The organism is Streptomyces dengpaensis (assembly GCF_002946835.1).
Taxonomy (GTDB): Bacteria; Actinomycetota; Actinomycetes; order Streptomycetales; family Streptomycetaceae; genus Streptomyces; species Streptomyces dengpaensis.
In genome coordinates this window covers 5,311,893-5,369,563 of sequence record NZ_CP026652.1, presented here as the reverse complement: position 1 = coordinate 5,369,563, position 57,671 = coordinate 5,311,893, and the positions used below count along the sequence as shown (strand labels likewise).

44 protein-coding genes, 1 other RNA gene and 1 pseudogene (2 of these 46 cut by a window edge) are annotated in these 57,671 nt (G+C 70.1%); 16 read left to right on the top strand and 30 right to left on the bottom strand.

Features of this window, described 5'->3' with window-relative positions:
• From C4B68_RS24875 to C4B68_RS24840, 8 genes are all read right to left on the bottom strand, one after another.
• On the bottom strand, positions 1-231 hold the 5' end (the start) of the coding sequence (locus tag C4B68_RS24875) for an NAD-dependent malic enzyme (RefSeq protein ID WP_099504467.1). The gene continues 1,203 nt to the left of window position 1, outside the view; 231 of the gene's 1,434 nt are visible here — the first part of the coding sequence; it begins with the start codon at positions 229-231; the stop codon falls past the left edge of the window.
• A 377-nt stretch (positions 232-608) separates the two neighbouring features.
• Positions 609-3,044, bottom strand: a complete 2,436-nt coding sequence (locus C4B68_RS24870; protein ID WP_099504465.1) for a HelD family protein — start codon at positions 3,042-3,044, stop codon at positions 609-611.
• A gap of 83 nt (positions 3,045-3,127) precedes the next feature.
• Entirely contained in the window at positions 3,128-3,910 is a 783-nt protein-coding gene (locus C4B68_RS24865; protein WP_240634460.1) for a zf-HC2 domain-containing protein, read from the bottom strand.
• A 38-nt stretch (positions 3,911-3,948) separates the two neighbouring features.
• The gene (locus C4B68_RS24860) at positions 3,949-4,536 is read right to left on the bottom strand and encodes a sigma-70 family RNA polymerase sigma factor (RefSeq protein ID WP_099504461.1); all 588 of its coding nucleotides are present in this window, start codon (positions 4,534-4,536) and stop codon (positions 3,949-3,951) included.
• Between the two features lie 360 nt (positions 4,537-4,896).
• Positions 4,897-5,490, bottom strand: coding sequence for a CGNR zinc finger domain-containing protein (locus C4B68_RS24855; RefSeq protein WP_240634459.1), 594 nt, complete (start codon positions 5,488-5,490; stop codon positions 4,897-4,899).
• 218 nt (positions 5,491-5,708) lie between these two features.
• On the bottom strand, positions 5,709-6,866 hold the full coding sequence (locus C4B68_RS24850) for a uroporphyrinogen-III synthase (RefSeq protein ID WP_099504457.1): 1,158 nt from the start codon (positions 6,864-6,866) through the stop codon (positions 5,709-5,711).
• A 117-nt stretch (positions 6,867-6,983) separates the two neighbouring features.
• Positions 6,984-8,366 carry a nitrate/nitrite transporter gene (locus C4B68_RS24845; protein WP_099504455.1) on the bottom strand — a complete coding sequence of 461 codons (1,383 nt, stop codon included), beginning with the start codon at positions 8,364-8,366 and terminating at the stop codon, positions 6,984-6,986.
• A 170-nt stretch (positions 8,367-8,536) separates the two neighbouring features.
• Complete coding sequence (locus C4B68_RS24840; protein ID WP_240634458.1) at positions 8,537-9,463, bottom strand: hypothetical protein; 927 nt, start codon at positions 9,461-9,463, stop codon at positions 8,537-8,539.
• A 408-nt stretch (positions 9,464-9,871) separates the two neighbouring features.
• Here C4B68_RS24840 and C4B68_RS24830 point away from each other — a divergent pair.
• Together C4B68_RS24830 and C4B68_RS24825 are read left to right on the top strand one after the other, a co-directional pair.
• Positions 9,872-10,153, top strand: a pseudogene (locus tag C4B68_RS24830) (Scr1 family TA system antitoxin-like transcriptional regulator); the annotation flags it as partial.
• Between the two features lie 12 nt (positions 10,154-10,165).
• Positions 10,166-10,360, top strand: coding sequence for a DUF397 domain-containing protein (locus C4B68_RS24825; RefSeq protein WP_099504453.1), 195 nt, complete (start codon positions 10,166-10,168; stop codon positions 10,358-10,360).
• A gap of 120 nt (positions 10,361-10,480) precedes the next feature.
• On the opposite strand, the gene C4B68_RS24820 is transcribed toward C4B68_RS24825, so the two are convergent.
• The 7 genes from C4B68_RS24820 to C4B68_RS24790 form a co-directional block, all read right to left on the bottom strand.
• Positions 10,481-11,005, bottom strand: coding sequence for a hypothetical protein (locus C4B68_RS24820; RefSeq protein ID WP_143674392.1), 525 nt, complete (start codon positions 11,003-11,005; stop codon positions 10,481-10,483).
• Positions 11,002-11,688: a hypothetical protein gene (locus C4B68_RS24815; RefSeq protein ID WP_099504449.1), complete on the bottom strand. Its 687-nt coding sequence runs from the start codon at positions 11,686-11,688 to the stop codon at positions 11,002-11,004. The genes C4B68_RS24820 and C4B68_RS24815 overlap by 4 nt, the downstream gene beginning before the upstream one ends.
• Positions 11,685-12,305 carry a hypothetical protein gene (locus tag C4B68_RS41405; RefSeq protein WP_143674390.1) on the bottom strand — a complete coding sequence of 207 codons (621 nt, stop codon included), beginning with the start codon at positions 12,303-12,305 and terminating at the stop codon, positions 11,685-11,687. Before C4B68_RS41405 ends, C4B68_RS24815 begins: the two co-directional genes overlap by 4 nt.
• 92 nt (positions 12,306-12,397) lie before the next feature.
• Positions 12,398-13,630: a putative T7SS-secreted protein gene (locus C4B68_RS24805; protein WP_240634457.1), complete on the bottom strand. Its 1,233-nt coding sequence runs from the start codon at positions 13,628-13,630 to the stop codon at positions 12,398-12,400.
• Between the two features lie 116 nt (positions 13,631-13,746).
• The gene (locus tag C4B68_RS24800) at positions 13,747-14,064 is read right to left on the bottom strand and encodes a hypothetical protein (RefSeq protein WP_099504443.1); all 318 of its coding nucleotides are present in this window, start codon (positions 14,062-14,064) and stop codon (positions 13,747-13,749) included.
• A 121-nt stretch (positions 14,065-14,185) separates the two neighbouring features.
• On the bottom strand, positions 14,186-15,244 hold the full coding sequence (locus tag C4B68_RS24795) for a hypothetical protein (RefSeq protein WP_099504441.1): 1,059 nt from the start codon (positions 15,242-15,244) through the stop codon (positions 14,186-14,188).
• A complete protein-coding gene (locus tag C4B68_RS24790; RefSeq protein WP_099504439.1) occupies positions 15,232-15,888 on the bottom strand; it encodes a hypothetical protein in 657 nt (218 codons plus the stop codon). The genes C4B68_RS24795 and C4B68_RS24790 overlap by 13 nt, the downstream gene beginning before the upstream one ends.
• A gap of 845 nt (positions 15,889-16,733) precedes the next feature.
• Between C4B68_RS24790 and C4B68_RS24775 the strand changes: the two genes are divergently transcribed.
• Both C4B68_RS24775 and C4B68_RS24770 read left to right on the top strand, forming a co-directional pair.
• Positions 16,734-19,208: an RHS repeat-associated core domain-containing protein gene (locus C4B68_RS24775; RefSeq protein WP_099504437.1), complete on the top strand. Its 2,475-nt coding sequence runs from the start codon at positions 16,734-16,736 to the stop codon at positions 19,206-19,208.
• Positions 19,209-19,235: 27 nt separating this feature from the next.
• Positions 19,236-19,877 carry a hypothetical protein gene (locus C4B68_RS24770; RefSeq protein ID WP_143674388.1) on the top strand — a complete coding sequence of 214 codons (642 nt, stop codon included), beginning with the start codon at positions 19,236-19,238 and terminating at the stop codon, positions 19,875-19,877.
• Positions 19,878-20,156: 279 nt separating this feature from the next.
• Here the strand turns inward: C4B68_RS24770 and C4B68_RS24765 are convergent, their stop codons facing one another.
• The 4 genes from C4B68_RS24765 to C4B68_RS24750 form a co-directional block, all read right to left on the bottom strand.
• Complete coding sequence (locus C4B68_RS24765) at positions 20,157-21,470, bottom strand: acyltransferase family protein (RefSeq protein ID WP_099504433.1); 1,314 nt, start codon at positions 21,468-21,470, stop codon at positions 20,157-20,159.
• Positions 21,467-23,683, bottom strand: coding sequence for a bifunctional polysaccharide deacetylase/glycosyltransferase family 2 protein (locus C4B68_RS24760; RefSeq protein ID WP_099504431.1), 2,217 nt, complete (start codon positions 23,681-23,683; stop codon positions 21,467-21,469). Before C4B68_RS24760 ends, C4B68_RS24765 begins: the two co-directional genes overlap by 4 nt.
• Positions 23,683-24,492 carry a hypothetical protein gene (locus C4B68_RS24755; RefSeq protein ID WP_099504429.1) on the bottom strand — a complete coding sequence of 270 codons (810 nt, stop codon included), beginning with the start codon at positions 24,490-24,492 and terminating at the stop codon, positions 23,683-23,685. Before C4B68_RS24755 ends, C4B68_RS24760 begins: the two co-directional genes overlap by 1 nt.
• A 430-nt stretch (positions 24,493-24,922) precedes the next feature.
• Positions 24,923-25,918 (bottom strand): LysR family transcriptional regulator, encoded by a 996-nt coding sequence (locus tag C4B68_RS24750; RefSeq protein WP_099504427.1) that lies wholly within the window; start codon positions 25,916-25,918, stop codon positions 24,923-24,925.
• An 83-nt stretch (positions 25,919-26,001) separates the two neighbouring features.
• Between C4B68_RS24750 and C4B68_RS24745 the strand changes: the two genes are divergently transcribed.
• Positions 26,002-27,363, top strand: coding sequence for an MFS transporter (locus C4B68_RS24745; RefSeq protein WP_099504425.1), 1,362 nt, complete (start codon positions 26,002-26,004; stop codon positions 27,361-27,363).
• Positions 27,364-27,409: 46 nt separating this feature from the next.
• Here the strand turns inward: C4B68_RS24745 and ssrA are convergent.
• The 5 genes from ssrA to ftsE all read right to left on the bottom strand — a co-directional run bounded on the left by ssrA (position 27,410) and on the right by ftsE (position 31,505).
• Positions 27,410-27,779: a transfer-messenger RNA gene (ssrA, locus tag C4B68_RS24740) on the bottom strand.
• Between the two features lie 205 nt (positions 27,780-27,984).
• Positions 27,985-28,530, bottom strand: coding sequence for an SsrA-binding protein SmpB (gene smpB / locus C4B68_RS24735; protein WP_099504423.1), 546 nt, complete (start codon positions 28,528-28,530; stop codon positions 27,985-27,987).
• 92 nt (positions 28,531-28,622) lie between these two features.
• Positions 28,623-29,798, bottom strand: coding sequence for a S41 family peptidase (locus tag C4B68_RS24730; RefSeq protein ID WP_180289329.1), 1,176 nt, complete (start codon positions 29,796-29,798; stop codon positions 28,623-28,625).
• A gap of 67 nt (positions 29,799-29,865) precedes the next feature.
• Positions 29,866-30,786, bottom strand: coding sequence for a permease-like cell division protein FtsX (gene ftsX / locus C4B68_RS24725; protein ID WP_099504419.1), 921 nt, complete (start codon positions 30,784-30,786; stop codon positions 29,866-29,868).
• A gap of 29 nt (positions 30,787-30,815) precedes the next feature.
• Positions 30,816-31,505 carry a cell division ATP-binding protein FtsE gene (gene ftsE / locus C4B68_RS24720; protein WP_081217588.1) on the bottom strand — a complete coding sequence of 230 codons (690 nt, stop codon included), beginning with the start codon at positions 31,503-31,505 and terminating at the stop codon, positions 30,816-30,818.
• A gap of 274 nt (positions 31,506-31,779) precedes the next feature.
• On the opposite strand from ftsE, the gene C4B68_RS24715 reads away from it, so the two are divergent.
• Positions 31,780-31,971, top strand: coding sequence for a hypothetical protein (locus tag C4B68_RS24715; protein WP_099504417.1), 192 nt, complete (start codon positions 31,780-31,782; stop codon positions 31,969-31,971).
• Positions 31,972-32,089: 118 nt separating this feature from the next.
• Here C4B68_RS24715 and C4B68_RS24710 read toward each other — a convergent pair whose 3' ends face one another.
• The 4 genes from C4B68_RS24710 to C4B68_RS24695 all read right to left on the bottom strand — a co-directional run bounded on the left by C4B68_RS24710 (position 32,090) and on the right by C4B68_RS24695 (position 37,536).
• A complete protein-coding gene (locus tag C4B68_RS24710; RefSeq protein ID WP_099504415.1) occupies positions 32,090-32,758 on the bottom strand; it encodes a hypothetical protein in 669 nt (222 codons plus the stop codon).
• 317 nt (positions 32,759-33,075) lie between these two features.
• Positions 33,076-34,182 carry a peptide chain release factor 2 gene (gene prfB, locus C4B68_RS24705; protein ID WP_099504413.1) on the bottom strand — a complete coding sequence of 369 codons (1,107 nt, stop codon included), beginning with the start codon at positions 34,180-34,182 and terminating at the stop codon, positions 33,076-33,078.
• A gap of 205 nt (positions 34,183-34,387) precedes the next feature.
• Complete coding sequence (locus tag C4B68_RS24700) at positions 34,388-35,635, bottom strand: serine/threonine-protein kinase (protein ID WP_099504412.1); 1,248 nt, start codon at positions 35,633-35,635, stop codon at positions 34,388-34,390.
• A 203-nt stretch (positions 35,636-35,838) separates the two neighbouring features.
• Positions 35,839-37,536, bottom strand: a complete 1,698-nt coding sequence (locus C4B68_RS24695; protein ID WP_099504410.1) for a serine/threonine-protein kinase — start codon at positions 37,534-37,536, stop codon at positions 35,839-35,841.
• A gap of 474 nt (positions 37,537-38,010) precedes the next feature.
• Between C4B68_RS24695 and C4B68_RS24690 the strand changes: the two genes are divergently transcribed.
• The 9 genes from C4B68_RS24690 to C4B68_RS24645 all read left to right on the top strand — a co-directional run bounded on the left by C4B68_RS24690 (position 38,011) and on the right by C4B68_RS24645 (position 55,802).
• Complete coding sequence (locus C4B68_RS24690) at positions 38,011-41,802, top strand: FHA domain-containing protein (RefSeq protein WP_099504408.1); 3,792 nt, start codon at positions 38,011-38,013, stop codon at positions 41,800-41,802.
• Positions 41,803-42,063: 261 nt separating this feature from the next.
• Positions 42,064-43,422, top strand: coding sequence for an ABC transporter substrate-binding protein (locus C4B68_RS24680; RefSeq protein WP_240634456.1), 1,359 nt, complete (start codon positions 42,064-42,066; stop codon positions 43,420-43,422).
• 7 nt (positions 43,423-43,429) lie between these two features.
• Complete coding sequence (locus C4B68_RS24675; protein ID WP_099504402.1) at positions 43,430-44,770, top strand: carbohydrate ABC transporter permease; 1,341 nt, start codon at positions 43,430-43,432, stop codon at positions 44,768-44,770.
• A complete protein-coding gene (locus C4B68_RS24670; protein ID WP_099504400.1) occupies positions 44,767-45,666 on the top strand; it encodes a carbohydrate ABC transporter permease in 900 nt (299 codons plus the stop codon). The genes C4B68_RS24675 and C4B68_RS24670 overlap by 4 nt, the downstream gene beginning before the upstream one ends.
• 221 nt (positions 45,667-45,887) lie before the next feature.
• Complete coding sequence (locus tag C4B68_RS24665) at positions 45,888-48,158, top strand: bifunctional glycosyltransferase/CDP-glycerol:glycerophosphate glycerophosphotransferase (protein WP_099504398.1); 2,271 nt, start codon at positions 45,888-45,890, stop codon at positions 48,156-48,158.
• 169 nt (positions 48,159-48,327) lie between these two features.
• Entirely contained in the window at positions 48,328-50,493 is a 2,166-nt protein-coding gene (locus tag C4B68_RS24660; RefSeq protein ID WP_099504396.1) for a bifunctional glycosyltransferase/CDP-glycerol:glycerophosphate glycerophosphotransferase, read from the top strand.
• A gap of 1 nt (position 50,494) precedes the next feature.
• Positions 50,495-52,723, top strand: a complete 2,229-nt coding sequence (locus tag C4B68_RS24655; RefSeq protein WP_099504394.1) for a bifunctional glycosyltransferase/CDP-glycerol:glycerophosphate glycerophosphotransferase — start codon at positions 50,495-50,497, stop codon at positions 52,721-52,723.
• A gap of 17 nt (positions 52,724-52,740) precedes the next feature.
• Positions 52,741-54,102, top strand: coding sequence for a hypothetical protein (locus C4B68_RS24650; protein ID WP_099504484.1), 1,362 nt, complete (start codon positions 52,741-52,743; stop codon positions 54,100-54,102).
• Positions 54,103-54,245: 143 nt separating this feature from the next.
• A complete protein-coding gene (locus C4B68_RS24645; RefSeq protein WP_099504392.1) occupies positions 54,246-55,802 on the top strand; it encodes a hypothetical protein in 1,557 nt (518 codons plus the stop codon).
• Between the two features lie 140 nt (positions 55,803-55,942).
• On the opposite strand, the gene C4B68_RS24640 is transcribed toward C4B68_RS24645, so the two are convergent.
• Entirely contained in the window at positions 55,943-56,356 is a 414-nt protein-coding gene (locus C4B68_RS24640; RefSeq protein ID WP_099504390.1) for an organic hydroperoxide resistance protein, read from the bottom strand.
• A 124-nt stretch (positions 56,357-56,480) separates the two neighbouring features.
• Here C4B68_RS24640 and C4B68_RS24635 point away from each other — a divergent pair, with 124 nt between their 5' ends.
• Positions 56,481-56,990 (top strand): MarR family winged helix-turn-helix transcriptional regulator, encoded by a 510-nt coding sequence (locus C4B68_RS24635; protein ID WP_240634455.1) that lies wholly within the window; start codon positions 56,481-56,483, stop codon positions 56,988-56,990.
• Between the two features lie 80 nt (positions 56,991-57,070).
• Here C4B68_RS24635 and C4B68_RS24630 read toward each other — a convergent pair whose 3' ends face one another.
• Positions 57,071-57,671 carry the 3' portion of a glycosyltransferase family 39 protein gene (locus C4B68_RS24630; protein ID WP_240634454.1) on the bottom strand. Its footprint extends 923 nt past the window's final position, so the window shows 601 of its 1,524 coding nt (coding positions 924-1,524); the start codon falls outside the window, past its right edge — the gene reads right to left on this strand; the stop codon is at positions 57,071-57,073.

Here is a 57,671-nt window from a genome sequence, read left to right as displayed (position 1 = left end):
GCCCTCGATGGTGCGCAGCTGCTCGACGATCTCGTCCGCGTGCGCGGTGGAGGTCGCGGCGATGGTGACGTCGATACGGAGCTTCTCGTGGCCGGAGGCGGTCACGTCGAGGCCGGTCACCGAGCCTCCGTGGGACTCGACGGCCGTGGTGAGCTGGGAGACCGCGGTTCCGCTCGCGGGCACCTCCAGCCGGACCGTCATCGAGTAGGAGACGCTGGGCGCCGTTGCCATGCCGACTTCCTCTGCTTTCACCGAGTACTGCTGTGCCGCGGGTATCGCGGGTATGCCGTCCGATCGTCGCACCTACTGCCGAGTACGTGCTAGCCGCACCGGGTTGCGAACGTTTTGTTCGCAACGAAAAGAGGTCCACGTCACACGGTGACGTGGACCTCTTGGGTGTTCAGTGACACCGACCCGCCATGCTCGCCTCGCGGCAAGTGGTCGCTCGTAGCGACGAAGGTTGGGCCCGGGGGCTTGGATCGGGCCGGTGTCACACCCAGGCTAACAAACAGTTCCCGTAAGGCCATTCCCGTACCGGAAGTTCATTTCAGGGCCACGGGCTCCGTCCGAGCTCCCTCCGGAGCTCAGTCCCGGCCGGACACCGGAACTCAGTCCCGCAGAAGATCCGGCACCCCGTGCCCGTCCGGCTCGTCGCGGTCGCCCGAGACGAGGGTCAGCTGCTGGGTGGCGCGGGTCAGGGCGACGTACAGGACGCGCAGGCCCGCCGGTGACTCGTCGGCGATCTCCGCCGGCGAGACGACGACCGTCGCGTCGTACTCCAGTCCCTTCGCCTCCAGGCTGCCGAGCGCCACCACGCGGTCGCCGAGCCCGGCCAGCCAGCGCCGGGCCTCCTCGCGGCGGTTCATGGCGACGACGACACCGACCGTGCCGTCGACGCGGTCGAGCAGCCGTGCGGCCTCCTGCCTGACCGTCTGCGCCGTCGAGTCCCGTACGACGGCGCTGTGTCCATTGTTCGTTGTCACAAAACGGGGCTCGACGCCCGTGGACCGTACGGCCGACGGGGACTGTGAGCCCGGCATGGCGAGGGCGAGGACCTTGGCGGCCAGCTCGGCGATCTCGGCGGGGTTTCGGTAGTTGACGGTGAGGGTGAAACGGCGCCGGGGACGGGTCCCGAGTGCCTCGTCGCGGGCCTCGGCGGCCTCGTCCGGGTCGGACCAGGACGACTGCGCCGGGTCCCCGACGACGGTCCAGGTGGCATGACGCCCCCGCCGCCCGACCATCCGCCACTGCATGGGCGTGAGGTCCTGCGCCTCGTCGACGATGACGTGCGCGTACTCGGTCCGCTCCTGCGCGAGCCGCTCGGCGCGCTCGCGCTGCGACTCCTCGCGTACGGGCATCAGCTCCTCGAGGCCGCTGAGCTGGTCGAGCGGATCGAGGTCGCGGCGCTTCCTGGGGCGCGCGGGTGTGCCGAGGATCGCCTGGAGCTCGTCGAGCATGGCCACGTCGTGCACGGAGAGCCCGTCCCGCTTGAGCGAGCGCGCCACCCGGCGGACCTCGCCGGGGTTGAGGATCCGCCGGGCCCAGCGCCCGAGCCGCCGCTCGTCGGCCATGGCGGCAAGGACATCCCGCGGGGTCAGCTCAGGCCACCACGCGTCCAGGAACGCGATGAAACTGTCCTCGGACGTGATGTCCTCGTCGAACGACGACCGCAGCTCGGCGGCCAGTTCCGGGTCCGCGTGCCGCGTACCGGCGCCCGACTGCGTCCACAACGCGTCGAGCAGCAGCTTGCGCGCACGCGGCCGCAACAGGTTGACCGGCGCGGTCCCGCTGAGCGCGTTGCGCCGGATGCGGTCCAGCTCGGCGGCCTCCAGCTCGAGCCGCCGTCCGAAGGCGACGACGCGAAGCCGCGTGGGAACGCCATCGGCGCCACGGCCGTCACGGGCCCACGGCCCTGCCCCGCCGGCCCTGTCGGCCCCACCGGCCTCGCCGCCGAGGGCGAGCTGCTCGGCGCCGCCCGCCCGCGCCCCGTTCGGCCCCGGCTCGAGCACGCCCCGCGCCGCCTTCCGCAGCACCTTGAGCATCCGGTACGAGCCCTTGGCGCGGGCCACCTGCGGGGAGTCGTACAGGGTGGCCTCCGCGCCGTCGACGAGGGAGCCGATCGCGCGGATGGCGACCTGGCCCTCCTCGCCGAGGGAGGGGAGGACGCCCTCGGTGTAGGCGACCAGCAGGGGGGTGGGCGAGACGATCAGGATGCCGCCCGCGTAGCGGCGGCGGTCCTGGTAGAGGAGGTAGGCGGCGCGGTGCAGGGCCACCGCCGTCTTGCCCGTGCCGGGGCCGCCCTCCACGTACGTGACGGAGGCGGCGGGGGCACGGATCACGAGGTCCTGCTCGGCCTGGATCGACGCCACGATGTCGCGCATGGTGTGGCTGCGGGCCTGGCCGAGCGCGGCCATGAGGGCACCGTCGCCGATCGCCGGGAGTTCGCGGCCGTCGAGGGAGGCCTTCAGCTCCGGGCGCATCAGGTCATCCTCGACGCCGAGGACCTTGCGGCCCTTGGAGCGGATGACCCGGCGGCGTACGACACGGCCCGGGTCGACCGGGGTCGAGCGGTAGAAGGGGGCCGCCGCGGGCGCCCGCCAGTCGATCACCAGGGGGGCGTAATCCGCGTCCAGTACGCCGATACGGCCGATGTGGAGCGTCTCCGCGATGTCCGCGGTGTTGTCGTCCCGCACCGCGCCCTCGGCCGGTTCCACCGCCGTGTACGCGCCGTCCGGACCCTTCTTGCCGTCCTTGCCCTGAAGCAGGTCAATCCGGCCGAAGAGGAAGTCCTCGAACTCGTTGTTCAGGCGGTTGAGGTGGATTCCCGCCCGGAACACCTGGGCGTCGCGCTCCGCGAGCGCCCCCGGCGTACCGACCTGACCGCGCTGGGCGGCGTCGTTCATCAGGAACTCCGCCTCGTCGATCTTCTCCTCGAGGCGCCGGTACACCCGGTCGAGATGTTCCTGTTCGACGCTGATCTCCCGGTCCCGTACGGAATCGTGGACCGAGTCGAGCGCGGTTTCCTGCTGAGCCTGAGCGGCCACCGGGCCCCCTTCTGACGTGCTGGGCAGCCGTCAACCGTACGCGAAGGGGGCCCTGGGAGGCTACGTGCGCGCTCTGGCTTTGCTCACGCGTCCACCCTGACGAGGAGCTTCCCGTCGAAGGACTTGACCTCGAAGTGGTCGATCTCGTTGGGCTTGAAGGCCGCGCCGCCGTGCACGTAGAGCGGGTTCTTCGCCTGCTCCGTCTTGGCGTTCGCAATGCCGTAACCCCACTCCGGAACCGACCACGAGGTCACCGTCTCGCGCTCGCCGTTCTTGCCGACGGCGATCAGGGAGCACTTGAGCGGGCCCTTGACGTTCTTGAGCTGGAGGACGCCGTGGGTGCCCCAGGCCTTCTCCTCGAGGGCGACAACAGCGTTGACCTGGGTCTTCGGGTCCGTGGCCTCGCGCTTGTCGGCCAGGATGTCGAAGGCGGCCTTGGCGGGGCTGGTGGCGTGCGCCTGGGGCGTCGTGGCGCCGTCGTCGCCGCCGTTGACCGCCATCACCGTCAGCGGACCACCGATGATCAGTGCTGCCGCGGCCGCCACCAGGTACATCCCGCGCCGGCGCTTCCTGGCGCGCCGCTCGGCCACCTCGTCGACCAGCCGCTCCGCGAGCCGCGGGCTCGGGCGGGCGGACAGGGACTCGGCGACCGCCGGGCTGCCCTGCGAGGCGGGCAGATCCGCGAGCGCGGCGAGCATCGGTTCCATGCCCGCGAGCCCGTCGAGCTGCTGGCCGCACCACTCGCAGGTGGCGAGGTGCGCCTCGAAGGCGGTCGCCTCCGCGTCGTCGAGAATGCCGAGGGCGTAGGCGCCGACGGTCTCGTGGATGTTGTCACCAGGGTTCTGCTGACCCCGTGGACCCTGCATGGCTCCTGGACCACCCGTTCCGTATCCCCCGTATGTGTTCATGCCGTCACCCCCCGCTCCTCCAGCGCCAGCTTCATCGACCGCAGGGCGTAGAACACCCGTGAGCGCACAGTGCCGCTGGGTATGCCGAGGGTCTCGGCAGCCTCATTGACCGTACGCCCCTTGAAGTAGGTTTCGACCAGGACCTCCCTGTGAGCAGGGGTCAGGTCGTCCAGCGCGTCCGACAGTGTCATCAGCCACAACGCCTTGTCGATCTCGTCCTCCGCGGGGATGACCTCCAGCGGCGACGGGTCGACCTCCTGCGGCCGGGCCTGCCGGCTGCGGTGGCCGTCGATGACGATGCGCCGGGCGACCGTCACCAGCCAGGGGCGTACCGAACCGGTCGCCCGATTGAGCTGACCGGCGTTCTTCCAGGCACGGATGAGCGTTTCCTGCACGACGTCCTCCGCGCGCTGCCGGTCCCCCGCGACCAGCCGCAGCACATATGCGAGGAGCGGTCCCGCATGTTCCCGGTACAGCGCACGCATGAGTTCCTCGTCCGGTTCACCGGACGAGGAGGAGGACGGATTCACGCGATGTCGGGCCCTTGGCCTTCGTTCATCAGCCACGGCGGAATCCTTGCGCACGCCTACCTCCGGTGTCCGGGGGTTCCCCCAGTCGGTCGCTCATATCCCGGTACGTGCCTGGGTGTGCGTGTGTTCAATGAGCAGCCAGATATTTCTTGTTGGAGTTGCGAAGGCGGCGCGAAGGCACGCGTTGATCACCTCGGGTGACTGGGAGATCACGTACGGGTGGGGTTGGGGTGGGCGCGAACGGGTGCGATCGGGCGCGCGTGGACGGAGGCGACGAGTCGGGCGCGTACGGCGATGAGTTGGGCGCGTACGGATGCGGTGAGTTGGGCGCGTACGGTGCGATCAGGCGCGCGTGCACGGATGTGATCAGGCGCGCGTGCACGGATGTGATCAGGCGCGCGTGCACGGATGTGATCAGGCGCGCGCGAGGGCCGCCCGGCGGCGGTGCCGGGCCACCCGCTCACGATTGCCGCACACCTCGCTGGAACACCACCGTCGGCGCCTGCCCCGGGAGGTGTCGAGATAGACGATCGGGCAGTTGTCCCCCTCGCACTGCCGCAGGCTCGCCCGCGCCACGGGATCGGTGAGCAGGTCGAGGGCGTCCCGGGCGACGACGGAGAGCAGTTCGGCGCAGCCGGGCGGGGTGCGCAGCCTGCGGTGCAGGGAACCGTCGTCCGCGCGTACGGCCCAGGGGGCGGGCGGAGTGCCCAGCGCGACCGCGTTGACGCGCGCGAGGGCCGCTTCGGCGGGGCGCGCGTCCAGTTCGCCCCGCACCAACTGCGCGATGTGTCCGCGCAGTTCACAGAAGGCGAGCAGCCACGTCGCGTCGACCGCCGCGAGCGGTGTCCCCGCGGGTACGAGTCCCGACGCGGCGATCCAGGCGCGCAGCCGGGCGGCCGAGTCGAGCCGTTCCTCGGGGTGGGTGGTCGCCGTCAGGTCCAGGCAGATCCGCCCGGAGTCGAACCGCAGCTCGTACGAGGCCGAGGCCGAGGCCGTGGCCGTGGCCATGCCCGATGCCATGTGCCTGTCACCGCCTAGGGGTTACCGCCATGAGGGGTCGGTGAGATACCGAGGAAAGGTGCTCATGGGATGCGTACCCCCTACAGTGCCTGCCCGCACGCCCGGCCGGAAGACTCAGTACCGCTCCGTTCCGGACGCGCGTTGACACGGCCGCGCGCGTGAGCCGCGAGCTGCGCCGAGGGCGCGATACGTCGGCGTACTTGGAGTCACGCGTCGGCGTACTTGGAGTCCGCGGCCGGGTCGAGGGCGAGCCGGTAGCCGCGCTTGACGACGGTCTGGATGAGCTTGGGTGCGCCCAGTGCCGTACGCAGCCTGGCCATCGCCGTCTCGACGGCGTGCTCGTCCCGGCCGGCTCCCGGCAGCGCGCGCAGCAGTTCGGCCCGGGCCACCACCCAGCCGGGCCGCCGCGACAGGGCCCGCAGCAGCGCCATCCCGGCGGGAGGTACGGGCCGCAGCGCCCCGTCCACCATCACCGCGTGCCCGCGGATCTCCACCCGGTGCCCGGCGATGGGCAACGCCCGCGCCCGCCCAGGCAGTTCCTGACACAGCAGCTGTACGAGGGGGCCGAGCCGGAAGCGCCCGGGCTGGACGGTGTCGATGCCCTTGGCCTGCAGCGGCAGCGCGGTGACCGGGCCGACGCAGGCGGGCAGCACGTCGTGGTGGAGGGCGGCGAGGAGTTCCGGGAGCAGCCCGCGGTCCTCCGCCCGGGACAGCAGGGATGCGGCGGCCGGCGCGCTGGTGAAGGTGAGCGCGTCCAGGCCGCGGGTGACGGCCGCGTCGAGCAGCCGGTCGACGGGCCCGATGTCCTCCGGCGGCATCCACCGGTACACCGGCACGGGTACCACTTCGGCGCCCGCGGCCCGCAGCGACTCCACGAACCCGGGCAGCGGCTCGCCGTGCAGTTGTACGGCGATACGGCGCCCGTCGACCCCTTCCTCCAGCAGCCGGTCGAGCACCTCGGCCATGGACTCGGAGGACGGCGACCACTCCTCCGTCAGCCCGGCGGCCCGTATGGCGCCCTTGACCTTGGGCCCGCGGGCGAGCAGTTCGACCCCCCGCAGCCGCGCGAGCAGGTCCTCGCCGAGCCCCCATCCGTCGGCGGCCTCGACCCAGCCCCGGAACCCGATCGCGGTGGTGGCGACCACCACGTCCGGGACCTGGTCGATCAACTCCTTGGTGGCGGTGAGCAGTTCGCTGTCGTCGGCGAGCGGCACGATGCGCAGGGCGGGCGCGTGCACCACGGAGGCGCCGCGCCGCTGGAGCAGCGCGCCGAGCTCGTCGGCACGGCGGGCTGCCGTCACGCCGACGGTGAATCCGGCGAGGGGGCCGTGGTCGTGGTCTGGTCGCTGTCGTTCGTCGTACATGGCTCTCGTCCCGCACTTGAGTCGTCGCACCGCAGGAGGCTGGGGCACCTGCATGCCGACCGAGCCTGTCAACAGCGCGTGACAGGCTCGGTCTTGCTTCATGTCGACGGTGTTACGTCACACCTCGGCATAGCTGAGCTGCGGTTTCGCCTCGGATGCGGCAGCTGTGGCCTGTGGTGCGGCGGCCGGGCGGCGAAGGTATACAGCCCAGGTGACCACGAAGCAGACGCCGTAGAAGGCGAGGAAGGCGACGAACGCGCCGGTGCCGGAGCCCACGCTCAGGAACGACTGGCGGAAGGCGAGGTTGATGCCGAGCCCGCCGAGCGCGCCCACCGCCCCGATGAGCCCCATGGAGGCACCGGACAGCCGTCGCCCGTATCCGGCGGCCTCCTCACCGGTCAGCCCCTTGGCGACGGCCTTGGCCTGGAAGATGCCGGGGATCATCTTGTACGTCGACCCGTTGCCGAGGCCGGTGAGCACGAACAGCACGATGAACGCGGTGGTGAACAGCGGCAGCGACTCCCGCATCGAGGCGATCACGATGATGCCGGTGGCGACGGCCATGCCGACGAAGTTCCACAGCGTGATCTTCGCGCCGCCGTAGCGGTCGGCGAGCCAGCCGCCCACGGGACGGATCAGGGAGCCGAGCAGCGGGCCGATGAAGGTGACGTACGCGGCCTGCAGCGGCGTACGCCCGAACTGTGTCTGGAGCACGAGCCCGAACGCGAAGCTGTAGCCGATGAACGACCCGAACGTCCCGATGTAGAGGAAGGACATGATCCAGGTGTGGGGGTCGCGGACGGCCTCCTTGGCGGCGCCGGTGTCGTTCTTCACGGACGAGATGTTGTCCATGCAGACGGCGGCGAGGACGGCGGCGACGACGATGAAGGGGATGTAGATCCCGAGCAGCACGCGCGGCCCGGCGCTCGCGCCGATGACGGCGAGGCCGACGAGCTGCACGACGGGGACGCCGATGTTGCCTCCGCCGGCGTTGAGGCCGAGGGCCCAGCCCTTCTTACGGAGGGGGAAGAAGGCGTTGATGTTGGTCATGGAGGAGGCGAAGTTTCCGCCTCCGATACCGGCGAGCATGGCGCACAGCAGGAACGTGGTGAAGGACGTCCCCGGCTCCATGACCACGAACGCCGCGATCGTCGGGAGCAGGAGCAGCGACGCGGACACGATCGTCCAGTTCCGGCCACCGAAGACCGCGACGGCGAAGGTGTACGGGACGCGCACGATGGCGCCGACGAGGGTCGCCATCGAGACGATGACGAACTTGTCGGCCGGGGTGAGCCCGTACTCCGGGCCCATGAAGAGCACCATCACGGACCACAGGGTCCAGATCGAGAACCCGATGTGCTCGGAGAGCACGGAGAAGGCCAGATTCCGCCGGGCGACCTTCTCACCGGTCTCGTTCCAGAAGGCCTCGTCCTCCGGATCCCAGTGCTCGATCCAGCGGCCTCCCCTGCTCGGTGCGGGGGCTGTGCTCGGGGCTGTCATGACGCCTCCACGGTGCTCCGGGACTCAGGTGGTTCGGTGGGCTGAGTCCCGAAGGTAGGGAGGGTGCGTTTCCGGCCTGTGGCTGTGGGTGACTGGAAGGGAACGTTGCTCTCACTCGGGGGGAGGGGGGTCGGTGAGGACGGTTCCGGGGGGCGCGGGTTACGGGTGGCCTACTGCTGGGGCGGGTGCCAGGTGGGCTGGGGGTGGCCTCCGTAGGGGCCGGGGGCGGGGCCGGGCTGCTGGGGTGCGGGGCCGGGCTGGGCGTAGAGGCTTGGGGCCTGGCCGGGGGCCTGCTGGCCGGGGTACGGGGATCCGTACGCCCCGGCGGGGGCCGGCGGGGTGTAGGGGACGGGGGCTGGGGGCTGTGCGGGCGCCTGCGGCGCATAAGAACCCGGGGCCGGGGGCTGCGCGGGCGCCTGCGGCGCATAGGAACCCGGGGCCTGCGGGGCATAGGAACCCGGAGCGTACGACGCATAGGTTCCCGGCATATGCTGCTGCGCCGCGTAAGCCGCCGGCGGCAGATACCGCACCCGGCCGCCTTCCTCCGTCACAGGCGTGAACCCGGCGGCCTGCAACCGCGCCGCGAACTTGGCGTTGCGTTTGCGCGTGACGACGAGACCGATACCGAAGACGGCCATGAGCACCGCCCAGAACACGCCCGCCACGACGAAGGCGACGGAGTCCCCACCGGTCCGCACCGCCAGGATCAGGCACGCGACGGTGACGCCGACGACGCCGTACAGCATCCGCTTCTCGGCGCTCTTCCCGGTGAGATCGAAGTTGATCCGGGCCTTCAGCAGTTCCAGCGCGTCAGGAATGACAGGCGGCAACGACTCCCCGTCCGCGGCCTTCGGGAACTGCGCCCAGTTCTGCGCGGCGCGCGCCCGAGCCTGCGGACTGGGATCGGGCACGAGGAGCATCTTGAGCGAGGCGTCCCGCCCACCGCCCTGCCGTACATCCGCGTACTCATACCCGAACTGCTGGGCGACGAAGGCAAGTCGGGCGAGCTTCTTCACGGGGGCCATGGGACTGGTGAGCTCGACCGCCTCCCCACTCGCCATCAGCTGGAACATCTTCCGAATCTGCCGCTTACTCACCGATCCAACTCCCCACCCGGCGAAAGCTCTTCACTTCCGCAACCGCTCTAACCGCCCTACGGTGTCATGCCCACACGCGCCACCAAAACCACGGGAGCCCCCACTTGACACGCCCTTGACGAACCGGTGACACCCCGGTGACCCCGCGCACAACCACCACACAGCACGCGGCAGACGACACCTGCCACCTCAGTCATGCAGCCACGGAGGCCCGAGCAAGCCGGGACCTCCCGACCTCGAACCACAGCAACTTCCCCGCGCCCCGCCCCAAGAGACCTTCATCGAGCGGCCAGGCACCCCATACATCCGCGTACTCCCGCACCAGGAACAGCCCGCGCCCACACTCAGCGCCCACGGGAACGGGCGGGACGCGACCCCCGGGAGGCTCGTCGAAGGGCGCAGGAATAGGAAATGGGCGAGTTGAACCACGTCACCGTGCGAGTCATCCCGTTCGGCAAGGGCTCTTTCCCCGGTACGGGACAGTCCATCGACTATCTGGTCGGCGCGGTCCCGCAGCTCGACACCGTTCAGCTGGACACCGTTCAGCTGGACACCCATCATGGCTGCGAATTCCTGGACGCCCAGGCACAGTTGGAGAAGTACCGTTACGTGCTCGACCGCATGGAGGCCAACGCCCTCAAGCCCGCCGAGTCCCGCGACCTGATCCACCGCATCGCCAAGAACACCTAAGAGAGCCCAACCGTGTCCGACCTCCACTGGCAGAAGTCGACGTACAGCCCCGACGCCTCCAACTGCGTCTACGTCGCGGCCCCCGCTCCCGATGCCATCCACCTCCGCGAGAGCGACGAACCGCAGATCATCCTCACAACCACCCGCGATCCCCTGAGCGCCCTGATACGCACCCTGAAGACGAACCCGTCGAGGCGTCGCGCCTGACCAATTGGCAGATTTGGGCCACGCGCTGCTCCCAAGAAGGCCGAAATCAACGGGCGGCACCACACGCCGGGTGGCCCAAAGTCTCCAATTGTCTACGGCGACGCGGTCGCAAAGGCACCCTCACGAGGCAGCCGCACGAGGCGGGAACAGCCTGTCGTACACCCGGACGAGCAGCACCGCCAAAGGAATGCCAACGAGGCTGGCGGCAAAGCCGATTGCCCAGAGCGCCGGGTATTGCCTAGAGGTGTCCGTGCCGCCTGGACCACCATGCCGGCCGCCACCAAAGGGCAGTGATTCCATGATGGCACCGAAGAGAACTTCAAGGGTGACGACACAGACGACGGCACCCACACCCCAGACGAAGCGCCGGAGTCTGGGCTTCCATGGCTCCACCACCTGGAACAGGCAGAGGGCGAAGATCACGAACAGAAGGGGAACGGCGAGACCGGCCACCACCGCGAAACCGTACGCCCCACCAGGGCAAGAGCCGCCCGCCCAGCGCCAGACTTCCGGGCCCCAGGCCTGCTTCCCCCAGACAGGGACAACCACAAGTCCGAGGACGATGCCCACCACGATGAGACAGGTCACGCCACGCTGGCGATTCGTGCCGTTTTCTGGGCTGGCGGAGCCTTTGTTCGCGGTCATGGTGCCTTGCTGGAGTCCGCATCCAGCGGATTGTCGAAGCTGACCGTGTCCGCGATCTGACGGAGGATCGTGCGGTACTCCGCACGGCGAGCCATGGCCGTCGTACTGAGCGTGAGGAGAGCCAGTCGCTTGCAGTCCGGGTGGGGCAGGTAGGCATAGACCTGGAGCAAGGGAGCCGTTGGGAGCCCGCTGTCGGCCGAAGGCGTGCGGACGGTCTCGCTGAACGTAGCCGGGCCGCAGGGCAGTTCGCGGTACTCGGTGTGCGTGTGCCCCTCGGTACCGGTCACCGCACGGGCGGCCGTCACCCCACGTGGAGCCACCGCCGTTTCACGCCAGGAGACGGTGAAAAAGGAGAGCAGCGGCTGGCCGCCGCTCGCGCCGCTCTCGTCCACGTCGTCACGGTGCAGGCCGATGGAGCAATGCACAGTGCCCACCTCACGCAGCGCACTCATCAACTGCTGAGCTGACGCGAACTGCGCGATGAACTGCTGCCGGGCCATCTCGTCGGCCGCCGCGTCAAGGAAGGGCGCGACGGCCGTACGCAACTGGTCGGCCGCCGGGGAGCCAGGTTCGGGCAGCAGGGCGTCGAGAGGGAGGGCGGTGAAGCCGGCGGGTTCCGCGAACCAGAGCTCAGCTTCCGGGTCATTGACGGAGTCATCAAGGAGGAACGTAGGGGCACTCACAGGCCTCCTCCTACTCGGGGAGGCGGGGTGCCCGGGAAGATGCCGACGCGTCGACCGCGCTCGATGTCATCCGGGGTGGCCGCCCAGTCGGCGAAGGTCTGGCCATCCTGCAATGCCGTCCACTGTTCAAGAGCATGCAAGCGACGCGGCGCGGAACCACTACGCGCAGACGCGGCAATGAGGCCGATGAAACGCGGGTCGCCCGCGAACCAGACGGTCTGGATCTGCTCCTTCAGATGCGGCTTGGCCCGCGGAGCCATCCGGCGGTGCCACCACTCAACCCGGAGATGTGTCCGGAATGAAAGCGCGAGTCGTTGTTCGGGGCGGGCCGGGTTGACGAACTCGAACCATCCGTTCTTCATTCCGGGGACATCGGGGCGCTCAGTCAACGCGTGCGGGGCGTTTTGCACCATCTGCCAGGGATAGGTTCGCAGAATCCGACGCATTCGAACTGCCGGAGAGAAGTAGCGCAGTTGCGTCACGGCCCGGTAAAAGCAATACAAAAGAGGCAAAACAAACAAGAAGCTGAAACCTGGAGAAAGGAATACGACCAGTACGTACAGCAGAGCCCACCAGCTAACAATCCAACCGATCAGGCCAACCACGTTCATAGCCATGTGGCCTGCCCAAGCCCGGCGGGTGGCTGGGTGGTCCCAGGCGGTTGGATAGTCAGCGGGATTCACAGGTTTACCTCTTCAGGGGGCGGCTGTCAGAAAACATGGCGGACAAGGTTGAGGATCCCACCGTTGTCGATAACTAGGCGCGTACCGTCGATACCGGCCACAGTACCGTCCTTGTATTTGCTGTCATCCGCGTCCGCCACCTTGTTGTACAGGCCGAAACCACCGGTACCCACACCCACCAGGCCCGAGGTCGCGGCCACGGCCTTGGCCGCAGTGTCAGGGTTGAGGCCGAGACCGCGTACGCCCCGGGCAGTCAGCGGATTGTCCAGCCGCGCGATGCCTTGCATGCTTTCCATGGTCTTGGTGCCGAACGTGGCGAACTTCTGCCCGAGCGTCAAGGCTTCGCTCCCGGTCCGAATCGCACCTCTCAACCCTCTGGCCCCTCCTACGACCGCTCCCAGCCCTGGAAATGCCCCCGCCATGTCAGCTCCCACCGAGACCACGTTGCTCCAGAAGTCGGCGTCGAGCTCACCCTTGGTGAAGCCGTCCATGAGCGAGGACCGCGTCTCGGGGTCGGAAAGACGGTATGCGAAGGCAGTTGCACTCAAGGCAGAAGCCGTCAGCATCAGCGCCGCCACCATCGCCATCCCCAACGGGCCCGCGAAGAGGATCGCCACGACCCCGATGACCCCAGCTACAAAGCTGAGGATGTCAGGCAGATTCTCGTCCAGCCAATCCAGCGCGTCGTCGAACCACCCCGGCTCATGCGGCGCCAGCTTGTCCGTCGCGTCGCGGATCTTGCCCGCGCGGTACTTGGCCTTGTTCTCGTGCTCCTCGGCGAGCTTCCTCGCCCTGCCGCGGATCTTCTCCAACTCAGCCTCGGCCTCTTCGACCGCCGTGTTCGCGCGGTCCAGAGCCTTCTGGGCGGCCTCCTGGTCGGCACCCTTCTTGTCCAGGGCAGGACTGTCGCCGGCGCTGGTGGCGCGCCCCTTGGCACGGTCCACCGCGTCCTGGGCGTCCTTGGCCTCCTCCTCCAGCTTCTTCGCCTGGCGCTGGAAGTCGTCGAGTTCGCCCTCCCAGAGGCTCAGCTGTTTGGCCGCCTTGCCGATGGAGTGCGCCGCGTTCTTCAGGTTCAGCGGCAGCGGGCCGCCGTCGAGCTGTTCACGGAAGGCGACGGCGGCGTCGCCCTTCCAGTAGCTGCCGTCCAGGAGCTTGGTCACCAAGTCGTGCGTGTCCGAGAGGACTTTGGCGCAACCGGAGAGCTTCTTACGGAGCGTCTGCACCGTCTCCGTGTCGCCCGGCACGGGATTGAAGCCCAAGTGCGGGTAGTTGGGGTTCGGGATCTCCGGAGAGGATTTCAGCCCTTGGGGAAGGGAGCCGTTTCTACGAGCCTGGGAGTCGGGGTACGGCGAGGGCTCAACGCCCGGGGTGACACTCACTTCTTGCCTCCACCCTTGCCTTCGCCGGCCTCCTTCAAAGCCTGTTCCAGGGCTACGTCCACTTCGCGGTAGCTGTCCTTGCTCTTGCCGATGATCTCGGCCAGGTCCTCCGTCTGCTTGCCGATCTCCTCCGAGCCGTACTTCCAGTCCTCCTGGAAGTCCTGGCATGCGCCGTCGAGATCGTCTGTGCCCAGTCCGGTGACGGTCGCGTCTGACAGCGCCTTGCGGACACCTTTCAGCGAATCGGCGGATTTGTTGAGCATTTTCATGAAACGCGCGAGTTCGTCACCGTCGACCGCCAGCCGCTCCGCCACTGCGTCCCGCTCCGTCCTGTCAGCCTCTCCGAGGAAGGAACGACCCTAGCCACACGTCGCCCCACCAGGCCAACCGCTCCCAAGGCCGCGGTTGGCCATTGGCCGGAAACGCATCCTGCGTTCAACGGTTGACCGCTTGGATCTCCTGCACGACGACGTCCTGCTCCGCGCCGAACTCGCCGTCCGGCAACCGCTGCGCACCGACGACACCCGTGCCCGTCCACGAGATCTTCCAGGTGATCGTGGCCTTGAGCTGATACGAGCCCCCGCCCGAGGAACGTAGGTACCTCACACCGCACGGTGGGGTCTCGTCCGACTTCCCCTTGGCGTACGCCTCACCGATCCGATCGCCGTTGAGCCCGCAGACACCGGAAGCGGGATATGTCGTGGCGTCCTCCGTGCCCGGCCCGATCTTCAGCGACACCGGTTCGGCTGTCGTTGTCGCCTCGATGCCGAGCACCGGCACGGACGCGGTGACCGAAACCGGTTTGAACTCGGCAGCGTCTAGCCAGGCCCAGGTCGGCAGGTTGACCTTAGTCGTTCCTTCGGGCGCCAGAGTCACCTTGGTACTGGGGACACGGATCTCGGCGTACGCGAGCTCGGCAAGAATCTCGGGCGTGACAGCGTTCTCGATGTCAGCGGGCGGGTCATCACCCTCGTCCACCCAGAAGATAGGTTCCTTACACTTGTCCCAGCCGGGTGGGTAGTTCTCGTCAACGTACGAGTCCCACCAGTAACCCTTGCCCGTCTTGTCCTTGTTGAAGTCCTTATAGGGATCACCGTTCACATAACGGTCACGCTGCTGCGCATCCCATTCGTAACCCGTGGAGCCAGCCTCCCAGATCGGCTCCAAGTACGCCTTGAGCTGCGCAGGCGTGTACTTCGGGGCGTACCAGCAGGCCGGCGGGGACCAGGTCGTGGTCGACGTGACGGCACCCACAGTGCCGCCCTTGCCGTTCTTCGAACGGTCGAAGACAATCCCGCCCGCCGTCGCGTTGATCGTGTCGCCGTCAGTCCCTCCCGTGGCACCAGTTCCTGCCCCAGAGCCGGACCCTCCACCAATCGACCCTCCACCGGGAGGAGTTTGATCGGCGAAGGCAGAGGGAGAGGAGACCAAGCAGAGTGCTCCTGCTGCGATCGCAGCCGTTGCCAAGCGGAAGAGTCGGATCACGGCTGGCACCTGTCAGCCCCTCGAGTGGACGCGATCTTCACGAGCTCCCAGACTCCTTCCCGGTTCCTTTGCACCTGAGCCCCATAGGCGACATAGCTGTTCTTGGTGACCTTCGTCTTCTTGACCTCTTGGGTCTTGATGACCTTGCTGAAGCCCTTACTCTCGTCCGCGCAGTAACTAAGAGAAGCCGCTTCCTGGGACTTCACCATGACTTGCCGGTCGAAGTAACGCACACTTCCGGTGACCGTCCAGCCTGCGTCTTTGAAGGCCTTGACCCACTGCTCGGCAGCCACCGCACCTTCACCCTCGGTGTAGAACTCCAGGGCTGGCAGCCTCGGGTCTTGAGCATCAATAGCAGAGTTGAGTGCGCGGATGAACTCCGCGTTGTCCCTCAGAATTGCATCCTGCGTGGCGTCGCCAGTCTTTTCTGGGGAGAAGGTGAACGCCAGATCCGACGGCAGTTTGATCGTCGGACGCGCGGCCGAGGCCGTCGCACTCACGCTCGGCGACGCCGACGTCTCGCTTGCCGTGCCGGCCCCGGCGATCTTGTCGTTGTCCTTCGACCCACCGTCACCCCCGCCGCAAGCAGCGAGAAGCAGTGCAGCCGCCGCACCAACGGCGGCTGTAGCGAGCAGGCGAGGACGGCGGTTCACGGCAGGCTCCTGTGCGGCGTGGGGTTCGGGAGGGCAGCAACACGCTATCGGGGACGCGTGTGACGACACCAGAGCGAATAACGCCAAGGGGGGAAGATTGGTCGGGCATAGCGTGACAGAGCATGACCAACGAGCCGCTCCAAACCTCCGATTGAGTGATGTGGAGCGTGGGAAGCGTCACCGCGTTGGCCGCCGCAAAGCCTCAAGCCCCGAAGCGGCGACGCCACTTCAGGGCTTGAGGGATACGAGGAGGTGTGAGGGTCCCACCCATTGAGGGCGGTCTACCCATTGAGCGCGGTCACCCGTGCCCCCGGTGCCTCCCATCCCGTCCCCGGGCCGTCCTCGACCCGTTCGGCCAAAGCCGCGGGCCCCGTCTCGCCGCGATGTCCTCGATCCAGCCGACCGTCGCGATCGTCAGGCCGAGCAATGGCCACACGAGCACGAAATTCCAGAGCGCGGACGTCGCGTCGAGGGCCGTCGTCGCGCCGTCGCTCTGCAGGAAGGGGAGGTTGTACGCCTGGTCGATTCACCTCCTGGACCGACACCAACCGCAGCCGCTACGTCTACGCCTACGACGACCATGACCGCTGCACCAGCCAGGGCGGCGATGCCGGCCATATCAGCGGCACCTTCTCCTACGACGGAAGCGACCCCGTCTGGCCCGACTGCCGCGTCACCACCCACACCACCGCCGAGGGTCCCGGTTTGTCGTCAACGACAACAGCCAGGTCATCGCTGAAATCGACCCGCTCGGCCACATCACGCGCACCGAGTACGACGAACACCACCACGTCCGGTCCCGAACCGACGCCCTCGGCAATACCACGACGTACACCAACAACGTCTTGGGGCGGCCGACCAGAGTCCGCCAGCCGGACGGCGGCGTGCTCACGGTGGACTACAACGAGCACGCTCTGCCGATCCGTGTCACGCAGCCGGACGGAGCCGTCTGGGAGCACACCTACGACGAGCGGGGAAATCCCGTCCGCCTGTCCCACCGGAACGGTGCGCTCACCCACTTCGCGTACGACGAGCGGGGCAACCTCAGCGCCGTCACCGACGCCAGCGGGGCAACCACCCAGGTGCGGTGCAGCCCCGCCGGCCTGCGTGTCGAGACCGTCAGCGCGCTGGGCGACCGCACGACCCGCGCCTACGATCCGTTCGGCCGACTCAGCACGAGCACGGATCCTCTGGGGCACACGACGCGACTGTGGTGGACGGTCGAGGGCGGGATCGCCCGAGTTCTCGGTCCCGACGGCTCCGAAGAGACATGGGCCTACGACGGCGAGGGAAACTGCACTGCCCACACGGACCCGGGTGGCGCGCGCACGACCTTCGAGTACACGTACTTCGACCTACTGAGGTCCCAGACCGGGCCCGACGGCAGCCGCCATGAATTCGCGTACGACGCCTCGCTCAGGCTTACCCAGGTGACCAACCCCCTTGGTCTCACCTGGCTTTACACGTACGACGGCGCGGGCCGCCTCACAACCGAGACCGACTTCGACAACCAGCGGATCACCTATGAACGCGATGCGACGGGTCAGCTCGTACGGCGGGTCAACCCGGCGGGGCAGAGCGTCCGTTACGCCTATGACGCCATGGGACGGCTGCTTACCAAAACGGCGGACGGTGAGGTCACCTCGTACGCGTACGACCCGGTGGGCCGACTCATCCGCGCATCGAGCGTCGGCTGCGACCTGGAATGGGACCGCGACCTCGGCGGACGGATCACGGCCGAACGGATCAACGGGCGCACACTGGCCTCGGCCTATGACGCGCTGGGGCGGCGCGTGGAGCGCGTCACTCCGTCAGGGGCCCGGGCGCACTATGAGTACGACACCGTCGGGCGCACCACGTCTCTCCGCACCTCGGGCCACACCGTCGACTTCACCCGTGATGCGGCAGGACAGGAGATCGGCCGTCTGATCGGCGACTCCTTGTCACTCGCCCAGACTTGGGACGCCGCCGGTCGTCCGCTGGAACAGCTCGTGACAGCGGCTGGGAACCAGATCCAGCAACGCTCGTACGGCTACCGCACGGATCAGTACCTCGTCCGGGTCGAGGATGCTCTCGACGGTGCGATGAGCCTCGAGCTCGATGCCGTGGGGCGCGTGTCCCGGATCCAGGGGCACTCCCAGACTGAGAGCTACTCCTACGACGAGGCCGGTCAGGTGACGTCTGCCGCCTGGCCCGGCCACCGGATAGCCAAGGAGGCGGAAGGGGACCGGCTGCTGTCGGGGATCCGGCTGGACCGTGCCGGCTCGACGCGCTACGAGTACGACTCGGCGGGACGGGTCGTCGTACGCCGCAAAACGCGTCTCTCACGGAAATCCGACGTATGGCGGTACTCGTGGGATCCCGAGGACCGTCTGACGTCCGTGATCACACCGGAGGGCACGGTCTGGCGTTATCTGTACGATCCGCTCGGCCGCAGGATCTCCAAGCAGCGCCTTGGCGACGACGGCCGCACGGTCGTGGAACGGACCGACTTCACCTGGGACGGACCGACCCTCGCCGAGCAGACCACTATCGCGCCCGGGCTTCCGCATCCCGTCACCCTGACCTGGGATCACCAGGGGCATCGGCCCATCGCCCAGACCGAACGCCTCACGGCCACGGGCACACAGGAGGAGATCGACTCCCGATTTTTCGCCATCGTCACCGACCTGATCGGTACGCCCACCGAACTGGTGGACGAGCAGGGCTCCGTGGCATGGCGCGCGCGGCGGACGGTCTGGGGACTCACCGCTTGGCCCAAAGAGAGTCAGGCCTACACACCTCTGCGCTTCCCCGGCCAGTATCACGACCCGGAGACCGGCCTCCACTACAACTATCAGCGCTACTACGACCCTGAAACGGCGCGTTACACCTCACTCGACCCACTCGGCCTGGCGCCCGCTCCCGACCCTTACGGATACGTCACCAACCCGCTGCGGCAGTTCGACCCCTTCGGACTCATGTCCTGCGACGACACGGTGGTCCTCTACCATGGCTCGCGCAACTGGACCGGCAATCAATTCTCCTTGAGTCATTCCGATGACCTCCAGCGGGATTACACCCCGGACATGGGCGTGTATCTGACAGATGACTTCAACAGGGCTGCAACCGGATACGCCACTCCCGAAGGAACGGTCGTCCGAGTTGAAGTTCCCAGATCGTTCGCTGAATCCGTGTATCGAACACATGGTGGCCCGGCCGGAAGGGAGCCCGAATATTATGTCAACACCCAGGAAGGGGTGGATATCCTGAATGCCGGCTCCCCTCGTGCGCTTCCCCAGCGCGACGCAATCATCCAACACATGATGGGTCAGTTCTAGTTCAAAGATGTGAGGCACCAGAAAAAGATGACGGCACAGATTACCCCCATTCCCGAATCAAGTCTCGCCCGTTCGGTGTTCGGGCCGCTCGGTGGTGTGATCGAAGTCGGTGCGGTGAACGCTACCGGCACGTGGGAGATTGCTGATGTGTCGGTGGGGAGGTTCCTGGCCAGCCGGCAGCACGACGTCGAACGTCTGTTGGGTGGAATCCGTGAGGTCTGTAAATTCAGCAACGCGGCGATGGCAATCGTCGATGAGCTGGGTCGATTTCGGGACCACGAGGTACCCGCCGCGTTCCTGCTGCTGTGGTCTGGGGGGATCGAGGCCGTTCCGCAGAACTTGGCGGAACTCGAAGAGCCGCTGAGGGTGCGCCGGATGTGCCGCATGGCCGCGGATCTGCAACTGACACACTTTCTTCAGGCCTTGATCACTGCCGCCATCGCGGCAGGGACGGAAGCCGGGCAAGGGGCGGCAGATGTCGCCGAAATTCTAGGCACTGCCGCCGACTTGGCGGATGAGTCGGGACGAACCGCGCCGCCTGAGGTCTTCAGGTTGTGGCGAGTCGCTTATCTACCAGGCATCCTTCGACCCGAGTCGGACGCTCCCGAAAGCGGCAAGGCAGGTTTCCGGGCCTACGATCAGGCGCTGGAGCAGCTGCTCGATCGATGAGCGGGGACCCTCCGAGCGATTCGTTCCATCATCCTGGCACGGCACGTATCCTGCACCTCAAGCTCTCTCGACAAAATCTCATGACCCACGAACTCCCGGAATTCTGGGCCTACGGCGCGCACTACTACCCCGACGACCTGGACGGGCCCCCGACCGGCGACCCGCAGGCCGATGCGGGCATCGACTTCAAGGGCTTGCCGGTGCGACCGGCCCCGCCGAAGGACTCGCCATTCTGGACGCTGAAGGAAAGAGCGGACCTGAAGTCCAACCCGACGCAGCTCACGGTGTTACCCGGCTCCAAGTCCCGCCGTTCTTCCCCCCGTTCGGCCAAAGCCGCGGGCCCCTCTTCGCCGCGATGTCCTCGATCCAGCCGGCCGCCACGATCGTGAGGCCGATCAGTGGCCACACCAGCGCGAAACTCCACAGCGTGGATGTCGCGTCGAGGGCCGCCGCCGCGCGGTCGCCCTGCATGAAGGGGAGGCTGTACGCCTGGTCGATGATCGGGAACGTGGCCAGGATGAGGAGGTTGTGCCACAGGTAGATCGTGACGGCGCGGTTGTTCGACAGGGTGATCAGCTTGTCCCAGCGCCTCAGCCGGCCCGGCAGTTCCTGCCAGGACGGGGAGTACTGGAGCAGGATCACCACGAAGCCGAACGACCAGGTCGCCTGGGCCAGGGGGATGTCGTTCAGGTCCCAGCCCTCCGCGCCCAGGTGGCCGGACGCCCACCACAGGCCGAAGGCCATCAGCAGGGTCGAGAACGAGACGGCGACATAGCGGGGGACCTTCGCCAACAGGCCCTCGTGGTGGGCGAAGCCGAGGACCCAGCAGCCGCCGTAGACCGCGAAGTCCGATACCGCGTTGCCCGTTTCGCCGGGGATCGTCACCAGGCCTGTGCCGACTACGGCCGTCAGGGCCAGGGGGGCCAGCAGCGTGGCCCAGGGCACTCGGCGGAACGCCCACAGCAGCAGCGGGGACGCCAGGACGAACCACAGGTACGCCCGCAGGTACCAGAGCGGGCCCGCCGCCTGTACCGCCCACGTGTCCTCCAGCAGGCCCGACGTGGAGCCGATGTGCCAGGGGAACGGTGGGGCGCCGATCGGGATGAAGTAGTTGAGCAGGTCGACCACGGCCCACGTGCCGCCGTGGTCTAGGTCCTTCACCGGGTTCCAGCCGCCCCCGAACATCAGCGCCAGCGCCACCGCGCTGAACGCCCACAGCGGGGGCAGCAGACGACGGATACGGCCCCTGATCACGCCCCACGCCGGGCGGCTCAGCGAGCGGGCCATCAGTGAGCCCGCCAGCGCGAACATCACGCCCATGGAGGGGAAGAGGACCGTCAGCCAGGCCCAGCCGAAGAGGTGGTACAGGACCACTCGGACCAGGGCTATCGAGCGGAGAAGGTCCAGATAGCGGTCGCGGCCGCCGCCCGGGCGACGGGGCGCGGGCGAGTGTTGCGGCTGCGGCGCGGGCGAGTGCTGCGGCTGCGGCGCGGGCGACTGTTGCGCCTGCGGGGCGCGCGGCCCACCCTCGCGCCCCGCCGCTGGCCCCGGCGTGCCCAGCGGAGGCGTCGCCCCGTACTCATGCGTCGTCATCCCACCGGCCTCCGCTCGTTCCCGCTCCCTGACGTCGTCCGCTGCCGCGGGATCGATCCCGGCGCCTCCACGACACCCGTGCGCCGCAGCTTCTGCCAGCGCAGGCGGCCTCCGGTGAGGGCCGTGATCCAGGACTGGAGGAGGACCACGTACATCAACTGCCGGTAGAGGATTTGCTGGAGGGGGAGGGAGATCAGGTGGGTCATGCGTTCGCGGTCGAGGCGGAAGGCGTACGCCGCGCACGCCGCCTGGATGGCGAGGACGCCCAGCCAGGCCGCGATCGTCTTCTGCGTCGGGCCGAAGACGACTCCGTACAGGAGGAATACGTCGATCAACGGGGCCAGGAGCGGGGCCAGGACCATGAACAACGACACCAGCGGGAGGCCCACCCTGCCGAAGCGGCCCGACGGGCCCCGTTCGACGACCGACCGCCGGTGCTTCCAGATCGCCTGCATCGTGCCGTACGACCAGCGGTAGCGCTGGGACCAGAGTTGCTGGACGGACTCCGGGGCCTCGGTCCAGGCGCGCGCCTTCTCCGCATACACCACGCGCCAGCCGTCGCGGTGCAGGGCCATCGTGATGTCCGTGTCCTCGGCGAGCGTGTCGTCGCTCATGCCGCCGACCCGTTCCAGGGCCGAGCGCCGGAAGGCTCCCACCGCGCCCGGAATCGTGGGCATGCAGCGCAGGATGTCGTACATACGGCGGTCGAGGTTGAAGCCCATCACGTACTCGATGTGCTGCCAGGCGCCGATGAGGGAGTCGCGGTTGCCGACCTTCGCGTTTCCGGCGACCGCGCCGACGCTGGGGTCGGCGAAGGGCTGGACGAGTTCGCGGACCGTCGCCGGTTCGAAGACCGTGTCGCCGTCCATCATCACGACGATGTCGTAACGGGCGTTGGCCAGGCCGCGGTTGAGCGCCGCCGGCTTGCCCGCGTTGAGCTGGCGTACGACGCGTACGTTCGGCAGGCGCAGGCCCTCGACGATACGGGCCGTGCCGTCGCTCGAACCGTCGTCGATGACGATGACCTCGATCGGATGCTCGCTCGTCATCAGCGAGCGAACCGTGTTCTCTATGCACTTCGCTTCGTTGTACGCGGGGACAAGGACCGATACCGGCTCGGTGACCAGCTCCGGGCCCCAGCGGAAGTTCCGGTTGCGTAGCCGGCGGGCGTGTGCGGCGGACAGCAGGAGCATCAGGCCGAAGCGGCTGATGACGAGGACGCCGACGACGGCGATACCGACGACGAGAACGTCGGTGACCTTCTCGGACGCTTGGACCAGGCAGATCCAGGCCTTGCCCTTCCACAGGTCGAGGCCGGTGACCTGGGTGTGCGCGCTGGGGGCGTCGAGTGCCTCGGTGAGGTTCTGGACGTCGTAGCCCTGCCGCTGGAGTTGCGGCAGGAACGTGTCCAGCGCCCGCACCGTCTGGTGGCGGTCGCCGCCCGAGTCGTGCATGAGGACGATCGCGCCCTTGCCGCCCTTGGGCGTGGCCCGGCGGATGATCTCGTCGACGCCGGGCTTCTGCCAGTCCTCGCTGTCGGTGTTGTTGACGACGGTGATGTAGCCGCGCGCGCCGATGTACTGCGTCACGGGCCAGGACTTGTTGTCCATGGCGTCGGCGAAGGACGAGTACGGCGGGCGGAAGAGCGACGTACGGATGCCGGCCGCGCCCGCGAGTGCCAGCTGGCTCTGGGACAGCTCCCAGTCGATGCGCTTCATGGACTGGTACGAGAGGTCGGGGTGGTTGAAGGTGTGCAGGCCCACCTCGTGGCCCTCCGCCACCATGCGCTCCACCAGCGCCGGGTAGCGCGAGGCCATGGTGCCGGTGACGAAGAAGACGGCGTGCGCGTGGTGTTCCTTGAGGACGTCGAGGACCTTCGGGGTCCATATGGGGTCCGGGCCGTCGTCGAAGGTGAGGACGAGCCGGTGGTCCGGCACGGACAGGCTGGTCGTGCGGCCGCCGCGGGTGTCGATGACCGGGCCGCCCTCGAGGATCCGCTCCGGCACCTTGTCGGTGGCGGCCGACGGCTGGACGCGGTGGTCGGCGAGGATCTCGCTGTGGACGTAACCGTGCAGCATCAGCATCGCCATCAGGGCGGCGAGGAGGAGCGAGGGCAGCAGATAGCGCAGGGTCAGGCGTCGGCGCCGGGTGCTGGGAGCGGCCGGGCGCCGCGCGCCCGGTGCGGAATGGTGACGGCTGGTGCGGGATGCCATCAGAGGACGTTCTCCGGATACGACGAGGAGTAGGTGGCGCGCGGCTGCGGTTCCAGCGGCGTCTGCTCTACGGGCTCCGCGGCCTCTACGGGCTCTGCGGCGCCGTCCGCGATGGCTCCCGAGCCGGAGCCGTCGCCGACCGGGCTGTCCGAAGGGGCGGGCGAGGGGTCGCCGCTGCTGGACGGGCTGGGGTCCGGCGGGTCGGAGGACGGGACGGACGGTTCGGGGTCCGGGTCCTTCGTGGTGCTGGTGCCCGGGTTCGGCTTGGTCGTGGTGGACGTCGAGGGCTCGGGGCCGGTGGACGCACCCGGGTCGGCCGGGCTGTCCGAGGCTCCGGGCGCCGTCGTGTTCACGCCCGGCGACGGCGTCGTACCGTCACTGGCCGTCGCGCTCGCGCCCGGCGCCGCGCCGCCCGTACCGGGCGGAGGTACCGACCCGGCGGGCAGCGGTGACGTGTCGACCTTGCCGGCCGGCTGGTCGTCCTTCTGGTCCGGCACCGGGAGCCAGGGCGCGTTGGAGTTGCCCGACAGGAGCGTGGCGACGATGACGACGGCGTAGACCGCGCAGGCGATGCCTACGACGATGCCGAGGCGACGGAATCTGCGGCTGCGACGGCCCGACTCGTCGACGAAGACCGGGCGGTCGTCTTCCTGGGCGCCGGGGCCGCCCTTGGCCTGCTGGACCAGCCGGTCGTCCAACTGCCTTCCGACACCGTCGAGTTGGACCGTCACCTCGTGCGGGTCGTGGGTGTGTCCGGGGTCGCCGGGGTGCTCCCAGGAGGGCTCACCGCTCTCCTTGCCGCCCGGCACGCCCGGAACGGGGGCCGAGAGTAACTCCGACTCCGACTCCGGGGTACGCAGGGCTTCCGGCGCACGCAGGGCTTCCGGCGTACTCCGGGATTCCGGCGCACTCCGGGTGCCTCGCCAAGCCTGAGGCCCGGCCGCCGTTGCCTCGGCCGCCTCCGGCCATGCGACGGACTCGTCGGTCTCTCGCCGAGATGACGGACCGGCTCCGCGCCCGCCCGGCTGATCGACTTCTCGTCGAGCCGGTTGAGCGTCTTTCCGCCAGATGTCCACGCACACGCACATCCCCCCACGGGACGGCTCTCGGATGCGCGACGACTCCGGGCACTCTCATGTGTCGTCCAGCTGGGCCCCCACCCGATCCGAGCGCCCCCCTTTATCACGTACTGCCCGGACGGAAAATGTAGCGCACGTGGAGGAACCGCGCGCTTGAGTCTCAGCTGTGACGCATCATGATCTTTTCATCCATGGCCGGAACCCATCCCCCCTCGGGGCGCCGCAACCACCCTTCCTCGACCGCGAGTTCGACGGCCGCTCGCCGAAGAGCATCGATCCCGGGGTGCACCAGCCCCTTCCGCCACACCAGTGACACGGGTGACAGGGGAACGGGGTCCACAAGGGGTCGCAGGACCGATTCAGGCATGGCCGGAAAGTCCACCACGGCGAGGACGGGGTTCCGGTTCTTGGCCATGATCCGCCGGAACTCCTCGGCGCCGATGGCCACCGGAGCGGGTGGCGCGAGTTCGATGCCGCGTCCCTCGAAAAGGCGACGCGCCAGGTCGGTCCACTCCAACGTCCCCGGGTTTCCCGCACCCGCGTACACCCTCTCCCCCGCGAGCGCGTCCAGCGGCACCGCGTCCAGGGCGGCCAGGTGATGGTCCTGGGGCAGGACGACGGCCATCGGCTCGTACCGCACGGGCTGCTGCTCCAGCCGGGCCCGCACCACCGGGTCGAGCCCCGCGAACCGGCCGAACGACGCGTCCAGCCGGCCGGCGAGCAACTCCACCGCCGCACCGGTGAGCCCGCTCTCGAAGCGGGCCATCAGCTCGCAGTCGGGGGCGAGTTCGCGGGCCCGTTCGAGTACGCGGCTGGACATGAGCCCCGGGGAGTTGACGTCGACGAGCAGCGCCCGTGGCTGCGCCTCCCGAGTCCGCGCGAACACGGCCAGCAGAGCGTCCTGCGCCTCCAACACCCGCCGCGCGTACGGCAACAGGCGCTCACCGTCCGTCGTCAGCGCCACCTGCCGGGTCGTCCGCACGAACAGCTCCGCCCCCAACGCACGTTCCAGCCGCCGGATGTCACGGCTCAGGGCCTGCTGAGCGACGTACAACCGGGCGGCGGCGCGCGTGAAGTGCAGTTCCTCGGCCACGGCGAGGAAGGCGCGCAGGAGGCGGGGGTCGAGGTGGGCGGAGAGCGGCTGCTGGGCGGGCATCCGGCGAACTTACAACGAGGGTGCGTGAATCGGTACGCGGAAGGTGTTGGACTCCGTGATCGCGTACGGGCGACGGTGGCCCCATGCCGCAACCGCCCGCCAGGAAGGCCCCCTTCCTCACCGTCACCAACGGCACCCCGCCCGCCGTCGACTTCGCCCTCCGGAACCAGCCCCAGCCCAAATCCCAGTCCCAGCCCCGGACCCCGCCTCGCACCCCGGGCCCCTACCGCCGCCTCTTCGCCACCCCCGGCGCCCGCGCCTTCACCGTCGGGAATCTCATAGCCCGCCTCCCCATGGGCATGTTCAGCGTGAGCGCGATCATCATGATCGCGGGCTCGCGGGGCTCGTACGCCCTCGCCGGTGCCGTCATGGCGACCGGCCTGGCGGCGACGGCGGTGGTCGCCCCCTGGACGGCGCGTCTCGTCGACCGGCACGGTCAGGCCCGTACGGCCGTGCCCGCCACGGCGTTCGCCCTGCTGGGCGGTATCGCGCTGGTGCTGTGCGTGCGCTTCGGGGCGCCCGACTGGACCCTCTTCGCCGCGTACGCCGCAACGGCCACGACGCCCAACACGGGCGGTATGTCACGGGCCCGCTGGGCGTACCTCCTCGACGGTGACCCGGCGGCGCTGCACACCGCGAACTCCTTCGAGCAGGCCGCGGACGAACTGTGCTTCATGCTGGGGCCGGTCTTCGCGGCCTTGCTGTGCGGAACGTTCTTCCCGGAGGCGGGCACGCTGGTCGGCGGCGCCCTGATGATGACCGGCGTGCTGATCTTCGCCGCCCAGCGTTCGACGGAGCCGCCACCCCAGCGACGTACGACGTCCGGATCCCCTCTCCGGGCCCCGGGCATGCCCGCGCTGCTCGCCACCTTCCTCGCCACGGGCGCGGTCTTCGGCGCGATGGAGGTCGTCACGATCGCGTTCGCGGACGAACAGGGCCACAAGTCCGCGGCGGGTGTCGTCCTCGCCCTCCAGGCGGCGGGGTCGTGCGCGGCCGGTCTGCTGTACGGCGCCCGCGCGTCGGCCGGGCCCGCCGAACGGCGCTACCCCCTGTGCATCGCCGCCATGACCGCCCTGCTGACCCTCCCCCTCCTCGCGGCCGGCCTGACAGGCTCCCTCCTGGCCCTCGCGGGCGCACTGCTCGTCGCCGGAATGGCCACCGCTCCGACCATGGTCACCGGCATGTCACTGGTCCAACGCCACACACCCGAGGACCGGTTGAACGAGGGCATGACCCTCGCGGTGACCGGCCTGCTCGGCGGGATCGCCTGCGGCTCGGCGGTCGGCGGCTGGGTGGTGGAGCACGTGTCGACGGCGGCGGGGTACGGGTTTCCGGTCGCGGCGTCGACGCTCGCGCTCGCCCTCGCGCTGTCGACGGCGTCGACAGCGTCGACCCGCCGGCGCCCGTCGGCGGGAAACAGCGGCCCGCGCTGCCCCCGCACATGACCATGGCCCCGCTGCTCAGGCAGCGGGGCCATGGCCCACATGGGATGAGTGGAGATGGCGGGAATCGAACCCGCGTCCAACGGTGCAAAATCAGGGCTTCTCCGTGTGCAGTTCGCTGCGATTTTCTCGGCCCCGGCGATCACGCGAACAAGTCGCCGACGGGCCCAGTCACTGTTTGATTTCCTCCTGCACCCCGCGACCGGGTCTAGGAGTTTAGTTCCCTAGCTGATGCCAGGATCCGGGTCGGGAACAGCCCCGGGCTGACACTTCGCAAGTCGCTACTTAGGCAGCGAGGGCGAAGGAATCGCGCTTGGAGTTGGCGATTATTTTTTGCGACATATGGTTTACGAGATCATTGCCGCTTCCTCGACACGCTTCCCCTGCTTCAACAGCCGCTGTCGAAACCGATCATCCCCATGTTGATTTTTCAAACTGCTTCGCACCCGCTCTGAGGTGCAGATGCCATCCTACGTGACCAACGCAGGACGGTGCTAGCTTATTCCGGGAGGCCGGGAGCCTCGGAGGCCGGAAGCCCTGGAGGCCGGGAGTCCCGGAGGCCGGAAGCCCCGGAGGCCGCAAGGCATGGAGAACGGAAGCCCTGGAGGCCCGGCGGCCGGATGCCTACGCGCCCCGCTGCTTCCGCTTCGCCGCCGCGATCGCGCGGTCCGACTCCCGCCGGTCCTGCTTCTCGCGCAGCGTCTGCCGCTTGTCGTACTCCTTCTTACCGCGGGCGAGCGCGATCTCGGCCTTCGCGCGGCCGTCCTTGAAGTACAGGGCGAGGGGCACGATCGTGTGGCCCGTCTCCTGGGACTTCGACTCCAGCTTGTCGATCTCCTCGCGGTGCAGGAGCAGCTTGCGCTTGCGGCGCACGGAGTGGTTGGTCCAGGTGCCCTGGCTGTACTCGGGGATGTGGGCGTTGTGCAGCCACGCCTCGTTCCCCTCGATCTGGACGAAGCCGTCGGTCAGCGAGGCCCGACCCTGGCGCAGCGACTTCACCTCGGTGCCGGTCAGCACGAGCCCGGCCTCGTAGGTGTCGATGATCGCGTAGTCGTGCCGCGCCTTCTTGTTCTGGGCGACGATCTTGCGCTTGCCGTCCTTGGCCTTGGCGGAGGCCGCCCCGCCCTGCTTGGGCTGCGATTCCTTCGGTACGTACATTCCCTTGCTCATAGTGCTGGCCATTTTCGCACTACAGAGGGGTCAGACGGAAAGGTGATTCAGAAGTACGTGAACGGCCGGCTACGCCGCGTCCCCGAGCCTGGCTACGACGCGTTCCCGAGCCCGCTCAGCACCGTCTCCGCCCGCTCCAGGGACTCCTTGTCCGCCTCCAGGTCGGGGGTGAGGCCCCGGCCGTCGACGCCGCGCCCGGAGGGGGTGCGGTAGTGCCCGACGGTCAGCTCGGCGACGGAGCCGTCGGGCAGCCGGCTCGGCATCTGGACCGAGCCCTTGCCGAAGGTTCTGGAGCCCACGACGACAGCGCGGCCGCGGTCCTGGAGGGCCCCGGTGAGGAGTTCGGCCGCGCTCATCGTGCCGCCGTCGACGAGCGCGACCAAGGGTCTGGCCGTGTCGCCGCCGGCGTCGGCGTGCAGGGCGCGCTGTTCTCCGTTCACGTCGTACGTGGCGACGAGGCCGCCGTCGAGGAAGGCGGAGGCGGCGGTGACGGCCTCGGTGACCAGGCCTCCGGAGTTGCCGCGCAGGTCGAGGACGATTCCGGCCCGCTGGGGCGTCTGCGCGACGGCGGTCCGTACGAGATCGCCCGAGCCCTTGGTGAAGGCGCCGACCCTGATCACGGTGACGCCGCCGGGAAGCTTGTGGACGGTCACAGAGTCCGTGGAGAGCCTGGCCCGGCGCAGTGTCTCGCTCCACGCGCGCGTGCCGCGCTCCAGGCCGAGGGAGACCTCCGTACCGGCGGCCGCGTCGCCAGCGTCGTCCGCGTCGCCGCGCAGCAACGAGACGACCTCGGTGACGGGCCGGCCGTCGACCTTCTGCCCGTCGACGCTGCGCAGCCGGTCGCCCTTGCGGATCCCGGCGGCGGCCGCGGGCGAGCCGCTCTGCACACGGGTCACTTCGATACGTCCGTCGCGCTCGCGCCGGGCCCACAGCCCGACGCCGGTGTACTGGCCGTCGAGGGCCTCCTCGAACTCCTCGTACTCGCCCTGGGAGTAGACCGCGCCCCAGCGGTCCCCGCTGCGGCTGACGGCCCGCTCGGCGGCCTCCATGGGCGACTTGCCGTCGGCCATCGCCTCGGCGGCGGCCTCGGTGACGTCCTTGTGGTGGGCTGCGGTCGTCGAACGGGACGTGGGAGAAGGGGATTTCCGGCCGGGCTCGGAGAAGGATCCCGTCGCCGCACCGGCGGCGAGGACGCTCGCGAACACCAATGTCAGGGCGGCCCCACGGCGGATGCGGCGGGGCTCACAGAACAGGGCACGACCTGACATGCCGGTGAGTCTAGGACAAGGCGGAGGGCCGTACCGACGGTTGGCAGTACGGCCCTCTTGGCATGTGTCACACCTTCAGGTACTTGCGCAAAGCGAAGAACGCGGCCAGTGCCGGCATCAGCAGACTCGTCGCGAGGATGAGCGGCAGTTTGGTCAAAACGGCTTCCCAGCCAATGAAGTTGATCAGATTCAGCTTCTCGGACAGGGCCAGACCGTGGTCGATGATGAAGTAGCGGGCAACCACCAGGAAGCCGCACGCCACACCGCCGCCGATGAGCCCGGCGACCGCGGCCTCCATGATGAACGGCGCCTGGATGTAGAAGCCGGAGGCGCCGACCAGGCGCATGATCCCCGTTTCTCGCCGGCGGCTGAACGCCGAGACGCGCACCGTGTTGACGATCAGCATCAGCGCGACGATCAGCATCATCGCCATCACCGCGCGGGCCGCCCAGTTCATGCCGTTGAGCAGCTCGAAGAGGTTGTCCAGGATGCCTTTCTGGTCCTGCACGGACTGCACGCCGTCACGCCCGTCGAAGGCGGTCGCGATGACCTGGTACTTCTCCGGGTCCTTCAGCTTGATGCGGTACGACTCCTGCATCTGGTCCGGTGTGAGGGAGCTGGCCAGCGGGGAGTCGCCGAACTGCTCCTTGTAGTGCTTGTACGCCTGGTCCGCCGACTCGTGCGTGACCTTTTGCACGACCGTGGACATCTTGTCCAGGTCGGTGAGGATCTGCTCCTTCTGGTCGGCGGTCACCGCGCCCTTGGCGCAGTTGGGGTCGGACTCCGCGTCGCTCTTGTTGCAGAGGAAGATCGAGACGTTGACCTTGTCGTACCAGTAGCCCTTCATCGTGTTGACCTGGTCACTCATGAGGAGTGACCCGCCGAACAGGGCAAGGGACAGGGCGACGGAGACGATGACGGCGAAGGTCATCGTCAGATTGCGGCGGAGACCGACACCGATCTCGGACAGAACGAACTGGGCGCGCATGGCGTCTGGTTAAGCCTTTCCGTGGATCGTCAGTGCTGGTAGCCGTAGACGCCGCGCGCCTGGTCGCGGACGAGACGGCCCTGCTCCAGCTCGATGACGCGCTTGCGCATCTGGTCCACGATGTTCTGGTCGTGAGTCGCCATCACCACGGTCGTGCCCGTCCGGTTGATGCGGTCGAGCAGTTTCATGATGCCGACGGAGGTCTGGGGGTCGAGGTTTCCGGTCGGCTCATCGGCGATGAGGAGCTTGGGCCGGTTCACGAAGGCTCTCGCGATGGCGACGCGCTGCTGCTCACCACCGGACAGCTCGCCGGGCATCCGGTCCTCCTTGCCGCCGAGCCCGACGAGGTCGAGCACCTGGGGCACGGACTTGCGGATCTCGCCGCGGGACTTGCCGATGACCTCCTGTGCGAAGGCCACGTTCTCGGCGACCGTCTTGTTGGGCAGGAGCCGGAAGTCCTGGAACACGGTCCCCAGCTGGCGCCGCATCTGCGGCACCTTCCAGTTGGAGATGCGCGCGAGGTCCTTGCCCAGGACGTGCACCTGACCGTGACTGCACCGCTCCTCGCGGAGGATCAGCCGCAGGAAGGTGGACTTTCCGGAGCCGGAGGACCCCACGAGGAACACGAACTCACCACGCTCGACCTCCAGGGAGACATCCCTGAGAGCGGGGCGGGTCTGCTTGGGGTAGACCTTGGAGACATTGTCGAATCGGATCACGGATGCACCACGGGTCGCCGGGGGTAGGTGTGCGTGACCATACGCGAACCGGGTCCAGGAGCGCAGGCGCCGGTCAGGGTTGCGTGAGGTTGTGCGTGTTTGTACCGAGGGTGAGGGCAGCGTCGGTAACCGGCCTAACCAGGGGAGCGCCGGGGCAGGATAAGGCGAGCCGCGCCGAAATCCGCGGAACCTGGCACAGTGGAAGGGGAACGGTTGCGTTCCCGACAGCGTTATGGCGTTGTGTAGGGGGAGACGGCGCAAGGAGGGCGAGCGCATGACGTACGACCGATTGGTGTGCGCGAACTGCGCGGCGCCTGTGAACGAGGGCCGCTGCCCCGTCTGCCGCGCGAACCGTGAGCGACTCCAGCAGGAGAGCCCCTTCGCGGGCCTGAACCCCATGACATTGATCGCACTGCTGGTCGTGCTGATCGCGGCACTGGCGCTGGTGGCACGCCAGGCGGTGTGATATCCCCCACACCAGACGGTGTGGAACCAGCGGGGCGGCGTCGTCAGGGCGCCGATCGCCCCGGACACGGGAAGGGCCCGGAGCAAGCTGCTCCGGGCCCTTGTCACGTGCGTGACCGTCAGGCGGCGGCACCGCCGCGGCCGCCCGCGAGACGCGGCAGCATGCGGAAGCCGATACCGCCGGCGATCATCGTGGCGGCGCCGACCAGCAGGAACGCGGTCTGACCGGCACCCGTCTCGGCCAGCTCGCCATCGTTCTTGCCCTGGGCCGAGGTGTCGGACGGGGTGGTGTCCGAGCCGGTGTCGGTGAGGGCCGAGGAGCCCTCCTCCTGGGTGGAGGCACCGCCGTCGGGGTCGGTGTTGTTGCCGCCACCGCCACCGTTGCCGTTCCCGCCACCGTTTCCGTTGCCGCCACCGTTCCCGTTGCCACCGCCGTTGCCGTTCCCGTTGCCGGGCTCGGACGGGCCGCTGGTGGGCTCCTCCGTCGGCTCGGTCGGCTCCTCGGTGGGCTCGGTGGGCTCCTCCGTGGGGATCGTCGGCTCCTCGGTGGGCTCCGTCGGCTCCTCGGTGGGCTCGGTCGGGATGGCCGTCGGCTCCTCGCTCGGGCCGCCGATACCGACACCCACGCCGACACCGGATTCACCGGCGCTGACGCCCACGTTCACACCCGCCACGCTCACGCCGAGGTCGAGTGCCGAAGCGGCACCCGCGGCGGTCAGCGAAGCGCCTGCGGCAATCACCGTGCCGGCGGCTATCCGCGCCACGCGGATCCGCGTCTTCTTGGTCATCTGCCTGCTACCCCCAGTAGCTGAATCGTCGATGGAGCAGCGCCCGGGGCCACGGCGTCACAGGTGGCTTCTCTCAAGCCCCCCGGTTCACATGCGCCCCAGAGATACGCATGCCACGCGACAGCCTTCCCAGTTTTCAAAGCATCGTCAAGGCCGTTGCGTACGCGATGTCCAGATCAACATCATTTGCCTGCCGTGAGGACGTGTGACTGTGATGTAAAACCCAGACAAGCCTCATACAAAAGGCAACTGCCGCCCGGTGGGCGGCAGTTGCCTTGTCGACAAAGAGGCGTCAATGGGCGCGTCAATGCGCCCGCCTACTTCTCCTGCTGCTTGCGCCAGCGAATTCCGGCCTCGAGGAAACCGTCGATCTCACCGTTGAACACGGCCTCGGGGTTACCGACTTCGTGCTCGGTCCGCAGGTCCTTGACCATCTGGTACGGGTGCAGGACGTACGAACGCATCTGGTTGCCCCAGGAGTTGCCGCCGTCGCCCTTGAGTGCGTCCATCTTGGCCTGCTCCTCCTGCCGGCGCCGCTCCAGGAGCTTGGCCTGCAGAACGTTCATCGCCGTCGCCTTGTTCTGGATCTGCGACCGCTCGTTCTGGCAGGACACGACGATGCCGGTGGGAATGTGGGTCAGCCGCACCGCGGAGTCGGTGGTGTTGACGCCCTGGCCGCCGGGCCCGGACGACCGGTACACGTCGACGCGCAGCTCGGTCTCATCGATCTCGATGTGATCGGTCTGCTCGACGACGGGCAGGATCTCGACACCGGCGAAGGACGTCTGGCGGCGCCCCTGGTTGTCGAAGGGCGAGATGCGCACGAGGCGGTGGGTGCCCTGCTCCACGGAGAGCGTCCCGTAGGCGTACGGAGAGTGGACGGCGAAGGTGGTGGACTTGATGCCCGCCTCTTCCGCGTACGAGGTCTCGTAGAGCTCGGTCTTGTAGCCGAGCCGCTCCGCCCAGCGCAGGTACATGCGCTGCAGCTTCTCGGCGAAGTCCGAGGCGTCGACGCCTCCGGCCTCGGCGCGGATGGTGACGACGGCCTCGCGGGAGTCGTACTCCCCGGAGAGCAGGGTTCGGACTTCCATCTCGTCCAGCGCCTTCCTGACCGAGGCGAGCTCGCTCTCGGCCTCGGCTCGGGTGTCCGGGTCGTCCTCCTCCTCGGCGATCTCGAAGAGCACGCCCAGATCGTCGATGCGCCCGCGGAGCGCCTCGGCCTTCCTGACCTCCGCCTGGAGGTGGCTCAGCTTGCTGGTGATCTTCTGCGCCACGTCCGGGTCGTCCCACAGGGACGGCGCGGCCGCCTGCTCCTCGAGCACGGCGATGTCTGCCCTCAGCTTGTCGAGGTCCAGGACGGCCTCGATCGACTCCATGGTCGAGGAGAGGGACTTGAGCTCTTCGGATACATCGACGACTGCCACGCCTCCAGCGTAACGGCTACGACAAGCGAGGCCAGCCCCTCGCCCTACGGGGCCGGTGCACCGGGCCCGTACAGCCCGTCCGGCGTTTGAGGACGAGCGCGCAGCGCGATACGGGGGTCTGGGGGCGGCAGCCCCCAGGTAGGGGACGGGCAGGGGCGGAGGGGGCGAAAACAGCTGGTGGAAGCGCCCGCCCCCACCGGGGCGGTCACGGGGACGCCGGGGCCGAGTTCTTCGTGTCGTCCGAAGGCGTCGCGCCGGCGTCGTCGCCGGAGGTGGCGAGCCAGGCGCCGACGCCCACCACGGCGGCAAGGGCGACGGCAGCCGCACTCAGCGTGATACGCCGCCGACGCGCGGAGGCTCGATGGCGCGCCGACCCCGGCCGACGCGCACCCGCGGCGCGCGGCGCACGCGCGGTACCCCGCGCACCCCCCGCCAGCTCGTCCGGCGCCGGCACCCGCATGGACGTGTGCGTATCCCGGTTGGAGTCGGGCGCAGCCCCCGGCACCAACGGCACAGCCCCCCGCCGCACCCCGGACGCGGCGGGCGCGGACGGCTCGGCCGCCTCCTCGCGCTCCTCGTCCCCGTCCGCCGACTCCGCGTCCGGCGAGTCCACGTCCAACGGCGGCATCCCCGCCAGCAACGGCAGCTGCTCCCGCAGCCGGGCCCCCAGCTCCGACGCCCGCAACCGCGACGCCGGCGCCTTCGCCAGGCACTGCACGATCAGCTGCCACAGTTCGTCCGGGATGCCGGGCAGCGGTACGACGGTCTCCGTGACGTGGCGGCGCAGCACCGCCCCCGGGTGCCCGCCGCCGAAGGGGGTGAAGCCGGCCAGGAGCTCGTACAGCACCGTCGCCAGCGCGTAGATGTCGACGGCGGCCCGCGGCGGCAGCCCCTCGATGATCTCGGGCGCGAGGTAGTCGGGCGTACCGATGATCTTCGTGGCCCGGGTCCGCCGCGGCGAGTCGATGAGTTTGGCCACACCGAAGTCCGTCAGGAGGGCCGGGTGGGATCCGCCGGGTCCGAGCGGGCCCTGCATGTCGAGCAGGACGTTCTCGGGCTTCACGTCGCGGTGGACGACCCCGGCGGCGTGCGCGGCCGCGAGTCCGTCCGCGACGTCGGCGACGATCGCGACCGCGGCCTCGGGAGCGAGCCGCCGCTCCCGGTCGAGGCGGGTCCGCAGGTCTGTACCGCGGACGAGGTCCATGACGAGCGCGAGGTCGTTGCCGTCGACGACGAGATCGCGGACCCCGACCACATGCGGGTGGTCGAGGCCCAGCAGCGCCGTGCGCTCCTGCACGAAGCGCCCGACGAGCTCCTGGTCGGAGGCGAGGTCCTCGCGCAGCATCTTGATGGCGACGGGGCCCTCGGGCCCCTCACCCAGCCACACCGTGCCGGCGCTGCCCCGCCCCAGGATCTGGTTCGCGGTGTACCGGCTGCCGATCTTGCGTGCCAAGACTGCTCCTACGAGACGCGGGTCGTCGCTGCTGCGCCATCCGGGGCCGTACGCATCAGCGGCTGCCGCCGCGGGCTCCCCGGACCCTCAGCCGACAAAACTACGCGCCCGGAGCCGCAACCTTGACCGCAGAGGCGGAAATCACCCGTCAGATGTCGACAAATCCCCAGAGTCGGCCGCTCCGAGGCGGAGTTGACCCGAAGTCAGTTGCCGGAGCCCCCGCCGAGTTCCCCGACCCAGTCGGTGACCGTGCCGAACCAGTCGCTCAGCTGGTCCCAGTACCCCTTCCCGGTGCCGATCCACTCCTGAAGGGGACTCAACTCCCAGATCAGCCATCCGGCGACAAACAGGATGATGATCGTGAACAGGCACCCCTTGAGGCAGCCGAGCCCCGGGATCTTCATCGGGTTGGCGCTGCGCTGACGCGGCTCGCGCGGCGGCCGCGGCGCGGGCTGCTGGGGCTGCTGCGGCGGGCCCTGGTACCGCTGCGGCTGGGGCTGCTGCTGGGGCGCCGGGGCATACCGCTGCGGCTGCTGGGGCGCGTACTGCTGCGGCTGCTGCTGCGGATACCCGTACCCGGGCGGCGGCTGCTGGCCCCGCGGCGGTCGCTGCTGCTGCGGTCGCTGCTGGGGCCGTGCGACCTGGCGCTGCGGGCGGCGGCGCAGGGGATCCTCGTTCGGGTCGAGGTACTGGACCTGGGTCTGTTCGTTGCGGTCGCGGGCCGCGCGCAGCTGGTTCTGCCAGGGATGCGGGTCCTCGCCCTCGCCCGGCTGACCGGGCTGACCGCCCGGCTGGTGCTGCGGCACCGACGGCATGACGGCGGTCGGATCGGCCGCGCCGCGGTTCGGGAGGACGGACGTCGGGTCGGCGTCGCCCGTGTGCGGCATGACGCTGGTCGCGGCGTTCGGGTCGTACGCGCCCGCCGCCGCGCCGTGCGGCAGCACCTGCGTGGGATCGGCCGCGCCGGGCACGCCCGGGACGGTCGCCGGGGCCGGGTCGGGGGCGAGCAGCGCCCCCACGCCCTCCGCGGCGGCGATCTGCGCGGAGTTCGCGTGGACGCCGATGCCTGCGGCGACGGTGCGCAGCCCGCGCGCGAGGTTCTCGGCACTGGGCCGCTCGTCCGGGTTCTTGCGCAGGCAGCGCTCTATGACGGTCCACAAGGGGTCCGGGACGGTCGAGGGGCGGCGCGGCTCGGCGCTCAGGTGCTGGTGGAGCACCTCGAGGGCGGACCCGCCCGCGAAGGGCGGACGCCCGGTGACCAGCTCGTACAGCAGGATGCCCGCGCCGTAGATGTCGACGGCGGACGTCTGCGGACGCCCCTCGGCCGACTCGGGCGCGACATAGGCGGGGGTGCCCACGAACTCGTGGGTCCGGGTCAGTCCCGGGGAGTCCGCGAGCCGGGCGATGCCGAAGTCCGTCAGCATCGGGTGCATCTGGCCGCCGTCCTGCTTGAGCAGGACGTTCGCGGGCTTCAGGTCACGGTGGACGACGCCGTCGGCGTGACTGGCGGCCAGCGCGTCGGCGATCTGGGCGGTGAGGAGGGAGGCGGCGACGGGGGTGAAGGGCCCGTTCTCGCGCAGGTAGCGGTGCAGGTCGGGGCCGTCGACCAGGTCCATGACGAGCGCGAGCAGGTCGCCCTCGACGACCAGGTCCCGTACGCGCACGATGTTCGGGTGGGTCAGCCGGAGCAGCACCGAGCGCTCCCGCAGGAACCGCATCACCACATCCGCGTCGTTGGCGAGCTCCTCCTTGAGGACCTTGATCGCCACGGTCTCGCCGGGCTGCCCGGGCACGGCCGCCTCGGCGCCCGCGGTCTCCCTCTGGCGGGCTCGCCAGACGGTGCCTGTGGCGCCGCGCCCCAGGGGCTCCTCAAGGAGGTACTTGCTCCCTACCGGCCGCACGTCATGCGCTCCCTGCTGCTTGCTTGCCTGGTCCGTAAACCGAGATCACCGTGGTACAGGTGTTCCGACCCACTCTAGTGCCGCCGTCCATGGCAACGGGCTGTCGTCTTCCTTTGCTTGCGTCGCTTCCCGTAGGCGCTTGCCGACGCGCTCGCGAGCTCATCTGCGCTTACGTACGCGTTCTCCTGCATGTTCGATGGAAAGACGCTCGGTTCGGGCGGTTGGTTGCCGAAGCGTTGCGTGACCGATCTCAAGCGGGCATCGGTCGGGCAATGGTCAGGCACTTTTACGGGCAGAGCCGACCAATCAAGATCACTTACGGGTGGGGGGCGGGCGCGTTGTCAGTGGCAGGTGCGAGGATGCCCCCAGTACTGGCCGACGTGCCCGTGTGCGGTGGGGGAATCTGCGGTGGGGGACCGCGGCGGAGCCTCGTCCTCGTCGCGGACACCTGCGCGGAAGGGACCGCTGACGGCGATGCAGATCCGGCTGACCGTCGTAGACCCGCTGGGCCCGCTTTCGGAGCCGCGGGGACGTGCCGCGGCCTGCGATGTGCTGGTCACCGCGCCTGCCGGCACGGCGCTCGCCGCGGTCGCGGCGGGCCTCGCCTCGGCGGTCGGCGGGGGCGACGGTCCGGTGGTGCTGTACGCGGGCGCGGAGCGGCTGGACGGGCAGCGCTGCACGCTGGGCGAGCCGCCCCTGACGGACGGCGCCGTGCTGTCCCTGGGCGCCCCCGCGGAGCCCGGCCCCGACGTGGACGACGGCGCCGCACAACTCCATGTGGTGGCCGGCCCCGACGCGGGCGGCGTCCACTTCCTGCACGGCGGCCAGATCCGCATCGGCCGTTCCGCCGACGCCGACGTGCCGCTGGACGACCCCGACGTCTCCCGCCTGCACTGCGCGGTCACGGTCACCCCCGAGGGCCGCGTCTCGGTCACCGACCTCGGCTCCACGAACGGCACGACACTCGACGGCACCCCCGTCGGCACCCGCCCGCTCCGCCTCGCCCCGGGCGCGCTCCTCCGCGTCGGCGAGTCCGCCCTGCGCCTGGCTCCGCCCGGCGGTCCGGGGGCGCTGGGCACGGCACCGGACGGGGAGGGACATGTCCGGGTGACCGCCGCGACCGACACGCCCGCGGCCCCACCGCCGAGGACGGCATCCGCAGTGCCCCACGCGCGCGTGGAGGGCGTCGCGGGCGCTTCCGGCGCGCAGGGGAGCCCGGCTCCGGCCGCCGGAGAGACCCATCACGCCTACGGATCGGCGGAGTGGGGAGCCGCGGAGGGCGTACCCGGCGCACAGGAACACAGCGCTGCCGGGTCACCGGTGGTCCCCGGACAGGGCCGGGCGCCCGGCATCGAGAGCAGGCCGCGCGACGGGGCCGAACCCGTGTCCCCCGGCGCGGTGGCCGAGCGCGCGGACACTCCCGCCCCCGGGACGCGCAAGGGCACTCCGGCACGGGGCACGGACGTCCCGGCCGGCGTGCGCAGGCGGGGCGGCGGGATCGGCGCGTGGGCACGACGGCTGACCGGGGGCCGCGGCGGCCCGGCGGGAACCGGGCAGGACCCGTACGGCGACGCAGACGCCACGGCGGAGGAACTCCTCCCCGCCGTGCCGCGGTCGCCGGAGAGCTGGCCCGACCCCGCGACGCTGCTGCTCACCGCGCTGGGGCCGGGACCGCGCCTGTGGGAGCGCGGCACGGGGCATCCGGAGGCCCTGACGGTGCGGCTGGGCACGGCGGACCGGGCGACGCCCGACGGCTCGGGCCTGCTCCCCGCCGTGCCGGTGACCGCCGACCTGCGCGAGGTCGGCGCGCTGGGCCTGGCCGGGCCGCGTCCGCGCCTCGCGGGCCTGGTCCGCGCGGTGGTGGCCCAGCTCGCCGCGCTGCACTCCCCCGATGCCCTCGAGATCGTCCTGATCAGCACGGACCGCTCCCGCACGGTCGAGGAGCGCACCGCCGAGTGGTCCTGGCTCGGCTGGCTCCCGCACCTCCGCCCGGCCCACGGCCAGGACTGCCGCCTCCTCCTCGCGTACGACCGCGAACAGGCCGCCGCCCGCACGGACGAACTCCTGCGCCGCCTCGACGACCACCTGACGGAAACGGCCCGGGGACCCCGCCCCGACGGCGGTACGGGTACCGACCCCAGGCCGTACGACGACGCCCCCGGCACCGTACGCGGCGCGGCGCGGCGCCCGTCCTGGGCGCGCGACGATGACCCGGCGGGCGCGGGCTTCGACGGTCCGTACACCGTGGTCGTCGTGGACGGCGACCCCGGCGGCACCGACGTACGGGAGTCCGTGCTGCGGCTGACCCATGAGGGGGCTCGGGCCGGGATCCACGCGGTGTGCCTCGCCGAGACCCCGGCGGCATCGCCCGCATCGCCGGTGACGGAGACCTACGAGACGGCGTGCGCGGCGTCACCGGCGTTCCGCGCGTGCGGGGCGGTCGCCCTGCTCAGCGGCGACGTGGCTACGGCGCTGCGGCTGCTGCGGGTCGCACCGGGCGGCCCGGGGGCCTCACCGGGGGGTGCCGCGCGGGGCGGAGCCGGCGGGTCCGCGCCGGGCGACTCCGCGGGGCGCTCACGCGATGGCGCCGGGTACCCGCGGGGCGGGGCGGCGCACTCCGGCTCTGCGCAGGGCGCGCCCGCGTACCCCGGCTCCGCGCAAGGCGAACCCACGCCGGACAGGCTGATGCGGGGCGGGTCGACGTTCCCCGACTCCACGCACGGCGACTCCACACACGGAGGCCCCTCGCACCGCGGGTCCACGCACCCCGGCTCCGCACAGGGCGAACCGAAGCACCCGGGCGCCACCGGAGCCCCGCTCACCGGAGCGTCCAGCGCGTCCGGAGCGTACGGAGTGTCCGGTGCGTCCGGAGCCGCCGGTGTCCCGGACGCCGGTTCGTCGTACGGCGGGAACACCCACCCCGGCACAGCCGGGCAGCTGCCGCGCGGTCCCGTGGGCCACGGCACCGTCGCCGCGATCGACGCCGTCTCGGTCGCGTGGGCCGAGCGGTTCGCGCGGGCGCTCGCGCCGTTGCGGACGGACGGTACGCACAGGGAGCGGCACGCACGCGTGTCCGCGCCGTTGCCTCAAGCGGCGCGGCTGCTCGACGAGTTGGGACTCGCACGGGCCACCCCCGCCTCGCTGATGGCGCGTTGGGCGGACGCGGCGGACGACACGGAGGCGCTCGGCGGTCGCGGCCGGATCGTTCTCGGTGCCGGACCGCGCGGGCCCGTCACCGCCGATCTCCCCGTCGAGGGCCCGCATCTGCTGATCGAGGGCCCGCCCGGCAGCGGTCGTACGGAATTGCTGCGCACCGTGGCCGCGTCCCTCGCCGCCGCCGAACGGCCCGACCGGCTCGGCATCGTGCTGATTGACGGGCGGGACGGTACGGGGAGCGGCGCGGGGCGTGGCGAGGGGCTCCAGGTCTGTACGGACCTGCCTCACGTCACAACGCACCTCGCCGCCAACGACCCCGTACGGATGCGGGAGTTCGCCCAGGCACTCAGCGCCGAGCTGAAGCGGCGGGCCGAGCTGCTCGGACGGCTCGACTTCGCCGAGTGGCACACGCGGCGCGAGGTGTCGGGCCGGATCGTGGCCCAGCGGTCGGCCCAGTCGCCGTCCGGCAGAGTGCCCGGCGCGACGTCCGGCATGGCGCCCGGCACGCCGTCCGGCGCCGGGGATCTCGACGCGCCGCCCAGTTCGACACTGCGGTTGCGGCCGGCCGCGGCGCGGGAGCGTACGGAGCCGGGGCCGCCGCTCGCCCGTCTCGTCGTCGTGGTCGACGACCTCGACGCGCTGCTCTCCCCCGCGTTGGGGTCGCCGGGGCGGCCCTCGGCCGGATCGGTCGTGCGGGCTCTTGAGGCCGTTGCCCGGGAGGGGGAGCGGCTCGGGGTGCATCTGGTGGCGGCCGCCGGGGTCGACGGGCGTACGGGCGGGTCCGAGCTGGGCCGTTCCGCCGCGTTGCGGGTGGCCCTCGACGCGCCGGTGCCCGGGGCGGACGAAGCCGGGCCCGGGCGGGGGCGGCTGCTCCGGCCGGACGGGCGCGACGTTCCCTTCCAAGGTGGGCGGGTCACGGGGCGCATTCCCCGTACGGCGACCCTCCGCCCCACCGTCGTGCCCCTGGAATGGCATCGCATGGGTGACCCGCCGGCCCGGCGGCCCGTTCGTGAACTGGGTAACGGGCCCACGGACTTGGCGCTTCTGGCGAGTGCGCTTGAGCGGGCGGCTCGGTCGGTTGCCGCGGTGGAGGTGCCGTCGCTCCTTTAGCCGCGGGTGGGTGGGGGCTTGCCTGGGTTGTGTTCGCCCCCTCCGCCCCTGCCCGTCCCGTACCTGGGGGCTCCGCCCCCAGACCCCCGTATCGCGCTTCGCGCTCGTCCTCAAACGCCGGACGGGCTGACACCCCTCACGTCACGACGCGGTCACGATCGCTCTCTTGACAGTGTTGCCGGTCTTGCCGACCTCAAGACCCCGGCGTAGACACAGAGCCCAGGAGAAGCGCTCGGTCGTTCGATGAGGAACGGGGCAGTGATGCGCAGCAATCTTCGGGTACGCAGGGCCACACAAGCCGCAGCCGCAATCATCGCGGGCGCACTCACTCTCACCGCGTGCGGCGGCGACGACAAGGACAAGAGCAGCGGTAGCGGCAAGGAAAGCACGGGCAGTGGCGGCGCGAGCGTCACCCTCCCCAAGCTCGACGGCGCCACTCTGGAAGTCGCCGCCGTATGGACCGGCCCGGAGCAGGCCAACTTCAAGAAGGTGCTCGCGGAGTTCGAGAAGCGCACCGGCGCGAAGGTCACCTTCGTACCCGCGCAGGACCCGATCATCAACTTCCTCGGTTCGAAGATCGCGGGCGGTGCGCCGCCGGACGTCGCGATGCTTCCGCAGGTCGGCGCCATCAAGCAAGCCGTCGACAAGAAGTGGGCCAAGCCCGTGGGCGCCGACGCCCAGGCCCAGCTCGCCAAGAACTACGCGCAGGGCTGGCAGGACCTCGGCAAGGTCGACGGCCAGCAGTACGGCGTCTACTTCAAGGCCGCCAACAAGTCGCTGGTCTGGTACAACACTCAGGTCTTCGAGAACGCGGGCGCCCAGGAACCCAAGACCTGGAAGGACTTCCTCACCACCGCCCAGACCGTCTACGACTCCGGCGTCACCCCCGTCTCCGTCGGCGGCGCGGACGGCTGGACCCTCACCGACTGGTTCGAGAACATCTACCTCTCCCAGGCGGGGCCGGAGAAGTACGACCAGCTCGCCCAGCACGAGATCAAGTGGACGGACCCGTCCGTGAAGGACGCCTTGACCACGCTCGCCGAGCTGTGGGGCAACAAGGACTACCTCGCGGACGGCGCGCTGCAGACGGAGTTCCCGGCGTCGGTGACGCAGACGTTCACCGGCGGCGACCAGCCGAAGGCGGGCATGGTCTTCGAGGGCGATTTCGTGGGCATCAACATCGCCGAGACGAAGGCGAAGATCGGCACGGACGCGAAGGTGTTCCCGTTCCCGGCGGTGGGCGACGAGGCGCCCGTCGTCAGCGGCGGCGACGCGGCCGTACTCCTGAAGGAGTCCAAGGCCGGTCAGGCGCTGCTCACCTTCCTCGCCTCGCCCGACGCGGCGACGATCTGGGCCGAGCAGGGCGGTTTCCTCTCCCCCAACAAGAACGTGGCCAACTCCGCGTATCCGAACGCCGTCCAGCAGTCCATGGCCAAGGCTCTGATCGCCGCGGGCGACGACTTCCGCTTCGACATGTCCGACCAGGCCCCGCAGGCCTTCGGCGGTACGCCCGGCAAGGGCGAGTGGAAGGCCCTGCAGGACTTCCTGAAGAACCCGAAGGACGTGGCGGGGACGCAGGCCAAGCTGGAGGCCGACGCGGCCGCGGCGTACAAGGGCTGATACGGCGATGACGTCGGCAACGGCCGGAGGCACCGCACCGGTGCCTCCGGCTCGTACGCGCAAGAGCGTGACCGGCACCCGCAGGACCGTGGCAGCGCTCTTCCTGCTGCCCGCCGTGGTGCTGCTCGGCGCGCTCGTGGTCTACCCGATCGGGTACTCGGTCTTCCGCAGCTTCTACGACCAGTCCGGCGACGGTTTCGCCGGAATCGACAACTACGAGGCCCTGTTCACGGACGACGGCATCCGCACCGCCCTCAAGAACAACATCATCTGGGTGGTGTTCGCGCCGACCGTCGCGACCGCGCTCGGTCTGATCTTCGCGGTGCTCACCGAACGGGTGCGCTGGGGCACGGCGTTCAAGCTGGTCGTCTTCATGCCGATGGCGATCTCGATGCTCGCCGCGGGCATCATCTTCCGGCTGGTGTACGACCAGGATCCGGAGAAGGGTGTCGCGAACGCGGTGTGGGTGGGTGTGCACGACACGTTCGCCGAGTCGTCGGCGTTCCCGAACGCCCACCCGGGACGGCAGTCACCCCTCCAGCCCGACCGCGACGGCTTCATCACCCAACAGCCCGTCCGCGTCGGGCAGTCCGTCACGCTCCCCCTCGTCGGCGTCGCCCCCGACCAGATGCCCGACAGGGCCAAGAAGGCCGTACAGGCGACGGCCGAGCCCGGCAAGGTCACCGGCACCGCCTGGCAGGACTTCACGCGCGGCAAGGGCGTCGGGAAGCTCGGCCAGGTGGACGCGGCTGAGCTCGGGTACGCGGGCATGAGGGTCGAGGCCGTCAAGGACGGCAAGGTGGTGGACTCGACGAAGGTCCGCGACGACGGCACGTTCACGCTCTCGGACAAGGCCGACGGCGCCCAACTGCGGCTTCCGGCAGGCAATTTCCGCGAGCCGTACAACGGCGTCGACTGGCTCGGCCCGTCCCTGGTCACCCCGGCCATCATCGGCTCGTACATCTGGATGTGGGCGGGCTTCGCGATGGTGCTGATCGCGGCGGGTCTGGCAGGTGTGCCGCGCGAGCTCCTCGAGGCCGCCCGGGTCGACGGCGCGAACGAGTGGCAGGTCTTCAGAAGGGTCACCGTGCCGCTGCTCGCGCCCGTGCTCGCGGTCGTCACCGTGACCCTGATGATCAACGTTCTGAAGGTCTTCGACCTGGTCTTCATCATCGCGCCGGGCTCGTCCCAGGACGACGCCAACGTGCTCGCCCTGGAGCTGTACCGCAAGGGCTTCGCCGAGGACCAGCCGGGCATCGCGAGCGCCATCGCGGTGTTCCTGCTGCTGCTCGTGATCCCGGTGATGCTGTTCAACATCCGCAGGCTCAGGCGGGAGGTGCGGCGATGAGCACGCACACAGGCCGTCTCACGAAACCGGCGCCCGCCACCGCCAAGGTCTCACTCGGGTCCCGGCTCGCGAGCGGCGTCAGCGGCGGGATCGTACGCGTCTTCCTGCTCCTCGTCGGACTGTTCTGGCTGGTGCCGACGATCGGGCTGCTGCTGTCCTCGCTGCGCAAGCCGGAGGACATGAGCGCGAGCGGCTGGTGGAAGGTCTTCACCGAGCCCGCGCAGCTCACCGTGGACAGCTATCAAAGGCTCCTGGAGAACGGCGACATCACCGACTCGCTGGTGAACACGATGCTGATCACCGTCCCGGCGACCGTTCTCGTCGTCGTCATCGGCTCGCTCGCGGGGTACGCCTTCGCCTGGATGGAGTTCCCGGGCCGCGACTGGTGGTTCCTCGGCGTGGTCGGCCTGCTCGTCGTCCCCGTGCAGGTCGCGCTGATCCCGATCGCCGAACTCTTCGGCAGCATCGGGATCTTCGGCTCGATCATCGGCGTGGTCCTCTTCCACGTGGGCTTCGGCCTGCCCTTCGCGGTGTTCCTGCTGCGGAACTTCTTCGCGGAGATCCCCCGTGAACTCCTGGAGGCGGCCCGTCTGGACGGCGCGGGTGAACTGCGCCTGTTCGTACGGGTCGTGATGCCGCTCGGCGGTCCCGCGATCGCCTCGCTCGGGATCTTCCAGTTCCTGTGGGTGTGGAACGACATGCTGGTCGCGCTGGTGTTCTCCGACTCGGGCAGCCAGCCGATCACGGTGGCCCTGCAGACGCAGGTACGTCAGTTCGGCAACAACATCGACGTGCTGGCGCCCGGCGCCTTCATCTCGATGGTGATCCCGCTGGCCGTGTTCTTCGCGTTCCAGCGGCAGTTCGTGTCCGGCGTGATGGCCGGCGCGGTGAAGTAGCCCCTGATCACAGGCACTTGAGGGGCGGGCCGACCACGGCCCGCCCCTTCGTGCTGAAACCGGACCGCACCTCCGCGCCGACACTGGCCCGCCCCTCCGCGCCGTCACCGCCCAGACCCTCCCCGTTCACCGCACATCCCCCGTATGCCACAACTGGCGTAACCCCATCACCCCTTCGGCCGTTCCCGGGCAGGTATTCCGCGCCGACCCATGGATGTGCCGTGCCCAGGTTCAGTGTCATCGTCCCCGCGTACAAGGTTCAGGCGTATCTGCACGCGTGCCTGGAATCCGTTCTGGGACAGTCCTGTCCGGACCTCGAACTGATCGCCGTCGACGACTGCTCGCCCGACGCGAGCGGCGCGATCATCGACGAGTTCGCCGCCCGCGACACCCGCGTCCGCGCCGTCCACCTGCCGCAGAACGTGGGCCTGGGCCATGCACGCAACGCGGGTCTCGAACACGCCACCGGCGACTACCTGATCTTCCTGGACAGCGACGACACCCTCACCCCGGACGCGCTGCGCGCCATCGCCGACCGGCTGAAGGAGACCTCCGAACCGGACGTCCTGGTCTACGACTACGCGCGCACGTACTGGTCGGGCGAGGCGGTCCGCAACCAGTTCGCGGCACAGCTGACGGAGGAGGGACCGGCGCCGTTCCGCCTCGACGACCGGCCGGGGCTGCTCAAGGTCCTGATGGTCGTGTGGAACAAGGCGTACCGCCGGGAGTTCATCGAACGCGAGGGCTTCGCCTTCCCGCCCGGCTACTACGAGGACACGCCCTGGACGTATCCGGTGCTGATGTCCGCGGAGACGATCGCCACCCTCGACCGGGTCTGCGTCCACTACCGCCAGCGCCGCCACGGCAGCATCCTCGGCACCAGCAGCCGCAAGCACTTCGACATCTTCGAGCAGTACGACCGTGTCTTCGCGTACATCGACGGGCACCCGGAGCTGGCCCACTGGCGGCCGGTCCTGTTCCGCCGCATGGCCGACCATTTCTCGACGGTGTTCGTCAGGCGCGGCCGGCTGCCGCGCGGTTCGCGGGCCGCGTTCCTGCGCAAGGCCCGTGCCCACTACCGCCGTTACCGCACGCCGGGTGCCCCCGTCCCCTTCCGCACCCGCGTGCGGCACGCGCTGGTCCGGCTGGGCGTGCACCGCACGTACCGCCTGCTGTCCCTGGCGTCACACCTCGAAGGACGGGCCCTGAAGCTCACCAGGTCCCTGCTCCGCACGGCGCGCGGCGCGATGCTGCAACTCCACTACCGCCTCCAGCTCCGCCTCCCGCTGCGCGCCGACCGTGCCGTCTTCTCCAGCTACTGGGGGCGCGGCCACGGCTGCAACCCGGGCGCCCTGGAGTCCGCGTTCCGCAGCTTCGCGCCGCACATCCGCACCGCGTGGATCGCTCACCCCGAGCACCACCACACGGTCCCGCCGGCCACGCGCCGGCTGCGGCCCGGTACGGCGGCGTACTGGACGGCGCTCGCCCGCTCCAAATACCTCGTCAACAACGTCAATTTCGACCGGCGCCTGATCAAGCGCCCCGGCCAGATCATGATCCAGACGCAGCACGGGACCCCGCTCAAGCGCATGGGCCTCGACCTCCAGGACCGACCGGCGGCCGCGCGCGACACCGACTTCGCGGAGCTGCTGCGCAGCGTCGACAAGTGGGACTACGTCCTGTCCGCCAACCGCCACTCCACCCTGGTCTGGGAGCGCGTCTTCCCGTCCTCGTACACGACCCTGGAGTACGGCCTCCCCCGCAACGACGTGTTCCAGCGGGCGACTTCGGCGGATGTGACCCGGCTGCGCCAGTCGCTCGGCATCCCCGAGGGCACGGTCGCCGTCCTGTACGCGCCGACGTACCGCGACTACCGCCGCACCCAGCGCCCCACCCTCGACCTGGACCGCGTCCTGCGCCACCTCGGCCCGCGTTTCGTCGTGCTGGCCCGCGCCCACCACGCGTACGAGACCCCGCTCACGGGCGCCGCGGCCTCATCGTCTGGCCGGCTGATCGACGTGTCCGGCCATCCGAGCATCGAGTCGCTGTGCCTCGCCTCGGACGCGCTGATCACCGACTACTCGTCCCTGATGTTCGACTACGCGGGCCTCGACCGCCCGATCGTCATCCACGCGGACGACTGGGAGGCGTACGAGGCGGCCCGCGGCACCTACTTCGACCTGCGGGCCTTCCCGCCGGGGGCGGTGGCGCGCAGCGAGGACGAGCTGATCGACATCTTCGCGACGGAGCACTGGCGCGGCTCGCGCTCCACGCAGCTGCGGGCCGCGTTCCGCGAGCGCTTCTGCCCGTACGACGACGGCCGCGCCGCCAAGCGCGTGGTACGCCGTGTCGTGCTCGGGGAGACGGCCGGCCTGCCGCCGTTCATCCCGCTCGCCGAGCGGCAGCCGGTCCCGTCGGCCGCGGCCGCCCGACCGGTCGCTCCCCTCACCACCGTGCCACCGCCCGGCGGCCCCGTCACCGAAACCCTCTGAACCGGAGTCCGCGTGCCCTCCAGTCCGTCACGTCCCACGCCCACCCGGCCCACCACCTGGCGGCCCACCGGACGGCCCGGGCGATGAACCCGCCGCTCAGTGTTCCTTGAGACCACGTTCCTTGAGACCACAAGAGAACGCTCCTCGAGACCTTGAGAGAAAGAGCAGAATGCCCCGCTTCAGTGTCATCGTGCCCACCCATGGAGTCGCCGGGCGTCTGGCCCAGGCGCTGGACTCGGTGCTCACCCAGACCTTCGGCGACGTCGAGCTGATCCCGGTCTGTGACGCGCCGGACTCCCCGGCCGGGACGGTCGCCGCTGCGTACGCCGTGCGGGACTGCCGGGTCGCGCCGGTCCACTCGCCGCCGTCGGGCGGGCTGAGCGCGGCACGCAACGCCGGAATGAAGGCGGCGACCGGCACGTATCTGCTCTTCCTCGACGGCGACGACGTCCTGGTGCCGGGCGCGCTGGGGGTCCTGGACGCCGGGCTCCGCGAACGCGCCGAGGTGGACGTCCTCTCTTTCCAGCACGAGCGGGTGCACTGGTGGGAGGGCGAGTCGAGCGTGCCTCCGCTCGACAAGGACCCCGGGGTCGTCGGCGTGGAGATCCCCGCGTGGAGCGCGGCCTACCGTCGCGCCTTCCTCACCGAGCACCACCTCACCTTCCCCGACGGGCACTTCACGGACGTGGGCTGGGGTGGCCTGCTCACCCTCGCGGGCGCCCGGGCGGCGGTCCTGCGCTCGGTCTGCGTACGCCATCGTCTACGCCGCCAGGGCAGCCGCCTCAACACGCCGGGCGAGCACCACTTCGACGTCCTCGACCAGGTCGAGCTGGTGCTCACCCGTGCTTCCGGACAAGAGGTGTCCGCCGCCACGTCGGAGGCGCTGTTCGAGCGGCTCTTCGCCCTCGTGCTGAAGACGGCGGCCCATCCGGCCCGAGTGCCCGCGCGCCGCCGCCGGGCCTTCTTCCGCCGCGCAGGCACGCTCTACCGGCGGCACCGCCCGGCCGGGTTCACGGCGCCCTCCGGCAGCCTCGGCGTGCAGCACCGGCTGCTCGCGGCCGGTGCCTACAGCGCGTTCCAGGCGCTGCGCCGCGCCAACCGGGCGGCGGCGAAGGCGGTACAGGGAGTGCCGCGCCCTCGCGGGCTGCGCACCCGCGTGCTCTACGCGACGCACCTGCGCCGCCCCCTCGACGAGAACCTCGCCGTGTACTGCGCCTACTGGGGCCGCGGCTACGCCTGCAACCCGGCCGCGATCCACGCCAAGTCCCGCGAGCTCGCCCCGCACATCCGCTCGGTGTTCCTGGTCGAGCCCGAGGCGGTGGACGCGCTGCCCAAGGGCATCGACTACGCCGTGATCGGCAGCCACCGCTCCTGGCAGGTGCTGGCCCGCGCCAAGTACCTGATCAACAACGCCAACTTCGCGGACGGCGTCGTCAAACGCTCCGGCAGTGTGCACGTACAGACACAGCACGGCACCCCGCTGAAGAAGATGGGCGTCGACCAGTCGACGTACCCGGTGGTCGCCGCCGCGACCGGCAGCTTCAGCAAGCTGCTGACCCGCGTGGACCGCTGGGACTACAACCTCTCCTCCAACCGGCATTCCACCCAGATGTGGGAGCGGGCCTTCCCGGGTTCGTACGAGGCCCTGGAGTACGGCTATCCGCGCAACGACGTCTACTACACGGCGACCGCCGAGGACGTGGCCCGCGTACGCCAGGAGCTCGGCGTCCCGGAGGGCAGGACGGCGCTGCTGTACGCGCCCACGCACCGCGACTACAGCACCGGCTTCGAGGCCCGGCTCGACCTGGAAGCCTTCTGCGAGGAGATCGGCGAGGACTTCGTGGTCCTGCTGCGCGCCCACTACTTCTATGACGAGGGCCGGGGACGAAGCAGTGGCCGGATCATCGACGTGACCGGGCACCGCTCCTCGGAGGACGTCTGTCTGGCCGCCGACGCGCTGATCACGGACTACTCGTCGATCATGTTCGACTACGCCAACCTCGACCGCCCGATCGTCGTGTACGCCGACGACTGGGAGGTCTATCGGGAGACGCGGGGCGTCTACTTCGACGTGATGGAGACGCCGCCGGGGCGGGTGGCGCGCACCCCGCGGGAGCTGGCGCGGGTCTTCCGCAAGGGCCTGTACAGGGACCCGGCCGCACGGGCCCTGCGGTCCCATTTCCGCGAGCGTTTCTGCGAGTTCGACGACGGAAGGGCCGCCGAACGGGTCGTCCGCAGAGTGCTCCTGGGCGAGCCGCCCGAGGCCGTCCCGCCCGTGATGCCGCTCGCCGAGCGCAACCCCGCTCCCGCCGCGTCCCCCCTCGTAAGGAGCTGACGTGCCCCGCTTCAGCATCATCATCCCCGTCTTCAAGGTGCAGGGCTTTCTGCGCGAGTGCCTCGACTCCGTCCTGGAGCAGTCGTACACGAACCTCGAAGTCATCGCCGTCGACGACTGCTCACCGGACGGCTGCGGCGCGATCCTCGACGAGTACGCGGCCCGCGACCGGCGCGTACGGGTCCTGCATCTGCCCGAGAACGTGGGGCTCGGCCCGGCCAGGAACGCCGGAATGCCGTACGCCACCGGGGACTTCCTCTTCTTCCTCGACAGCGACGACACGCTCACCCCGGGCGCGCTGCGCGCCATCGCCGACCGGCTGGACGAGACCGCCAACCCCGATGACGCCGATGTCCTCGTGTTCGACTACGCGCGCACCTACTGGTGGGGCGGGACGCGCAGGAACGTGCTCGCGCGGGTGCTGGCCGAGGCCGGTGACGGCCCCTTCACAGCCGCCGAACACCCGGAGATCCTCGACCTGTTGATGGTGGTGTGGAACAAGGTCTACCGCCGCGAGTTCGTCATGCGCGAGGGCTTCGCCTTCCCGCCTGGCTACTACGAGGACACGCCCTGGACCTTCCCGGTGATGCTCAGCGCGGAGCGGATCGTGGCGCTGGACCGGATCTGCCTGGCCTACCGCCAGCGCCGCCAGGGCAACATCCTGTCCACCACCAGCCGAAAGCACTTCGACATCCACGACCAGTACGAGCGGGTCTTCGCCTTCCTCGACTCCCGGCCGGACCTGGCGAGTTGGCGCCCGTATCTGCACACCAAGATGGGCGAGCACTGTCTGGACATCCTCTCCAAGCCGGACCGGCTGCCCGAGTCCGACAAGGCCGAGTTCTTCCGGCTCACGGCCGCGCTCTTCCGTAAGCACAAGGGCGGCATGACGGGTCCCCTGCCTGCCGAACTGCGGGTACTGGAGGGCGGTTTCGCGCGCTACCGCGCCCGGCGGCAGGCCGGCCGAGTCGGCAGGGAGCTCGGCCGGCGCGGGCAGCAGGCGCGCAGGGCCGCCGCCACGCGGGTCAAGCGCGGCTGGTCCGCCGCGCACGAACACCGGCCGCTGGACCCCGGGTTGGCGGTGTACTCGGCGTTCTCGCACCGGGGGCTGCTCGGCGACCCGGCGGCCGTGTACGACAAGGCACGGGAGATCGCGCCGCACATCCGGGGCGTGTGGGTGGTGCGCGACGAGGAACAGGCGGCGCTGCTGCCCCCTGATGTCGAGCATGTACTCCTCGACTCCCTGCGCTACCGCCAGGTCACCGCGCGGGCTACCTACTTCGTCAACAACGTCAACTGGCCGGGCACGCTGGTCAAGCGCCCCGGAAGCGTCCACATCCACACCCACCAGGGCACCCCGCTGAAGTACATGGCGGCCGATCTGCTGGACAAGCCGGGTGCCCGGCACGGCCTCGACGTACCGCAGATGCTGCGCCGCGCCGACCGCTGGGACTACAGCCTGGTCGCCAACCGCCACTCCGAGCTGGTCTGGGACCGTGCCTACCCCTGCCACTTCACCTCGCTGCGCACCGGCAGCCCGCGCAACGACGTCCTCGTACGGGCGCGGCCCGAGGACGGTGCGGCGGTCCGCGCCCGCCTCGGCATTCCGGCCGGCCACCGGGTGGTGCTGTACGCGCCGACGCGCCGCGACTACATCCGCGGCGGGCACGTCGACCGCGTCGACCTCGCCCGGTTCGCCGACGACCTCGGAAAGGGCCACACCCTCGTCGTACGGCTGCATCCGTCGCTGGCGGACGGCCCGGCGCGCGGGATGGGCCTGTCCGAGCTGCACCGGCGCGGAGTCGTCCTCGACGCGACGGACGAGCCGCGCGTCGAGGACCTGATGCTCGCCTCCGACGTGCTGGTCACGGACTACTCGGCCCTCATGTTCGACTACGCCAACCTCGACCGGCCGATCGTGATCCACGCGGACGACTGGGGGGCGTACGCGGCAAGCCGGGGCGCCTACTTCGACATCACGGCCGACGCGCCGGGTCATGTGGCTTACTCCTACCGGGAGTTGACGAGGCTGTTCGCGTCCGGGGCGTGGCAGGACGCGGAGGCGGCACGGCTGCGGACCGGGTTCCGGGCGCGGTTCTGCGAGTACGACGACGGGCGGGCGGCCGAGCGGGTGGTGCGGACGCTGATGCTCGGCGAGAAGGTCGACGAGCCGGTCTCCGTCGTCCCGGCACCGGCGCACGCGGAACACGACGTCCTCGCGTCGTCGTGATGCCGCGCGTCGTTGGGATGCGGCGCTTCGCCGTGAAGCCGCGCCTCGTCAGGCCGCGTTCTCCCCGGTCGTGGGTGGTGGTGATCGCCGCCGTCTTCGCCGTCCTCCAGCTCGCCAACATCAGCGGCCGGGACACCCCCGACACCAAGAACTACCTCTCGTACGCGCTGAGTCTGCGCGGCGAGAGCAAACAGGACGCGGCCGCGCTCACCATCGACTACGCCTGCGCGGGCAAGGCGTCCATCGCACGTCGCAACCAGAGCGTCCACGTGATGCGCTTCCACAGGCCGAGCCCCACGCGGCGGGTCATGGAGGAGTGCCGTCGCGACCTGTGGCGGGGGGTGTCGCAGAGGCTGCGGGCCAGGGAGACGGCAGGACACACCGTGCCGTTCATGCCGCCGCGCTTCATGCGGATCTTCGAGGCCCGGCCCGGATATCCGGCGCTGCTGGTGCCGTTCATCACGGTGCTGGGCGTGAAGTGGGGCCTGTGGGCGTCGGGCGTCGCCATCACGGTCACCGGTGGCGTCCTCGCCTTCCTGGTGCTGCGCACGCTGCGCGCCCCCACCGGCACGGCCCTGGCCGGACAAGCCCTCTTCTACGTGCTGCCGTGCGGCACGACGGCCATGCGCCCGATGACCGAGGGCCTGCTGCTGACGCTGACTCTGGCGGCGCTGTGGGGCTGCGCGCAGGTGCTGGAGGGCCGCGCGCGGGCCGGGACCTGGCTGGTCGGGGCGTCCCTGGCCGCGCTCTTCACGGTGAAGCACTCGCAGGCGCTGTTCCTCGGGCTGTGCCTGGGGGGCGCGTGCGCGGTGATCGGCGTACGGCGCGGGGGGCTGCGCCGGCCGTTGCGGAAGTCCCCGCGTCCATGGCTGCGGACGTGGCTGCGGCAGCCGCTCGGGACGCTCGCGGTGGTGGCGGGCTGCGGGGCGGTGGCCACGGTCCTCATGGCGCGGGCGCTGCACTACCCGTCCGAGTCCGAGAGCCTCCAGGACCTGCTCACGGCTCACTTCTCGCGTCCCGACCGCGCCCACCCGTGGCCGGAGTTCCTCCACCTGGAGGTGGGCTTCTGGGTGGAGTGGCTGCGCCGCCAACTGTGGGAGCCGGTCTTCCTGACGGCCGTGGTGGCCGCCGCGTGGGGCGCGCTGCGCGGCCGTCCCGCCTTCGGCGGCTTCCTGCTCGCGGCCGCGTTCACCGGAGTCCTCAACCAGGCCGGGCACCCCGACATCAACATCTGGGGCGACCGGCTGATCGTGGTGGTGTGGCTGCTGCCGGTGCTGGGGATTCCGCTGCTGGTGGAGGGCGTCGTACGGCCACGGGTGCGGGCCTCGGCCGGTACGGTGCCGGGCCCGCTGCGGAGGGACGCCGAGGTCGCTCGATGAGGCACCGAGGTCGCTCGATGTGAGTCACCAAGGTCGCTCGATGAGGTGATGCCCGGCTAGGCCATTGACCCAAGCGGGCATATACGGCAAATGTCATATCCAGCCCGACCCGCCGAGCCTCATCTCTCCTCCCCCTCTGTCCGGTGAGCGCCGACGTTCTCTTCCGGCGGACCGTGCGCGGCGCCACCGCGCTGCGCGGCGGTGGCGCCTGGCGTCCGACGCCGTACCAGCTCGTCGGCGCGCTGTTCTGGCTGGTGATGTCGCTCGCGTACTGGCGCGTCCCGCTGTGCTGCGACGCCGGCCAGCACGCGGCGGTCGTCGAACGCCTCAAGGCGCACCTCCTCCACCCGCTCCACCCGATGGCGGACCTGCCCGGCGCGGGCAGCCCCTACTACTCGCCGTACGCCGTGGCGCAGGGAGCCTTCGCCCGGCTGACCGGCCTTGACGGCTGGGCGGTCGTACGGCTCGCGGGACCGTTCAACCTGCTGGTCCTGCTGACCGGCATCGGCCGCTTCGTGCGCGTGCTGACACCCCGTCCCTGGGCCCCGGTGCTGGGGCTGCTCGCCATGGTGCTGCTGTGGGGCACCGAGCGTGCCTGGTGGAGCGGCTACCTCGGGCTGATGTCGATGACGGGGAACCTCGGCTATCCGTCGACGTTCGCCATCGGACTGGCCTTCTGGGCCTGGGCGTTGACGGGCAAGCGCGCGGGAGCCATCGGCGGGCCCGTCCGGTACGTCGGCCCGAGCGGCCTCAGAAGCTTCTCCGGGTACGCGGGGCTCGGCGGCCTGTACGGGCTGATCCTGCTCGTGCATCCGATCACGTCCATCGCGGCGGTGCTGGGCGCGATCGCCTTCGTCGCGGGATGGCAGCGGGGGTGGCGGGCCGCCCTCGTGGGCCGGTGGGCGCTGACGGGCGCGGCGGCGCTCCTCGCCGCGTACTGCTGGCCGTACTTCGACGTCTTCGCGCTGACCGGCGACCGCAGCGTGGACGCGATGCACGAGCGGCTGTACGAGGGGATGCCCGGGCACTTCTGGCTGGCGCTGATCGGGCTGCCCGCGCTGTGCCTGCGGGCGCGCCTGTCCTGGCGGGACCCGCTGGTGCTGATGTTCGCCCTGGAGTGCCTGGTGGTGGTGTACGGCTGGGTCAGCGGGCACTACACGTACGGCAGGATCCTGGGACTCACCCTGGTGCCGCTGCAGTTCGCGCTCGGGGTGGAGCTGGCGGCGTACCGGCCGTGGCCCCGATGGCGGTACGGCCTCGGGCTCGCGGCGGCCGTGGGCGCCTGCGCCGGCTTCCTCACGGTGCACGCCGGGGCGGTGGTGCCGCGCCCGCTCGACCCGGTCGGCTTCGACCAGCCGCCGCGCTGGCCGACGTACGCGTGGGCGGCGCGGTACATCAATCCCGGCGAGGCGGTCATCACGGACGGGTACTACGCCGTCCACCTGATCGCGGGATACGGCCCGGACCTCGCCGCGCCCGCCTGGCCCGACCCCGCCCTCGACGAGGGAGAGCGGCAGCGGCGGCTCGCGGCGGTCCGCGGCTATCTCGACCCGGCCTCGACCCGCGTCGAACGCACCGCCGTCGCCCGCCGGTACCACGTCCGCTGGCTGCTGCTCACGCGCTGGCGGCAGGTGCCCGAGGAGGCGACGGTGGTGGCGTGGAGCCCGGAGACGGGCGAGGTGCTGGCGCGGGTACGTTGAACCCGGCCGGGCCTCGTGGAGACCCGGCCGGGAGCGCCGGCACTCGCTGACACGCCGGCACAGGGTGCCCGGGGAGGCCGTGGTGGCGTGCAGCCGGCAGGGCAGGGCGGTGCCGGCGCGGATCGGGGGAGCCGGGTCGGCTACTCGATGACGAGGTTGACCTCGATGTTGCCGCGAGTGGCGTTGGAGTAGGGGCAGACCTGGTGGGCCTGCTCGACCAGCTTGCGGCCGGTCTCCGCGTCCACGGTCGCGGGCAGCTCGATGCGCAGCGTCGCCTTCAGACCGAAGCCCTCGCCCTGCTTGCCGATGCCGACCTCGCCGGTCACCGCGGCCTCGCTGACGTCGACCTTGGCCGCGCGGCCGACGACACCGAGGGCGCTGGCGAAACAGGCGGCGTAACCAGCGGCGAACAGCTGCTCCGGGTTGGTGCCCTGCCCGTTGCCGCCCAGCTCCACCGGCGGGGCGAGCTGGACGTCCAGCTTGCCGTCGGAGCTGTACGCGCGGCCGTCGCGGCCGTGGGTGGCGGTGGCTACAGCCGTGTAGATGGCGTCCATGGTGACCGTCCCTCTCAAGTGAAAGTCCTGTCGGGGCGGCCGGTCCGACCGCCTCACGGCCACTAGTAGAGCACTCAATTCAATTGCGCACAACCCAATGGCAGGCAAGAGCTATCCTGGAGGCATGAGCGCTGCGCCGACCACACCGACCGCCCCGAGCCCCGAGACCGTGCCCGCCGGGGACTACCTCCGTCTCGACCAGCAGATCTGTTTCTCCCTGAACGCCGCGTCGCGCGCCTTCGGCGGTCTGTACCGGGTGATCCTCAAGGACCTCGGGCTCACCTACCCCCAGTACCTGGTGATGCTGGTGCTGTGGGAGCACGGCGAGCTGTCCGTGAAGAAGGTCGGCGAACATCTGCGACTCGACTCCGGGACGCTGTCGCCGCTGCTGAAGCGGCTGGAGGCGGCCGGTCTCGTACGGCGTGAGCGCAGCGCCCACGACGAGCGCTCGGTGCACGTCGACCTCACCGAGGAGGGGGCCGCCCTGCGCGAGCGTGCGGTGGAGGTGCCGCGCCGGATCGCCCGTGCCACGGGCGCCGACCTCGACGAGATCCGCGAGCTGCGCTCGCGTCTGGACCGTCTGACGGCGGCGCTGGACGCGGCGGCCCTGGAGGAGACGCCGGGCTGCGTCTGAGTTCAGCTCAGGGGTGGCTCGTCGGCTGCGAGCCACTGCGGCCGACACGCGGTTGAGCCGCACAGGTCACAGGCCGCCCCTTACGGGGCGTCCCTGCGGACGTACAGCCGCAGCGTCACCCCCTTCCGTACGACCTCCTGCCTGGGCGCGAACTCCCCCTCGATCACAGCGAGTTTGACCCGCTCGGTCGGGCTTCGCGGGGACCAGGCCGGCCGCATCGCGAACGGCTCCGCGACCACCCACACGCGGTCGAGCCGGGCCAGGCGGCGGCGCAGTTCCGCCGGGCCCGTCTCCTCGCCGTACAGCGTTCCGGACGTCGGGGCCGGCACCCTCAGCGCGATGTCCCGGACCCCGCGGAAGCCCTTCGGGTACGCCAGTGCCGAGCGCCGCACGATCGACGGCAGGAACAACACCTTGTCGCCGGGGCTCAGTTCGCGCCTCACCGTGGCGGAGACGGCCGCGAGGTTGTCGGCACGGTGGTCGGCCTTGCGGTCCTGGCGGAGGTGGGGGAGCTGGACGGCGAAGGCGAGGGCGACCGCCAGGGCGCCGGTGAGGGTGACGTGCCGTCCGCCCGGAGGGGAGAACGGCAGCCGCGACACCAGGCTCACCAGACGCTCACCGCCCGCCGCCGCGAGCAGCGGCGCCCCGGCGAGGGCGTACAGCACATAGCGGTCGTCGTAC

Excerpts from the sequence above, each read along its gene's own strand:
- C4B68_RS24690 (WP_099504408.1), top strand. The coding sequence starts at position 38,011 with ATGCAGATCCGGCTGACCGTCGTAGACCCGCTGGGCCCGCTTTCGGAG.
- C4B68_RS24650 (WP_099504484.1), top strand. The coding sequence starts at position 52,741 with ATGCGGCGCTTCGCCGTGAAGCCGCGCCTCGTCAGGCCGCGTTCTCCC.
- C4B68_RS24820 (WP_143674392.1), bottom strand. The coding sequence starts at position 11,005 with ATGACCGCGAACAAAGGCTCCGCCAGCCCAGAAAACGGCACGAATCGC.
- C4B68_RS24770 (WP_143674388.1), top strand. The coding sequence starts at position 19,236 with ATGACGGCACAGATTACCCCCATTCCCGAATCAAGTCTCGCCCGTTCG.
- C4B68_RS24855 (WP_240634459.1), bottom strand. The coding sequence starts at position 5,490 with ATGGCCACGGCCACGGCCTCGGCCTCGGCCTCGTACGAGCTGCGGTTC.
- C4B68_RS41405 (WP_143674390.1), bottom strand. The coding sequence starts at position 12,305 with ATGGCTATGAACGTGGTTGGCCTGATCGGTTGGATTGTTAGCTGGTGG.
- C4B68_RS24730 (WP_180289329.1), bottom strand. The coding sequence starts at position 29,798 with ATGTCAGGTCGTGCCCTGTTCTGTGAGCCCCGCCGCATCCGCCGTGGG.
- C4B68_RS24710 (WP_099504415.1), bottom strand. The coding sequence starts at position 32,758 with ATGACCAAGAAGACGCGGATCCGCGTGGCGCGGATAGCCGCCGGCACG.
- C4B68_RS24680 (WP_240634456.1), top strand. The coding sequence starts at position 42,064 with ATGCGCAGCAATCTTCGGGTACGCAGGGCCACACAAGCCGCAGCCGCA.
- C4B68_RS24670 (WP_099504400.1), top strand. The coding sequence starts at position 44,767 with ATGAGCACGCACACAGGCCGTCTCACGAAACCGGCGCCCGCCACCGCC.
- C4B68_RS24640 (WP_099504390.1), bottom strand. The coding sequence starts at position 56,356 with ATGGACGCCATCTACACGGCTGTAGCCACCGCCACCCACGGCCGCGAC.
- C4B68_RS24850 (WP_099504457.1), bottom strand. The coding sequence starts at position 6,866 with ATGTACGACGAACGACAGCGACCAGACCACGACCACGGCCCCCTCGCC.
- C4B68_RS24760 (WP_099504431.1), bottom strand. The coding sequence starts at position 23,683 with ATGGCATCCCGCACCAGCCGTCACCATTCCGCACCGGGCGCGCGGCGC.
- C4B68_RS24750 (WP_099504427.1), bottom strand. The coding sequence starts at position 25,918 with ATGCCCGCCCAGCAGCCGCTCTCCGCCCACCTCGACCCCCGCCTCCTG.
- C4B68_RS24675 (WP_099504402.1), top strand. The coding sequence starts at position 43,430 with ATGACGTCGGCAACGGCCGGAGGCACCGCACCGGTGCCTCCGGCTCGT.
- smpB (WP_099504423.1), bottom strand. The coding sequence starts at position 28,530 with ATGAGCAAGGGAATGTACGTACCGAAGGAATCGCAGCCCAAGCAGGGC.
- C4B68_RS24635 (WP_240634455.1), top strand. The coding sequence starts at position 56,481 with ATGAGCGCTGCGCCGACCACACCGACCGCCCCGAGCCCCGAGACCGTG.
- C4B68_RS24765 (WP_099504433.1), bottom strand. The coding sequence starts at position 21,470 with ATGACGACGCATGAGTACGGGGCGACGCCTCCGCTGGGCACGCCGGGG.
- C4B68_RS24745 (WP_099504425.1), top strand. The coding sequence starts at position 26,002 with ATGCCGCAACCGCCCGCCAGGAAGGCCCCCTTCCTCACCGTCACCAAC.
- C4B68_RS24845 (WP_099504455.1), bottom strand. The coding sequence starts at position 8,366 with ATGACAGCCCCGAGCACAGCCCCCGCACCGAGCAGGGGAGGCCGCTGG.
- C4B68_RS24715 (WP_099504417.1), top strand. The coding sequence starts at position 31,780 with ATGACGTACGACCGATTGGTGTGCGCGAACTGCGCGGCGCCTGTGAAC.
- ftsX (WP_099504419.1), bottom strand. The coding sequence starts at position 30,786 with ATGCGCGCCCAGTTCGTTCTGTCCGAGATCGGTGTCGGTCTCCGCCGC.
- C4B68_RS24660 (WP_099504396.1), top strand. The coding sequence starts at position 48,328 with ATGCCCCGCTTCAGTGTCATCGTGCCCACCCATGGAGTCGCCGGGCGT.
- C4B68_RS24865 (WP_240634460.1), bottom strand. The coding sequence starts at position 3,910 with ATGCAGGGTCCACGGGGTCAGCAGAACCCTGGTGACAACATCCACGAG.